Source organism: Acinetobacter sp. YH12219, from assembly GCF_013417875.1.
GTDB classification, from domain to species: Bacteria; Pseudomonadota; Gammaproteobacteria; order Pseudomonadales; family Moraxellaceae; genus Acinetobacter; species Acinetobacter amyesii.
On record NZ_VPDC01000005.1, the window covers coordinates 1 to 57,671 of the forward strand.

Here is a 57,671-nt window from a genome sequence, read left to right on the forward strand (position 1 = left end):
AATAGCAAGAGTGAACCACCTGATCCCTTCCCGAACTCAGAAGTGAAACCTCTTAGCGCTGATGGTAGTGTGGGGTTACCCATGTGAGAGTAAGTCATCGCCAGCTCATTATTCGAAACACCCCCTGATATCTCAGGGGGTGTTTTTTTATGTGTGATGAAAAGGGAAGAAAAAGAGGAAAAGATAAAGTAGAAATATAGAAGAAAAGCTTCATTCATTTTTATGTGATTTTTAAATTAAAGGCTGAAAGGCGTATACTATCCATGTCATTGATGGAAAGCTTATGTCTGATTTAGCTTCAAATTCTCCTTATATTGAATATGGCACACGGTCATTTCTTGCCATTTTATTCTCCTTATTTTTAGCAGGCTTCGCAATTTTTTCATCGTTGTATTGTGTACAACCGATGATGCCCATCCTTGCGGATTATTTTCATGTCAGTCCGACACATAGCAGTTTTCCTTTATCTTTTTCTACCATTGCCTTAGCAATAGGGCTGCTTTTCACCGGTTTGATTTCAGATCGATTCGGCCGCAAGCCTGTGATGGTCACTGCTTTATTTTTGGCGGCGTCACTTTCAATTATCAGTTCCATATTTCCGCTTTGGGAAATATTTTTATTGAATCGCGTGCTGATCGGATTAAGTGTGAGTGGCGTTGCTGCAGTTGCAATGACTTATATAGGTGAAGAAATTGCGCAAAAAGATATAGGCTTTGCAATGGGCCTGTATATTTCAGGTACCGCTATTGGCGGAATGGGTGGTCGTCTCATTGCAGGGGTATTGATTGACTATATTAGTTGGCAAAATGCCATGATGATTATCGGTATCATTAACCTATGTATAGCCACAGCGTTCTTTTTATTACTTCCGGCATCTCAACATTTTCAAGCTTATCCCATTCGTTTCAACCGATTTTATGAATCTTTCGTTAAAAATTTAGCAGATCCAAAGCTGAGAATTTTATTCCTTCAAGGCTTTATCCTCATGGGATGTTTTGTCTCTATATTTAACTATATGAGCTACCACCTATTAGAAGAACCTTATCAACTTTCTCAAACATGGATTGGACTAATCTCCATAGCATATTTGGCAGGAATATATAGTTCACCTCGGGCTGCAAGTTGGGGGAAACGCTTTGGCCGGGCAAAAGTTTTACCTTCGATGCTGATCATGATGTTGTTGGGGCTGTTGATCATGCTCATTCCGGCATTTTGGTCAGTCATTTTGGGGCTGATTGTATTCACTTTTGCTTTTTTTGCAGCACATTCCACGGCAAGTAGTTGGATTTCGGTTCAATCCCTGCAGTACCGTGCCGTAGGTTCATCTCTGTATTTATTTTGCTACTACTTAGGTTCTAGTATTTTGGGTAGTAGTAGTGGTTTGGTTTGGGAGATGTCTGGTTGGATTGGGTTGACGAGCTTTATTGCTGTTATCTTGATGATCGGTTTATTTTTAGCAATACAATTGAATAAATTAAAATAGAAATATGTGAATAAGCTATTATTTAATATTCGTTTTACATCTATTTTTTAATATAAATAACGCTATAAAAATGGCGGAATTTACTATTTTTATGATTATACAACTTTGGTCTAATATGCCTTTTAAAAGGTGCCTCATAATAATGAAACGCATCACAATATAATAAATAAAATATTTTTGGTTATCATTTTTAAAATTTATTATATTTTTAAGTCATTGATATTTAATGTTTATGTGTATTTTCTGAATGTTTTTGCATTTATTTTTAGTTGGAATTATAAATAGATCATCATTAGTTTTAAACTGAAGGCGATTATGAAAAATATAACTATTTTAATGATGGCTTTGGTTTTTATCTTAATCTCAGCTTGTACAAGTACCACGAATTTAGGGACAGCAGGCGCAGAGCGAAAACAGTTTTTTATCGTTCCTCAAAAGTTATTAACTAAACAGGCAGATAGAACCTATCAACAATTTATTCATCAGGCGAAAGACAAGCAACTTTTGATCATTGATCCGAAATTGGATCAAGTTTTAAATAAACTCAAGCAAAATGCGGAGTTTTACCGCCATGGTTCGAGTCAATGGGATTGGCAAGTCAGTGGGAATCTAAATAAAGATTTAAATGCACATGGTTTTCCAAGTGGGAAAATTGTCATTAATACGGGTTTGTACTGGAGTTTAAAGCTGACTGAAGATGAATTGGCATTTGTGATGGCGCATGAAATGGCACATGCATTGCGTGATCATCATCGTGAGAAGATTTCCTTGCTGTTTGCTAGTCAGGTGGCGATGATTTCTTCAACTGCGGGTATCGGTACGCTTGCTACTGCGGCCAGTAGTGTGACTGGGCAAGCTGTTTTTTTGCCTAAAGTTTCAAAATTTGAACTAGAAGCAGATGTCCTTGCACTTGATCTGATGTCGAAAGCTGGCTTTGATCCAAATGCAGCATTGAGTTTTTGGCAAAAATATCAGCAGGAAACGGCACGCCGTCAAATGCTTGATGTAAAACCATTGATGACTCAAGACAGTATAGATAAGCGTAAGATTTATATTGAAAAATATTTACCTGAAATGCACATTCAATTTCAACAGGCGCAGGCTTTAATGTTGAATAAAAATGCGATAACTCATAGCACATTCTAGGTTTATTGAAACTGATTCCCTGATCAAAATGATTTATATATGTAGTTTTAAAGTCGTGCAATAGCGCTGTTAAATGTGATGTCTATATAAAACAATTCAATGATTCTGTAGCTGTTGTATAAATTATAATCAAGCATGATGATTGGAATTCATGGTAAAATGATCGGCTTTCATCTTCTTTGATCTTTTTTCAGATCATTCCATCTGCCAGCCGAGAATTGCTAGCCATGTCTACTGCTTATACTATGCAGACTGCGCCAAAAGCGTTGTTTGATTACGACAAATATTGGGCGTCTTGTTTTGACCCTGCGCCATTTTTGCCGATGTCACGCGAAGAAATGGATCAACTCGGTTGGGACAGCTGCGACTTTATTTTGGTTTGTGGTGATGCGTATATCGATCATCCATCATTTTGTTCAGGGATCATTGGCCGTACCCTTGAAGCGCAAGGTTTCCGTGTCGGGATTATTGCTCAGCCAGACTGGACTAGTGTAGAAGCATTCCGTGTATTGGGTAAACCAAATATTGCTTGGGGCGTGACTGCCGGCAACATGGATTCGATGATCAACCGTTATACGGCAGACCGTAAAATCCGTTCGGATGATGCATATTCTCCGGATAATCAACCGAATAAACGTCCAGACCGTGCAGCAACAGTCTATTGCCAGCGTGTGCGTGAAGCTTATCCAGATGTGCCTGTATTATTGGGCGGTATTGAAGCCTCGCTGCGACGTATTGCACATTATGATTATTGGTCAGACAAAGTCCGCCGTTCAGTATTGATGGACTCGAAAGCCGATCTATTGATGTATGGTAATGGTGAACGTTCAATCACGGAAATCATGCATCGTTTGGCCCGCGGTGAAAAAATCCAAGAGATTACGGATGTCCGCGGTACGGCATTTATTGTGAATAAAAATAACCGGGCTTCAAAAGCGAAGTTTGTTGAAATTGCATCGAATGATGTCGATGCGATTGGCCGTGTCGATCCGATCATTAACCCTTATGTGATGACCGAAGACCTTGAAGGCTGTGAAATCGAAAAAGGCAAAGACAGCGTTACGCAATATCAAGGCTTCCAAAAAGAAGCGGTAGCAAATCCGATTGTTCGTGAAGGTGATAATTTAGACGCCGACACGCAAATCGTGCAGCTGCAGCCTGCATCAAAAGCCATTAAGCATAAATTGCCGCCGCGTGAATTGGCGGTGATTCGTTTACCTGCCTATGAAGATGTGGCGAATGATCCTGTACTGTATGCACATGCCAACCGTATTTTGCATTTGGAAACCAATCCGGGCAATGCGCGCGCGATGGTGCAAAAGCATGGTGAGCGTGATGTTTGGCTGAATGCGCCGCCGATTCCATTGACAACAGAAGAAATGGATTATGTGTTTGACTTGCCGTATGCGCGTCTGCCGCATCCAGCTTATGGTGAAGCGCGTTTTCCTGCCTTTGACATGATTAAGTTCTCTGTGAACATTATGCGTGGCTGTTTTGGCGGCTGTACCTTCTGCTCAATTACAGAGCATGAAGGGCGTATCATCCAAAACCGTTCTGAAGAATCGATTTTGCGTGAAGTTGAAAAAATTCGTGATACCGCACCGGGATTTACTGGGATCATTTCTGACTTAGGCGGCCCAACGGCCAATATGTACCGTTTGGCATGTAAAGATCCTGAGATTGAAAAGAACTGCCGTAAGCCGTCGTGTGTATTCCCGGGTGTATGTCAAAACTTACATACCGATCATGCACCTTTAACGCAGTTATACCGTAAAGCACGTTCATTGCCGGGGATTAAAAAGATTCTGATCGGTTCTGGTTTACGCTATGACCTTGCGGTGTTAAACCCAGAATATGTCAAAGAATTGGTGACACATCACGTCGGCGGTTACTTGAAGATTGCGCCTGAACATACCGAAAAAGGTCCATTATCGAAGATGATGAAACCGGGGATCGGGACCTATGACCGTTTCAAACAAATGTTTGATCGTTTCAGTAAGGAAGCAGGGAAAGAGCAGTATCTCATTCCTTACTTTATTGCAGCGCATCCGGGTACGACGGACTATGACATGATGAACTTAGCGATTTGGCTGAAGAAGAATGGTTTCCGTGCCGATCAGGTGCAAACCTTCTATCCATCACCAATGGCGACTGCAACGACCATGTATTACACCGGTAAAAACCCGCTGGCTAAAGTGGCGCGTTATACCGAAAATGTCGATATCGTGAAAGGTGAAAAACGCCGCCGTTTGCATAAAGCCTTCTTACGTTACCATGATCCAAACAACTGGCCATTGCTACGTGAAGCGCTCAAAGAAATGGGGCGTCAGGATCTGATCGGGAACTCAAAACAGCATTTGATTCCGACGTATCAGCCTGCGGGTAGTGCTGAGGGCCAATACCAATCTGCACGTAAAAAGAACTCAAGCATTGCGGGTGATTCACAAAAACGTACAGGCGAACAAGGTAATCGGACGAAGGCTGCTCAATCGCGTCCTTCAAATACCAAGAAGCGTCCTGAGCGTGGTCAAATTTTGACGCAGCATACTGGTCTGCCGCCGCGTGAAACGGGTGAAGCGAAAAAACCTTTTGGCGGTTCGAAACCCAAAGGAAAATCGAAGTCTAAATCACGCGCTTAAAATGGATAGATAAAAAAAGACACTTCGGTGTCTTTTTTTATGGGTGTTATGCTCGGCAGCATCAGACAATTTGCATTTTTATATGCTGTTACAAGCTCAATGCCATATGTGTGTCGGTTATCTCAATGAAATACGAGCAAAATTTGACAGCTTATCGGAATAGTCTGACAGTGAGAGGAAATGCACTTGCTGTCGTTTTAGCGAATGATCTAAAGTATCTGTATATAGCAATGGATGCTATTACTCTGAACGAAGTGGCATGTGATGTTTGACGCTTTAAGTTTGCAACTTTTTGTCAGTTTAAATACGTATTGTGTGAAAGTTAGAGTTATTTTTTTTAATAGGAAATTAAAAAAATAATACTGGTTGTATACTTCGTATTCATAAGAAGTATGTCAAAAACCAAAAATATAAGAAATATAAAGGATTATGAGATGACTATATACATAGTAATAGGGAGTATTTTACTCTTCTGTGTGCTCATAATGGCTTGGAAAAGTTTAGAAGGTGATTCTAAGCAACAAGATAGCGCATTGAAACAACGTGCTATTTTCAACATTAATGAGCAATTAACCTACACGCGTTTAAAAGAAATTTTGCCTAAGCATACAATCCTTGCGCATGTGTCTTTTGATGCACTGTTGACCACGAAATATTATCGGACGCGGAACAAGTATCGAAATATGGTGGCGGACTTTGTCGTCCTCGATGAACAGCACCAAATCTTAGCGATCGTCGCTTTAGATGATCCAATGGTACTCAAACGGATGCAGCAGTCGCAATATCAAGATGCTTTGCTCGCTTTGGCAGGCTATCGTGTCATTCGTTATGATGATGTGCCTGAGTACGTTCAATTACGCGAAGATTTCTTGAATGAGCAGCGTGTACAAGCGCCATTTGTACCGGTTAATGATTTGAAAAAATATCATTTATATTCAGATTTGGAACGTAAAAAGATCAAAATTATTGGATCTTAGGGATTCAAAGAGCAAAGCCTTTTGCAAAAAAAAGCGTGTCTTTAGACATGCTTTTTTTTAATGGTTATTTAGGCTTAATGATTATTCAGGCTTAACGGCTACGACGGTTAATTCTACCCGTACACGCGGGTCGTATAATTTGGCTTCAACACAAGTTCTGGGTAATGCTTCAATGTCTGACACCCACGCATCCCATACCTCATTGAATGCGGCATAATCCTGTTCAATATCTTTCAGATAAATGGTCACTGACATAATCTGGCTTTTATCTGTACCGGCATCTGCAAGAAATTGATCAATGATCTCAAATGTTTGCTGTGTTTGTCCTTTGATGTCTAAATCAAGGTCTGTTGCCAATTGACCTGCTAAATGGATCAATTGACCGGAAATAGCGATTTCGGAGAAGCGTTTTGAAACATGCAGGCGTTGGATGGTCATGCGGAATATCCTGAAAGCAAAAAGGTCACTTAATCTTGAGTTTTAGGCATTGTAGCTGCAACTAAGGCCGTCAATAAACAGCCGACAGCAAGGTAAATTGCCACATAATGCCATGAACCATCACCCCAAATCACCAAAGCTGCTGCAATCATTGGGGTAAAGCCACCACCGATAATACTGGCCACTTGATAGCCGACACCTGCGCCACTGTAGCGATAGGCGGTACCAAACAAGGAGGTAAAAATCGGCTGGTGTACACTCACCACCATATCATGGGCAATATTGGCAAGGAAAATTGCACCGACAATAATCAGCCAAGTATTTTGAGCATCAAGGGCCATGAAGAATGGAAAGGCAGAAAGCGCACCAATTAAGCCACCCAGCACACACATCTTACGATGATCAAATCGATCTGCTAGCCACGCAAAGAGGGGAATGCTGAAGCAGCTAATTGCACCAACCATTAAGGTGATATTGAGGAAGAACTGCTTGTCCATACCCAATTGAGAGGTGGAATAATTCAGTGCAAAGTTCGTCACCAAATACATGGTGAGTAACTCGGTCAGGCGCAGCGCAATAATGTAAAAAAAGGCTTTGGGGTGTTGGCTAATCGCTTGCAGAATCGGTAATTTTTGCGGCGTTTGTCGAGCTTTGACCACATTGTCGATGAATTCTTGTGATTCGTCTTGATCACGTCGAATCCACATCGCGATAGCCAGCAAGACAATACTGGCAATAAAGGGAATTCGCCATGCCCAATCAGCAAAAGCATCTTCGCCCAAAGTGGCAATAATCAACGACACAGCGCCTGTTGCAAGAACAAGTCCGACGCCATAGCCAATTTGTACACCACTGCTGTAAAAGGCTTTTTTGCCTTTCGGGGCATTTTCCACGGCCATCAGAGCAGCGCCGCCCCATTCACCACCGACCGCAAAACCCTGTATTGCTCGAAGTGTCACAAGCAGGATCGGGGCCCACCAACCGATGGCCGAAAAATTGGGCAGTAAACCAATGCCGACAGTAGAAATGCCCATCAGGATGACGGTGAGCACCAACATTTTCTTACGACCCAGCTTGTCACCAAAATGTCCAAACACAATGCCGCCTAATGGACGGAACAGGAAGCCGACGCCAAATGTGGCTAAAGCAGCAAGCGTGCCCATATTGTTGCCAATACTAGGGAAAAACTGATCTTTGAAAATGAGTGCGGCAACAATGCCATAAAGTAAAAAATCGTACCAATCGACTACGGCACCAATGAAGCTACTTAATGCGGCTTTACGAGCACGTTGTTCTTGATTTTGTGAAATATTTTGAGGATTTGGAGCAGTTTTTGCAGAAGGCATACAGCGGGGTATTTCATGATTGACAACAGAGTTGCCCTGTAATATTCGGATTTGATCGTCACACCAATCACAGGACAGCATGCTGAAAGTAAAGGTGATTTTCAGCATCTCAGCGCATACACGGATAATGTAGTGCGCTGATAGAGTACTCTAATTTTAGGCTTTGTGAATAGCAAATTGCTTTAATTTTGTTCTTCTGCCTAAATCTTAAGCAAATACGATCTTCTTGAAGTTTTTAGAGCAGCGAAAGTTGTGCTTCTTTGTTTTGCGCACTTAATTGATAGGCCCCTATGCCAATCAGGCGAAATTGATCTTCCTCAGAAATATGCATTTCATGCAGTAATTGCTGTAACACCTGCGCAAGGTCTTCACGATTATTCAGCGATGTTTTAAAACTCTTACTGTGCTGTAGCACTTGGAAATTTTTGAGTTTTAATTTGGCCGATACACCGCGCGCGCTTAACTGCTTTTTTTCTAAACTAGACCAGACTTGGTCAATCAGTTTGGGCCAATAGGGCTGACATTGGCTCAATGTGAGATCATCATCAAAAGTGGTTTCTTTGGAAATCTGTTGACGTTCACGGCTAGATTGGACCGGTCGTTCATCAATGCCTTGTGCATACAGATAGAGTTGTCGTCCATATTTACCGAAATGATGAATCAGAACGGCTTCTTCAATTTGTTGTAAATCACCTAATGTATTGAGTTGCATGGCTTTTAATTTTTCTTGAGTCACTTTTCCCACACCAGGAATTTTTTTCAGTGCCAAGTCATGGATGAAATGCAGAACTTGTGATGGTTTGATAATACAAATGCCATTGGGTTTGTTCCAATCAGAAGCGACTTTAGCCAAAAATTTATTGGGCGCGACACCTGCAGAGGCAGTTAAACCAGTGCTTTGTAAAATCTCTGCCTGAATTCGCATAGCGACTTCAGTGGCACTCGGAATGTGTTGTAAATTTTCTGTGACATCCAAATAAGCTTCGTCTAAAGATAGTGGTTCAATCAGCGAGGTATAGCGTTGAAAAATGGCATGAATTTGCGCCGAAACGGCACGATATTTTTCAAAATTAGGTTCGATCACCACGACTTGTGGGCAGAGTTTACGGGCCTGTGCCATCGACATCGCAGAACGTAAACCAAATTCACGTGCAAGATAGGACGCGGCACAGATGACCGCACGAGGGTGATGTGAAGACACAACAACAGGAAGCTGTTTGAGTTCGGGGCGTTCCCGCAGCTCTACTGATGCAAAGAATGCATCCATGTCGATATGTATGATTTTCCTCATGCCTAGATAAATCAGTGCCTAAAAATTGAATTTCAGTATCGCACAGTCAATCCAGCGCTTTCCTCAATTTTTTAACTCGAACGACACAGGTTGACTGAGTAAAACCACCTTGGTGTTTTGAGCTGCTGCCGACTGTATCAATAGATTTAGGCTTTGAGGGGTGTCATCGGCAAAGCGAGGTAAAAATTCGAGCTCTGGATTCAGTGGTTTGAAAAAATTATCCCAGTGAATTGGAATCACGGTGCTGGGTTGAAGAGTCGCTAAGGTTTCTTTGAAATATTGCTGTTGAAACGCTGCCGTTTGCTTGGAAAGCTGAGCGATGCCTAAAAATAAGGTATCGACTTTTAGTTTTTGCAACTGTTTGGGCACAGCACCTGTACTGGCTTTGACTAAACTGTAATGTGGCCCATGTTGGATGAGATAGTCATATGATCCACCTTCTTTAAACTGATTAAAATGTGCAGGGAGTTGCAATGGCTGCGAAATTTCTTCCCCCAAATCATCATTAACGGCCGTTGGCGGAGTATGTTGCGAGGGGATTGCAGTAATGGTGAATTTACCGATTTGCATCGGTTGCCAAGCTTGAACTTCGTGCAATTGTGATTCAGCGATTGGCATCGCCCGTGCGATATTTAAGGTACTTTTAGAGCCGACAATCATGGCCTTGGGGAGCTGGTGGGCCAACATTGGAATATCAAGCGCATGATCATAATGTGAATGAGTTACGAAAATAGCACGTGTGCGTTTTAAGTCGTATTGGTCGATATAGCTGTGTAATAAAGGTCGATCACTTTGAATCTGAGTGAATATGGTCCGACTGAGCGATGGTCGACTAAAGAAGCCATCGATGAGGATTTGCTCTTGACCATCGTCAAACAGTAAGGTCGAAACGCCAAAGAACTTTACGTGATAGGGCGCCGCTGAGTGAGTATCTGTAGTGATTTGTGTGGGATGTTGATAATGCCATGTTTTAAACGCTGCCAAGGTCCCTGAAGGTTGGATCAAATAAGCCAATATCCCGATGGCGAGGATTATAAAGACTGAAAATATAATAAGAAAAGTTTTTAAAATACGCATCCTGCGACTCAGTTTTCATGGATTATTTGCTTCGATGTTGTCCTGAGTCGGTGAATAAATCAACGGGGTTTGATCGGGGAAACGCCATTTTTGTCTAAAAAATCAGTCCATGCCTTGGCATCACCTGAAAATACATTTAAATCGACAGTGGTCGAGATACCTTGAATTTGTCCTTGATTGGTATGTTGCCAAATCAGCCATTTCGGATTGTTTTTTAGATCGGGTGGGCCTTTATATTCGCGGACCCACAGCGGCGTCTGTTTAAACTCGCCAGCTAAGACAATATTATAAAAAGACTTCGAAGTATAAAAAATCGGTTGTTTGCCATAATGGTGGTGCAAGCGATCATGCATATAAGTGATTTCTTTGAGTAACTGCTCTTTGCTGTAGGTGTTAATGCAGTTGGTGTCATATTCCAAATCAATCACGGGAGGAAGGGCATCGGCTTTTTTCGGCACGGAAGCAATAAAATTTTCCGCCTGAATCTTGCCATCACGGCACAGACGGTAAAAATGATAGGCCCCAACTAAAAAGCCGTTTTCCCGTGCTTGTAACCAGTTATCTTGAAATTTCCGATCTTTAAAATCACCACCCTCTGTGGCTTTAAGATAAACGAATTGGTATTTTTTAGGTGAAATTTTTGACCATTGAATATCTTTTTGATGATGGGAAACATCAAAGCCTTTGACGGGATATTCTTCTGCAGATGCAGGGCGATGCGGCATCACGGCTAAATAACCTAATCCAGCCACCACCATGACGCCGCTGATAGCGCTGAGTGCAATAATCGGGCTGTATTTTTTGAGTGAACTTTTAGAGGTACGTGATTTGGCTTTTTTAGGCATGAAAATGTATCCAAGTATCCATTTTATCATAACCCTTTAAGGGCTGATCTGTCATAGATTTGCCCGATGACACAGGTTTAGACATCCACATGTTTAGGAATCTGCCAAAAAATCGCTGCGGTAATCAGGTTAATGCAGCCGAGTAAAATCAAGGTGCTATGGAATGCTGTTTCGATTTGTGCAGGACCATAATAGGCCGTAAACACGTTGACTAAAGTCCCTGCCAAAGCCACACCGATACTCATCGAAACCATCATAATCATCGATAAGAAACTGTTGCCACTGCTGGCATCTTGTTGGGGTAAATCTTTGAGGGTTAAGGTATTCATCGAAACGAATTGCAGCGAGTTTAAAATACCAAAAATAAAAAAGTGTAAGGCACGTAACCAAGTGGGGGTTTCAGCCGTAGAGAGTGCAAAACTGCAAATACAGGCACCGACCAAGAAGGTATTTACCAATAACACTTTGCGATAGCCAAAGCGTTGAATAATTTGACGAATAATCGGTTTTGATGCCAATGAACCGAGTACAGTCGGTATCATCAATAACCCTGTGATAAAGGGCTCAAAGCCAAAAGCCACTTGTAGCATTAAGGGAATCAAAAATGGCATGGCATTGCCGCCAAGGCGGGCAAAGAAGTTGCCGATAATGCCAATGGCATAGATCCGATTTTGAAATAATTTACTGCGAAACAGCGCATTGGCATGGGTATGTGCATGAAAGGCATAGATCAAACTGGCGATGATGCCTGCAGCGACCAAAAGCAGGCTCCACCATAGCGGCAGATGCGGGCTGGCAAAGTTTTCAATGCCTAACGATAAACCCACCATGGCGACGACCAATAAGAAAAAACCCATAAAGTCGAAGCGTTGTACGCTCGGTTCGGTCACATTGGGCATGGCTTTAAAGGTAATAAGAACCCCTAACAGCCCCATTGGAATGTTTATTAAAAAGATCCAATGCCATGTTGCGACTTCCACCATCCAACCGCCAAGGGTAGGGCCAATTAAGGGGCCCATCAAACCGGCAAGGCTCATCAGACTCATAGCCGATAAAAACTGTGTCCGAGGAATCACTTTGAGCATTGCCAAACGCCCAACAGGTAGCAGTAATGCGCCACCTATGCCTTGAATTACCCGATAAACCAGCAGCTCATTCAGGCTATTTGCCATGCCGCAGCCTAGCGATGCTAACGTAAAAATAATAATGGCTGTGAAATACGTATTTCGTACACCAAAACGATCGGCCAACCAACCACTTAAGGGAATACACGCTGCGACAGACAAGACATAGGCCACGACCACACTATGCATTTGAAGCGGGTCTTCGCCCAAACTTCTTGCCATCGCTGGGATTGCGGTATTGACGATGGTCGTATCCAGGCCTTGCATAAAAAAGCCAATAGAGACCAATAGCACTAGAAGTCTAAATTCGGGTTGTAAAGCCTGATGCGTTGGCGTGCTATTCATAAGTCAATAAAGCTAAGATTTTTAAACAGTTTAAATGAATATTGCCATTCGGATGTAGTAAAAGCTTTGCATAATTGAGCCAAAAAATTGCAAGAAAAATGCAATGAAAGTTTCATCTCTATGCAACCTAATGTTTATAAATTGGTCATATTTTAATAAAAGACGAATGAAAACATGAAACTACAAGTTTCGGCACTGATGTGGTTAAACAAGGCGATTTAGGGCCCGAAGGTCTGATTTTTATTGCGGCCAAAGATTCGCCCAATGCTCAACCTTTGTTGGTGGTTGGAAATGAAGTGAGCGGTAGCACGGCGGTTTATCAGATTAAATTGAAATAATTAAAGTTTAAAGCATTTGTTTTATTTGAGGTTTTTATTTTAGTGTCGAGAAAAGCATGGCACGAAATTGTATGAACGCCAGATAAACTGTCATAATGCGTTCAAGTCCTTCATTTATTGGAGGGCTTTTTCTTTATGGCAAAGGTGTTTTGTTTTCATGACAATCGAAATTCTGATGGTCATAGGCTTCTGTCTCGCGGCCTATTCTATTGTCGGTAATGATGTGCCACAGACATTGGGAACCTTTATTTCATCCAATGCGCATCGCCCTTGGTGGCTGTTGTGGATCTATGTCAGCAGTATTCTAGCTATTGTATTGGTTTATGGTTGGTATAGTTCTGGTGTGGGGGATGCATCTTATGGTCGTTTAGAAACGATTCCATTTCCCGCAGAAGGGGTCACGTGGCTCTATATTGTGCCACCGATCTTACTGATCATTTTGACTCGCTACGGAATCCCGGTCAGCACCACATTCTTAGTGTTAACGATTTTCTCTCCGAGTAGTCTTGGCTCGATGTTAACCAAGTCCATGATGGGTTATGCGGTAGCTTTTGTTGTCGCGATTATTGTTTATCGTTTTGTGATTAAAGGCATCTCGGTTTATTTCAGTAAAACACGTGATGAAACACCCTCGAATATTTGGGTGGGACTACAGTGGGTTTCGACGGCATTTTTATGGAGTCAGTGGCTGATTCAGGATTTGGCCAATATTTTTGTCTACGTCCCTCGTCAGGTGCCGCTGGAGTTCCTGATTTTTGCAATTGTGGTGTTTATCGTACTGCTTGGGATCATTTTGTACCAACGTGGTGGGGCGATTCAGGGCATTATCGACACCAAAACGGGTGTGGCTGATATCCGCTCGGCAACCATTATCGACTTTATGTATGCCTTGATTTTATTGGTGTTCAAAGAGTGGAGTAATATTCCAATGAGTACCACTTGGGTGTTCTTGGGTTTACTCGCAGGACGTGAATTTGCCATGTCCATGCATTTACATGAAGTGAATAAATATCGAACTTCACGAAATGTCAGCAAAGATGCGATGAAATTGATGCTTGGTTTATTGATGAGTATTTTCTTAGCGACAACCTTGCCATGGTTCTATCGTGTGGTGTCCGGTTAAGTCGGCACGATCTCGATTTGAATTAGGACATCGAGCAATAAAAAAAAGGGGAATACTTTATTCCCCTTTTTGACATCTAAAATACAGTTAGACCACGAAATTTTTTGGGCAATCTAAATTTTTCAGTGCACTAAAGATTTGCTTCGATGAATTACACACGATCAGTTTGGCACGATGCTGGGGCGGCAAGAAACCTTCAGCGACCGCATGGTCTAATTGTGCAATCAGTGCATCATAGAAGCCATTGACGTTATACAGCATCATCGGTTTTTGGTGTTGATTCAACTGCCCCCAAGTGGCGATTTCTAAAATTTCTTCGAATGTGCCAAGACCACCGGGCAGGGCAACAAAGGCACTGGCACGTTCTGCCATCATGGCTTTACGCTCATGCATACTGCGCACGACGTGTAGTTCAGTCAAATGATTATGTGCAATTTCATAATCCAACATAAACTCAGGAATCACACCAACGGCTTCGCCGCCATGTTCGACCACAGCGTCAGCGACTTGACCCATCAGGCCAATACTGGCGCCACCATAGACCAGACCAAAACCATGTTCAGCCAAGCCTTGCGCCAATGCGATGGCTTTTTCTTGATAAATTGGATTGTTACCAGAGCGGGAGCCGCAATACAGTGCGATTAAAGGTTGTGTTGTAGCAGGAGAAGGATTACCACGTTTTTCTGTCATTTTTAATCCGCTATTCATTACGTTTTAATTTTACCTTAGCATGTTATTTTTTATGACACTACATTGGCAGCTAAATATGACAATTTAATGTCATCACTGGGTTTAAATTCTTCCATACTGAGATTGTACTTTGGTAAAAAAGGGTGAATTTTTACCTTAACTTGCTATACTTAAAACTTCATTTCAAGCTAAAGAACCGTCATGGGTAGTGGTTGTTGTCACTCAGCACACATCAAAATATTAGAAAGAACGCCATTAAAAGCGTTTGCGCATGTCCAATGCATTTCATCTTCAAATCAGCATGATCTACGTGTGAATAACATTCAGGAGATACAACCATGATCTTTGAATGGATGTCCGATCCTTCTGCATGGGTGGGTTTATTAACACTGGTGGTGCTTGAGATTGTTTTAGGTATCGATAACCTGGTTTTTATTGCGATTCTTGCGGAAAAATTACCGCCAGAACAGCGTAATACCGCACGGATTGTCGGCTTATTGCTTGCACTGTGTATGCGATTGGTCTTACTGGCCTCAATTGCATGGGTGGTGACTCTAACCAATCCACTGTTCCATATTTTCGACCATCCATTCTCCGGTCGAGACCTAATCTTACTGTTTGGTGGGGTGTTCTTGCTATTTAAAGGCACCATGGAACTGCGTGAACGTCTTGAAAACAAGCCGATGCTCAAGGAAGAAAATCCTGTGCATGCGACGTTTTGGATGGTGATTGTGCAGATTGTGGTGCTCGATGCTGTGTTCTCGCTCGACAGCGTGATTACCGCTGTCGGGATGGTGAAACACCTGTCAGTCATGATGATTGCGGTCATTATTGCTGTCGGCATCATGCTGTGGGCATCTAAGCCTCTGATGAACTTCGTGAACCGTCATCCAACGGTAGTGATTCTGTGCCTGTGTTTCTTGATGATGATCGGTTTCTCGCTCTTAGTCGAAGGCTTTGGTTTCCATATTCCAAAAGGCTACTTATATGCAGCCATTGGTTTCTCCGTACTGATTGAGTTTTTGAACCAAACCATGCGTCATAATCAGGAAAAAATGGTGACAACCACAGACTTACGTTATCGCACAGCCTCAGCGGTGATGCGTATGCTTGGTGGGAGAAATGTTGCAGACAATCAAAATGAAAATGAAGATGTGCTTGCAACACGTGCCTTTGCCGATGAAGTCTTTGATGAAGACAACGGGGTTTACCACAGTGTCATGGTACAAGGGGTACTGGGTTTATCTGAACGTCCAGTGAAGTCAGTGATGACACCTCGTCCTGAACTAGAATGGATTGACTTGGATGAAGCGCCTGAGGCGATTCGTGCTCAATTACTCAGTACCACGCATTCACGTTTGATTGTGGCACACGGCGAGTTAGACAATATCGCGGGTGCGGTACTGACTCATAAAGTCATGAATGACTATATTGAAACAGGCGTACTCGATTTCGAAAAACATCTCCGTGAGCCTGTGGTGGTGCATGAAAATGCTCAAGTTTTGATGGTGATGGAACAGCTACGTCAAGCACCGTTGCAAATGGCTTTGGTGTTGAACGAATACGGTTCAATTGAAGGGATTGCAACACCGATTGATGTCTTAGAAGCGATTGCTGGTGAGTTCCCTGATGAAGATGAACCAGAGACGGCAGCAGAAAGTCTCGATGATGGTTCATTGTTACTCGATGGCTCAACTGACATTCGTCATGTGTCTTTATTGTTGGGTCGTGACTTGGTGGATGATGCTGAACAGTATTCGACATTGTCCGGATATATCTTATTTCATTTGGGCCGTTTACCAGCCAATGGTGAAAAATTCAAAGCGGATGAACACATCTTTGAAGTGGTCACAATGGATGGTCATAAGATCGAAAAAGTGCATGTCATTCCCATGCCAACTGAAGATTAAGTTGCGTATCGGGGGGTAATCTATATAGATCACTGATGTTACGCACGTAAAAGTAATTACGCATTTTTAAAATGATTTTTAAGTCTATTCGACGGAGTCTTACATCTAGGGTTTAAATAAAGGGATTAGCCTTCGGCTGGAGGTACTTTTGTTTCGGCAAAAGTACCCAAAACCATTGTCATCCGCAAAACTCGTTCACTACCGTCAAATTATTCAAAGCATTGCAAAAACATTTTTGATTAGAAGTAGTCCTGTCTCAAACACTTGCGGATGACCTTACCGTGTATCATTCTTTTATTTGAATCGATACGGATCTACTGATGAAAATTGTGTGGAAAGATCCGTTAAAATAGCCTGCATTGTCAGGCTATTTTTTTATGGAAACAAACATGTCACAAGTCCAGTGTCCGTGTGGCAAAGGTGAATATGGTAGCTGTTGTCAGCCCTTACATACGGGGCGTGAAAATGCACAGACTGCAGAGCAGTTGATGCGTTCACGTTATAGTGCTTTTGCACTGCATAAGATTGATTATATTGTACAAACAACTGCGTTTGGACAGCAGCAAGCCTTGGATGTCAGTGCCATTGCAGCGTGGAGTCAGGCCAATCAGTGGTTAAAACTTGAGGTGGTACAGGCTCAAGAAAAACTCGATAAAAACCATGCTCAAGTTGAATTTAAAGCCCATTATCACGATGGGCAGCAAGCGCAGGTACATCATGAAATTTCACACTTTGTGAAGTTCGAGCAGCGCTGGTATTTCCTTGATCCGACCACAGAGATGCAAATCACCATGAAGCAGCCCTGTATTTGTGGTTCTGGACGAAAATTTAAACAATGTTGTGCGCAATTTTTATAACATTTGAGCAGATTTAGCTTAGAATAGCGCGCATCTCAACCCTCAGTGGAAGAAGGGCGATGTTACTTACCGTTATTTATATTATCGCAATCACGGCAGAAGCAATGACAGGTGCATTGTCTGCGGGTCGGCGGAGTATGGACTGGTTTGGGGTAACATTGATTGCCTGTGTCACGGCACTGGGGGGCGGTTCGGTTCGTGATGTGCTACTTGGGCACTATCCACTGACATGGGTTAAGCATCCCGAATACCTCATGCTGACCTGCTTTGCTGCATTTGTCACCATCCTGATTGCAAAGTGGATGCGTCATCTTCGTAATATCTTCTTAGTTCTCGATGCCCTTGGTCTCATTGGCTTTACCATTATTGGCTGTCAAATCGCTTTAGAAATGGGACATGGTTTTGTGGTTTCTGCGGTAGCAGGGGTACTAACGGGCGTCTCTGGCGGTATTTTACGAGACATCCTTTGTAACGATGTCCCGCTGGTGTTCCGTCGTGAACTTTATGCCAGTATTTCTTTTGTGTCCGTGATTTGTTATTGGCTCTGCATCGAGATTGGCTTATCGCTAGAATTGACCGTCATTGCGACGCTCATTTTCGGTTTCACCTTACGTCTGATCGCCATTTACTTTGGCTTAGAAATGCCTAAATTTATTTATAAAGATGATGATGATCAGTCGGTATCTTCAAAAGATTTGTCATAGCCGCGTTGCTATAACATCACATTAAAATGCTGAAAAGACGGATCAATGGTCGGTCTTTTGCATGGATCTATACTAAAAAACGCAAAATCATACATCCTGTTGGGAAAGCAGTGTTCATCCTTCCACCAGTTCAGAGATCTTGTTATGGACTTAGTCTCACGTATACAACGCTTACCCATCGGTAAGTTTCACTACACTTTACTTTGGGTTATTGGCCTTGGCTGGATGTTTGATGCCATGGATACGGGGCTCATTTCTTTTATCTTAGCGAAAATGGCTGAAGATTGGGCCATGACGCCAAATGATAAAAGTTGGGTGGTCTCGATTGGTTTTGTTGGGATGGCGATTGGCGCGGTGTTTTCTGGAGGACTGGCAGATCGCTTTGGCCGAAAAACAGTCTTTGCATGGACATTGGTGATTTATAGCTTAGCCACCGCTGCATGTGCATTTGCACCTAATCTAACTTGGTTGTTGGTGTTTCGTTTTATTGTCGGCTTAGGTTTAGGGGGGCAACTCCCAGTCGCGGTGACTTTGGTCAGTGAATATATTCCGGCGCATGTGCGTGGTCGTTTTATTGTCTTACTAGAAAGTTTTTGGGGACTGGGCTGGTTGGTTGCAGCGTTGGTCTCACGCTTTATTATTCCTGATTTTGGTTGGCATGCAGCGTTCCTGATTGGCGGTATTCCTGCGTTATATGCGATCGTGATTTGGAAAATGGTGCCCGAATCGGTGCCTTATTTAATCAACCGTGGACGTTTTGATGAAGCACATGCATTGGTGAAAAAGATTGAAGCCAAATGTGGTGTACAAGTTGTTGAAATTTTTGAGGTCAAACCGGTTGCAGAAAAGCACAACATCAGTTTTTCACAGCTTTGGTCAGGCATTTTTGCACGACGTACTTTAATGCTGTGGCTCATTTGGTTCGGTATCGTCTTTTCTTACTATGGCATTTTTACGTGGTTACCAAGTTTATTGGTCAAAGAAGGCTACACCATTGTTCAATCCTTTGAATATGTCTTGGTTATGATTTTGGCACAATTGCCAGGTTATATTGCAGCTGCATGGTTGGTCGAAAAATTGGGTCGTAAAGCCACTTTGGCGGGCTTCATTGGGATGTGTGCCATTTCAGCATATTTCTTCGGTCAGTCTGGCAGTGTGACCGAGATTGTGATTTGGGGCTGTTTAATGTCCTTCTTTAATCTCGGTGCTTGGGGCGTACTTTATACCTATACACCAGAACAATATCCGGCCAATATTCGTGCCTTTGGTTCGGGCTGGGCGGGTGCCATTGGTCGGATCGGGGGCATTGCAGCACCTTTTGCCGTGACACATATGATGGATATGGATCATGGTTTTAGCTATGTCTTTATGATGTTTACTGCAGTCTTAATTGCAGTTGCCGTGGTGATTTTGGTTTTAGGTGAAGAAACCAAGGGCAAAACTTTAGAATCCATCGGTCTATAAAGACTGTTGAATTTTTAGTTGATCATGGTGAATAAAATGGATATTTTTACGCCATAAGACACAATTTGTCGCAGAGTGTTAGATCATCCCCTTGTATAGGGGACACCTGCGACATAGCATAAGAACCCAATAAAGAACGAACAATTTAGGATTACAGGTTGTTATGACAAGCCTTGCGCATCATGCGACAGAAAACCGTTCCGTAGCAGAATTTACCGAACAAGCATATCTCAACTACGCCATGTACGTGATTATGGATCGTGCATTGCCACATATCAGTGATGGTCTAAAACCCGTTCAGCGTCGTATCGTCTATGCGATGAGTGAACTCGGGTTAAAGCCAACGGGTAAGCCAAAAAAATCTGCACGTACGGTTGGTGATGTACTGGGTAAATACCATCCTCACGGTGACTTAGCTTGTTATGAAGCCATGGTCCTCATGGCGCAGCCGTTTAGTTATCGCTATCCATTTATTGAAGGTCAGGGAAACTGGGGCTCACCAGATGATCCGAAATCCTTCGCAGCGATGCGATATACCGAAGCAAAACTGTCTGCTTATAGTGATTTATTATTGTCTGAGTTAGGACAAGGAACCTGTGATTGGCAGGATAACTTTGATGGTTCGATGAAAGAGCCAGTGAATTTACCGGCACGTGTTCCAAATATTTTACTCAACGGCACAACGGGTATTGCTGTGGGTATGGCAACGGATATTCCACCGCATAACTTACGTGAAGTGGTGAAGGGCACCATCGCCTTAATTCGCAATCCTAATTTAACCGATGAAAAAGTCGCAGAATATATTCCTGCACCTGATTTGCCGACACGTGCGGAAATTATTACCTCTCCAGAAGAATTACTTAAAATTCAAACCACGGGTCGCGGTAGTTATCGAACTCGTGCAGTGTACAGCATTGAGAAAAATGAAATTGTGATTACGGAGTTACCGTATCAGGTTTCAGGCTCGAAAGTGATCACGCAGATTGCAGATCAAATGCAGGCGAAGAAGTTGCCATTGGTCACGGACTTACGTGATGAGTCAGATCATAAAAACCCAACACGTTTAGTGATTGTCCTGCGCTCAAACCGTATTGATGCTGAATCGGTGATGAGTCATCTATTTGCAACCACTGACTTAGAGTCGAGCTATCGTGTCAATATGAACATGATTGGCGCTGACGGTCGTCCGCAAGTGAAATCGATCCGCCGTATTTTGTTGGAATGGATTGAAATCCGTAAAAATACCGTAACACGTCGTTTGACTTATCATCTGAATAAAATTGAAAAACGGTTACATATACTTGCAGGCTTGATTATTGCCTATCTGAATATTGATGAAGTGATTCGTATTATTCGAGAAGAAGATCAGCCTAAACCGGTGTTGATGACGCATTTTAATATCGATGAAATTCAAGCCGAAGCGATTTTAGAACTCAAGTTACGTCATTTGGCAAAACTTGAAGAAATGGAAATGCGCCGTGAACAAGAAGAATTGGAAGCCAAAGCTGCCATTATTCGTGAACAATTGGCGAATCCTGAATCATTAAAAGCATTGATCATTAATGAACTTAAAGAAGATGCGAAGAAATTTGGTGATGACCGCCGTTCTCCAATTGTGAAACGTGCAGAAGCCCATGCGATTAATGAACAAGATATGCTTCCTGCAGATCCTGTAACTGTGGTGTTGTCTGAAGCGGGTTGGATTCGCTCGGCGAAAGGGCATGAAGTCGATGCTGAGAACTTAAATTTCCGTGCAGGTGACCAATATCTCAGCCATGCCCAAGGTAAATCGAATCAACGTGTGTATGTATTAGATGATGCCGGTCGAAGCTATGCTTTGGGCATCAATACCTTGCCATCCGCGCGTGGTTTAGGTGAGCCTCTGAGTTCTAAACTTGCACCTGCAAGTGGGGTCGGCTTTAAACAAGTGTTTATTGCTGAAGATGAAACAGAAGTCTTGGCGATGAGTAGTAAAGGCTATGGCTTTAAAACCCAAGCCAAAAACCTCGATACCAATGCAAAAGCGGGTAAAGCCTTCCTTAGTTTATCTGAAGGCGCGGCGGTCATGAATTTAACAGCGATTGAGAATGCAACACATCTTGCACTCCTCAGTTCTGCGGGTCGTTTGCTGTTGGTTGAACTTGATGAATTACCAGTATTGAATAAGGGTAAAGGTAATAAATTGATACAACTTGAGGCAAAAGATCAAATTGTATCCATGACAACTTTGAATTTAGATGAAATAATTCAAGTGCTTGCAGGAAATCAACAATTAAAGCTTAAAGGCGACGATCTGCAAAAATATGTGGGTAAACGTGCATCGAAAGGCGTGTTGTTACCACGTGGATATCAAAAAGCAAATAAACTGTTCATTCAAAGATAATACTAGCATCCATGGAACGAAATACGTTATATATGCTGTTATTCGTGAAATGGATGCAATATTAAGCACAAACAAGTTAAATAATGACCGCTTAATATTGAAAAAAAACAGTTGGATTACTAAGGATTACGACAGGAGAATTGGGCGTTATGGAAAAGATTTGGTTCGCTGAATACCAAAAGACAGGGATTCCAGAAACTGTAGAATTACCCGCAGAAAATACCTCATTGGTCGATATTTTTGAGCGTAATTTCCAGAAGTTTGGCTCAAGAGATGCCTTTATCTTTATGGATAAAGTCTTAACTTTTAAAGAACTTGATGAAGCTAGCCGTAAATTTGCAACTTATTTGCAAAGTTTAGGTTTGGCCAAAGGTTCACGCGTTGCAGTCATGATGCCGAACGTTCTTCAATATCCTGTTGTCGCATTGGGTGTATTCCGTGCTGGCCTGGTATTGGTCAACGTGAATCCACTGTATACCTCTCGTGAACTTGAGCATCAATTGAATGACTCTGGAACAGAAGCTCTTGTTATTATTGAAAACTTTGCATCTGTTTACCAAGCGATTATTGGTAAAACCCCAGTAAAACACGTGATCGTGGCATCTGTGGGTGACATGCTTGGTACGCTGAAAGGTACATTGGTTAACTTTGTATTACGTTCAGTACGTAAACAAATTCCAGCTTGGAACATTCCAGGTCATATTCGCTTTAATGCAGCAATGTCTAAAGTGAGTGCAAACAATTACAAACGTCCAAACTTAACTTTAAGTGATACTGCTGTACTTCAGTATACCGGTGGTACAACTGGCGTATCTAAAGGCGCAGAATTGACCCATCGTAACCTTGTGTCAAACATGTTGCAGTGTGATGGTATTTTCCAAAGTAAATTTGGTCAGCAAGATGGTCAGCCAGATGATCGTATCTTCTGTGCATTACCGCTGTATCACATCTTTGCATTTATGGTGTGTGCACTTTACGGTATGTACAAAGGTCAGGCAAACGTATTGATTCCTAACCCGCGTGACCTACCTGCGGTAATGAAAGAATTACGTAAATACCAACCTTCATTCTTCCCAGCAGTGAACACATTGTTCAATGCTTTGGTGAACAATGAAGAGTTCAAGCAACTTGACCACAGTAAGCTAAAAATGGCGATGGGTGGTGGTATGGCAGTGCTTCCTTCGACTGCAGAAGCGTGGAAGAAAGTTACAGGTACCAATATTATCGAAGGTTATGGTTTATCAGAAACCTCACCTGTTGCAACCGCAAACCCTCCAGCATCAATGGAATTCAGCGGTACGATTGGTATTCCATTGCCACTGACTGAAGTTGCTATTTTAGATGATGATGGCAATGAAGTTGCTCAAGGTGAGCAAGGTGAAATTTCGATTCGTGGTCCTCAAGTCATGAAAGGCTATTGGAACCGTCCAGATGAAACTGCCAAAGTAATGACGGCGGACGGTTTCTTCCGTACAGGTGACATTGGTGTCATGGATCCACGCGGTTATGTGAAGATTGTAGACCGTAAAAAAGACATGATTTTGGTGTCTGGCTTCAACGTTTATCCTTCTGAAATTGAAGAAGTTGTTGCAAAACATCCAAAAGTACTAGAAGTTGCTGCGATTGGTGTTCCTGATGAAAAATCAGGTGAAGTACCTAAATTATTCGTTGTGAAAAAAGATCCATCTTTAACAACTGAAGAAGTTTTGGCATTCGCAAAAGAAAACTTAACTGGCTATAAGCGTCCACGTTATGTTGAATTTATGGATGAATTACCAAAATCGAACGTCGGTAAAATTCTACGTAAAGATTTGCGTAAAACAGCATAATACGATGCATAAAAAAGCGCCTTCGGGCGCTTTTTTTATCGCTTTAAATTTAGTTCATTAAAGCTTGCCTTTATTCATCGACCAGCGATCAAAGTAGCGACGTCCTACACCAAAAACACCTAAGAAAATAAACATCGCGCCGAACTGACGACTAAAGCCAGATTGGTTATAGCTGCCATAGGTTAAAATATTGTCGACTAAACAATATAGTGCAATGACAATGACCCAATGCCAAAGGGGAAGTTGCTTGATGGAAACTGCATAGAATGCAATCCACATGATGACAAAGCTGAAAACAGTCGACCAGACATTTAAGTTGGCGCAGATCACAGCTAGTAAAAATGCAGTCACAGGAATGACGATTTTTAAGACACGATCGACGCGAAGCTGATGGCGTTTTTGCTCTTCAAGAACTTCAAATAATTGATCTCGATCAGAAGTGCTCATAGAGGATCCTTTCATCTGCCGATTATAAAAACACTATATTTAACAAAAATTATTCACGAAATGCCATGGTATTATAGCAGCCATAAAAATCTTCCTGAGAAAAAACACATGCACAGCATCAGTGGGATCATCTATCTCATTTTGGCCGCTTGTTTATTGCCATATGTATTTACATTTATTGCGAAACGAGCTGCAGGCTTTAAGTCGAGTGATAATCAAAATCCACGTGAAGTTTTAGCGCGCTCTACAGGATTGGCGAGCCGCGCACATGCAGTGCAGCAAAATAGTTTTGAAAGTTTACCTTTATTTATTGCGGCTATTCTAATGGCTGAATACATGGTGATTCATCAACAATACATCATGACCTTTGGGATTGCCTATCTCGTTTTACGCGTTATTTATGGGCTATGTTATTTAGCGAATTGGGCAACTTTACGTTCAATCATTTGGACCTTGTCGATGTTATGCCCAATTTGCCTGATGTTATTGGTCATTAAATTAAGCTAAATGTTCAGCTTGATGATTAAATTATCAGCATGATCGCTAAAATCACAAAAAAAGCGATAAAACCGTTATAATTGTGCCGGATTAAAAGATTTAACTTGTTTAAAGAGTGATGCTATGAGCTACAGCAATATCCCAGCGGGTAAAGATGCACCAAACGACATCTATGTCATTATTGAAATTCCTGCAAATGCAGCACCAATCAAATACGAAATCGATAAAGATTCTGATGCGTTATTTGTAGACCGTTTCATGGGTACTGCAATGTTCTACCCAGCGAACTATGGTTATGTTCCAAATACATTATCTTTGGATGGTGACCCACTAGACGTACTTGTGGTTACTCCACATCCAGTAGAGCCAGGTTCTGTAATTCGTTGCCGTCCTGTTGGTAAATTGAACATGGAAGATGACGGTGGTGTTGACGCAAAACTGGTTGCCGTTCCACACGACAAATTGACTCCGCTTTATAAAGATGTTCAAGAATATACCGATCTTCCTGCATTATTGATCAATCAAATTGAACATTTCTTCCAACACTACAAAGACTTAGAGCCTGGTAAATGGGTTAAGTTAAGTGGTTGGGAAGGTGCTGATGTTGCGAAACAAGAAGTACTGAGCTCAATTGAAGCTTACCAAGCTGCGAACAAATAATATTGTTTTAAGCTGAGCATCGCTTTTATATGAAAACGATGCTCATAAAAAAAACCTGCACAGTGTGCAGGTTTTTTTTCGCTATCTTAGAGTAGCTGCGAAATTAAAATAATTTCACAGGGATGTCTAAGAATAAACGCCATTCGTTTGTATCACCGATATAGTTACCAGCTTGGTAGTTATCACTTGCGCGGTAGTAAGAATGACGTACACGTAAGCTTGCTTCCTTAGCAAAACCAGATTGAACAGTATATTTCACTTGGTTAAAGAATTCGCGCTCTTGACCTTCTTTTGCTGAATTGTTGACTTTAATATCCCAGCCATAAACGAATGCAGAAGTCCAGTTCAAGCCTGGCACACCATAATCAGTAAAGTTTAAGTTATATTGAACTTGTGCCGATTTTTCATGGTTCCCCACAAAGTCAGATAAGTATGAGTTAGCTACATAGATTGACTGTGCGCCATCAGCATTTTCGCCATAGTCATAACCAGTGTTGCCTGTATTTTGTTGGTAAGCCAGCATGACTGAGTGAGCGCCTTGGTTTAATGTACCTGCAAGAGACCAGATGCTATTGCTGCGGCCGTCAACATTTTTATTACCAATTGTTGAAGAATAAGTTCCAGCTTGCTCGTCCCATTCAGTATGGTAGCCATTGAAGTCTACATTTAAAGAGCGTTTTTCAGCTAAAGGCAATGTGTAGTTTGCATTGATGTAGTGACGTTCAAGCGCATCTTCACTGTCTAAGCCATAGTAAGATGCATTAAGCTGATCGTTAAATTTGTACTTTGCACCCCAAACGATTGCATTATCTAGATGACGGCCATCAGTATTGATTTGATCTGAATATTGATTCTCTGTGAATTTACCAGCAATAACTTCTAGATTTTCAATTTCACGGCTTTTCGCAAGAACACCAGTGAAATATTCTGGAACCATACGTGCTGTATTAGACGCAAGTACAGGAAGATCTAGAACTTGGGTACCGTATTCAACAGTTGTATTTGATACTCGTGCTTTAACGCTAGCTCCGCCACGCGCCCAATGGTTATAGGCGTCTACATCACCATTTGCATCTTTAGCTCCGCCGTTATGAAGCGGAATCATGCCATTGCCAGCATTATCATTGCTGCCTAATTTGAATGAAGCATCGCCAGTAACATTGGCACCAAAACCGATAATACCTTTTGTAAAACCAGATTCAAGTTTTACAATCGCAGACTGAGCAGCTGAGCTGGTATCTGTTACTCGTTTTACTGCACCAGTATCATTGTCAATGTAATTGGTTTTGTCACGGTTGATGTAACCTGTACGGAATAATACAGAGCCTTCGGCATCTTCCACAAAGCCTTTAGATTCGCTTTGTTCGCTAGCAAAAGCAGTAGAAATAAGAGCAGCGTTTACTAATACTGCAAGTGTTAGTTGTTGAGCTTTAAGCATTGGGAGAGAGCCTCATGCAAATTTGGTTAATATGTAGTGCGATTGTATATTTTTTCTTAAAAAAATCACTATTTTTAATGCGCTTATTACACTAAAGTTAGAAAACATTCAGATCATCGGTCAATCTGTAATAAGCAAATGTTTCGTATGTTATTGTTGTTTAACAAATAGTTTATTTAAATTGAATATATATTAAGCTAAAGAGAAGTTTCTTCATTGCTTATCATAAAAAAATATAAAAAAAAGTAAAAACTTTCATTTAACTTGCTGATTTATCATTACTCTTCGCGACAATTTGTGCTGAATTTAAATTGGTATTTTGATCAAAAAGTATAAAAACTGCTGAGGTGCATGGCATCAATGTTCAGGCACAGTAAGCACTGTTGGCGTGTTTTTTTGTAAATAGAGAATGACTTTTAGCGAAGTCGTCAGAAATGTTTTCCTTAAAATCTAGCTCAATAAAAGATGATAATAATCGTGATAAATACATATAAATTAAAACATTAAATCATTGTTAAAGACTGGAACACGATAAAAGATATTTTATGAATCAAAAGCTTATTTTTTACTATTTTATATAATCTTACCTTTGTTTTTAAATGATTTAATTTATCAAAATAAGAAAAAAGGGGCTATACAGTGCGGTAAAATCGATTAAAATCGGCGCTAAATTTTACTCAACCCAATCCACGATCGATCCGATGTGGGGACTAAACATGATTCAATTTTATAAAATAGCAATTTTAAGTATTTTAGTGACCCTAGGTACAATCCCTGCATTTGCAGAACAAACTGAACAAGCCACAACTGCACAAGGGAATTGGTCTGGAAGTTTGGGCGTGGTAAACAAATATGTGTACCGTGCGAGTGAAGAAAATGATCAAGCTGCATTACAAGCCGGACTTGAATATGCACACAACAGTGGGCTGTTCGCGGGCTATTGGGGGTCTACACTCAACTATGACCCTACGGACGACAGTCAGTCACATGGTTTTGAACATGATTTCTATGTTGGATATGGACGTGAACTGAATGAAGATTGGAGCTATAAGTCACAAGTGATGGCTTATGTCTATCAAGGTGGCGGTTCAGTGTATAACGATGACCGCTCTGAAAAGCGTCGCACAACGGGCGTCGAATTTATTCAGGACATAAGTTATAAAGATTTAACTGCAAGCATGGCTGTATTGTTGTCTGATGTTAATTATGGCAACGCAGGAGATGTATATCTGAATGCTGCTTATAGCTATGCATTACCTTATGATGTTTCATTAAATTCATCGCTTGGTGTTTCTGTTTTTAATGACAGTCGTGATGATAGCCTATTAACAACCACAGAAGATGTGGTGTTCACTGAAGCACGTTTAGGCTTGAGTAAACCGATTGCGGATACTGGATTTGAAATTGCTGCTGACTATGTATGGGGCGGTAAAGATCGTGAAGGCGAGGAATTAGACGATAACGTTGTGGTTGGATTGACCTATTCTTTCTAACATTAACGAGTTGATCGTATTCGGTCATATTTTTGAAAGTGCACAATGGTGATTGTGCACTTTTTTTATGCATTTTTGAGATCGGTGTTGAAAAAATATACTCAAAAAAGCGCATTTTTAAAATCCTGTTACAACTATCAACCTAAGGATTTTAATAATCTGAATAGTTGACAATCTGCATTCTAAAAAAAAATTTAGAGAAAAATAGTTAAATAGAGTAATTAAAAAATAACAAATAAAAACAGTATCTTATATGTTTTATGAAAGCCAAAATCGTGACCTTTATAAAAAAAATATGTGTATATTTTTAAACATGGCACAGCGCTTGCTAATACCTCATTGAGTTCAACGAAATAACCAAAAAATACGTCGTCGCACGATGTGGGGGAACAAACCATGAAATTTGCACTTAAAGCTTTATCAATCGCTGTACTTGGAGCAGCATCGACGTTTACATTTGCTGAAGCACCTGCTTCAGAGCATTCTGTATCTGGAAATATCGGCGTACTGTCTAGCTATAATTTACGTGGTATTACCAATGTGCCTGAAAATAAAGATGCGACAATCCAAGGTGGTTTGGATTATAGCCATGCATCAGGCTTCTATGCGGGTTGGTGGGGTTCAACATTAAACTATGGTGATGACCTACCGAATGGTTTTGAAAATGATTTTTATGCGGGCTATAACGGTTCAATTAATGATGATCTTGGTTACACAGCAGGTCTAACTTACTACTATTACTATGATATTGATACAAGTGATGCAAACGGTTTAGAAACAATGCTTGGGCTAAGCTATAAAGATTTTGGCTTAACAGCGCAAACTTTGCTTGAAGATGTTTCATGGGGTAATGCAGGTGATACTTATATCAAAGCATCATATAGCTATGCACTTCCTAAAGACTTCAGTCTAGATACCGCGCTTGGTTTATATGCATATCAAGATTCAGGTGATTTTGAAGATATTTTAGGAACAACAGAAAGCTTTGGTTTCCGTCACTTTGATATTGGTCTAAGCAAGCCTTTAGCAGATACAGGTGTTACCGCAAGCATGAATTACACAGTTGGTGGTTATGACCGTGCGGATGAAAAACAAAAGAATAAAGTCGTATTTGGTTTGAAATACGAATTCTAATTTTAAAGAGCATTAAAAATGGCGACCTTAGGTCGCCATTTTTTTAAGCATTGAGTTGGCTTCGATAGGACAGTGCTTCAGAAACGTGTTGAGCTTGAATGTGTTCACTTTGAGCCAAGTCGGCAATGGTTCTGGCAACACGTAACACCCGATGATAGGCACGCGCAGATAAATTCATTCTCTGCTGGGCTAACTGTAAAATATTCTGTGCAGTAGCATCCAAAACTGCTTGTTGCTCCAATTGCGTAGGCGTGAGTGCCATATTGGATTTTTGCTGACGCTCTATTTGTAATTCATAGGCACGAATGACACGTTGCCTAACTGTACTTGAGCTTTCAACCTCTTGCGAACTTTGTAATTCATGTGCTGCTAGTGGCGGGACATCTATATGTAAATCAATACGATCTAATAATGGACCTGAAATACGGTTTTGATAGCGTTTAATACTTTCAGCACTACATTGACAGCGGCTGTCTTGATTAAAGGCATAGCCACATGGGCAAGGATTCATTGCCGCGATCAATTGAAAATTTGCGGGGAAGGTGATTTGACGAGAAGCCCGTGAAATCACAATTTCTTTGGATTCGAGTGGTTGCCGTAATACCTCCAATACCTTTCGATCAAATTCAGGCAGCTCATCTAAAAATAAAACCCCTAAATGTGCCAAGGTGATTTCACCCGGTTTAGGATTTGATCCTCCACCGACGAGGGCGATCGCAGACGCAGTATGGTGCGGCGCACGAAATGGACGCTGCCCAAAATGATGATTTGCACCTGCAATGGAATAAATACTCGCGACTTGCAAATTTTCTTGCATATCTAAGGGCGGAAGAATGCTGGCTAAACGCGAGGCGAGTAGAGTTTTACCTGTGCCTGGAGGGCCACGAAATAGCAGGGAATGACCGCCAGCCGCCGCAATTTCTAAAGCACGACGTGGTCTGAGTTGACCTTTCACATCAGATAAATCAAAGGGATAACTGTGTTGATTGGCTGACGATGTCGAGGGGTGGCTGCTGATTAAGGCTGAACGACTCAAATGTTCACATACATCCTTAAGATGCTGAGCAGGAAAGACTTGGAACTCCGGCAGTTGCGCCGCTTCATCGGCATTGAGTGCCGGTAGAATCAGATGATGCCCGATATGCTGACAGGCAATGGCTATACTTAAGATGCCACTGACAGGTCGTAAATAACCATCAAGTGCCAATTCTCCAATAAATTCAAAACCATCTGCTGCATTTTCAGGAAGTTGTCCCGACGCGATCAGAATCCCTAAAGCAATGGCGAGATCTAAACGTGAACCATCTTTCGGTAAATCTGCGGGTGCAAGATTAATGGTCAGACGTTTGGTCGGGAACTGAAAGCCACTATTAATAATCGCAGAGCGGACACGGTCTTTACTTTCACGGACAGCGGCCTCAGGTAGGCCCACAATGGTCAATGAAGGTAGGCCTTGGCTCACATGAACTTCAACTTCAATTTGGGGTGCATTTAAGCCGAGCAAACCCCGAGTATAGATTTTGGCAAAAGACATATTATTGTTCCGTTATGGTGCATTATTTTTAATCGTTATGCGTCTTTTGTTGCACTAAAAAGGTGCTTATTTTTTGTTCTGAATTTTTTGTTCGAGTTCTTCGACGTGTTTCAACAATTCATTTAAACGTAAATTGGCATTATTCAGTGCAGTACGTTGGCGTTCGATTTCTTCTTTAGATACGAGATCCATTTTGCTCACAGCTTCGTTAAGTAAGCTGCGAAGATTATGTTCGACGTCTTTTTTCGGCTGATCGATTTGTTCTAATATCGCTTGTAATAAGGTTTCAATCATTGTTTAGACCATCCTCAGTGAATTGGTTGCAGCAGTTTAACATCGCCACATTCATGACCATAGTGCTTTCATTTAAATATGCGTTTAATCGATCAGTAAAATCGTAATTCTTCTAGTAAAAACGTCTATTTTTATAAGCATACGCAAGATTATCCGTATAAAATAGGTTATAAAGAAATCTCATGCTGGGCTGACTATTTTCCCCCGACTGTAGTCATATTGGCATGAAAATTGAACATAAAACCTTACAGGTGAAATAAGCCGAAGGAAAACAAAACATGAAGCTCGTAACTGCAATTGTAAAACCTTTTAAATTAGATGACGTGCGTGAAGCACTCTCTGAAAATGGTGTTCAAGGGATCACTGTCACTGAAGTTAAAGGCTTCGGTCGCCAGAAAGGTCACACTGAACTTTATCGTGGTGCTGAATATGTGGTTGATTTCTTACCAAAAGTAAAAATCGAAATCGCAATCAGTGATGAAATGGTCGATACCGTAATTGAATCAATTACTCGTGTTGCAAGCACAGGAAAAATTGGCGACGGTAAAATTTTTGTAAGCAATCTGGAACAAGTCATCCGTATCCGTACTGGTGAAACAGGTGCAGATGCCGTTTAAAAAATTGGCATGAAGTTTGCTGAGTAGCTAATAACTCAGAAAATCAGGTCGGGGGATACGAATGAAAAAAATGCTAATTGCACTCGGCTTGTCCAGTGCACTTTTAGGTGGTTCTGTTGCGTGGGCTGAAGAAAGCGCAACAGCACCTACAGAAGAAGTCACAGTAGTTGATACTGCAAATACAACAACGCTAAATACAACAGAAGCTGCAGTTCCAGTTGAAGCAGCGCCAGCACCTGCAGAACCAGCACCTACAGAAGAAGAACCTAAGCTCGATACAGGTGATACAGCATGGATTTTAGTATCCACTGCACTTGTTCTACTTATGACAATTCCCGGTTTAGCATTGTTTTACGGCGGTATGGTCCGTAAGAAAAATGTACTCAGCACCATGGCACACAGTTTTGTTGCTGCGGGTGTCGTGAGTTTAACGTGGGTGATTGTGGGTTATACCTTAGCATTTGGTGAAGGCAATGCCTTTATCGGTAGCTTAGACAAATTTATGTTGTCGGGTATCACTACAGAAGCGTTGACGGGTACGATTCCAGAGATTCTTTTTGTTATTTTCCAAATGACATTTGCCATTATTACCGTTGCCATTATTAGTGGTTCGATTGCAGAACGTATGAAATTCGGTGCTTTTGTTGCGTTCATCGCAATTTGGAGTGTCGTGGTTTATGCACCAATTACTCACTGGGTATGGGGCGGTGGTTGGTTAGGTAACGACGGTGCGCTTGATTTTGCGGGTGGTACAGTAGTTCACATCAACTCGGGTGTTGCGGGTCTCGTTGCAGCGTACATGCTTGGTAAACGTATGGGGCTTGGCCGTGAATCTATGGCGCCACATAACCTAACTTTAACCGTCATCGGTGCAAGCCTTGTATGGGTAGGTTGGTTTGGTTTCAACGGTGGTTCTGCACTGGGTGCAAATGGTTCGGCTGGTTATGCATTGGTGGTAACACAAGTTGCAGCAGCGGCAGCAGCAGTGGCATGGTTAATTACTGAAAAAGTGGTTCGTGGTAAAGCGTCTGTTTTGGGTGGTGCTTCTGGTGCAGTAGCAGGTCTTGTGGTGATTACACCTGCGGCAGGTTTCGTAACAGTTGGTGGTGCTTTAGCGATGGGTCTGATCGGTGGTGTGGTTTGCTTCTGGGGGATTACTGCGCTGAAACGTGCGTTGAAAGCGGATGACTCTTTGGATGCGTTTGGTCTACATGGTGTCGGTGGTATCGTGGGTGCGATCCTTACAGCATTCTTTGCCAGCGAATTCATCATGGGTGATAAAGCACCGAGCGACTTAATGCATCAATTATGGGTTCAAGTCGAAGGCGTACTAGCGACTATTGCTTACTCAGCAGTGATGACATTCATTATCTTGAAAGTGATTGATCTAGTGATTGGCATCCGTGTTGAAGCTGATGACGAACGTATGGGTCTAGACTTAAGTCAACATGGTGAACGTGTAGAATAATAAGATCACAGTAAATCAATATATTGTGTAAAACAGCCCGAAAGGGCTGTTTTTTTTCCATATCTAGCGTAAAGCTCTACAAATTTCAAAATTTTTGCTACACTCTAAATCCATTCGGATTTGTTCAATTTAACCGCTATGCATTGTCCATTTTGCAACGCTGAAGACAGTAAAGTGATTGACTCACGTCTTGCTGCTGAAGGCTGTCAGATACGCCGCCGCCGTGAATGTATTAGTTGCGGTGAACGTTTTACAACTTTTGAAAGCTATGAAGTGGTGATGCCGCGTGTCATCAAGTCTGATTCAAAGAGTGAACCTTTTGATGAAGCCAAGCTCCGCCGCTCGCTCATGCATGCCTTGCAAAAGCGTCCAGTAACGCAAGAGCAAATTGAAACGGTACTCAGTGATATTCAATTGCAAATTCGCCGTTTGGGTGAACGTGACGTGAAATCACGCACCATTGGTGAAATTGTCATGCAGTCTTTGTTTGCTTTAGATCATGTGGCTTATGTACGTTTTGCTTCTGTGTATCAAGACTTCCAAGATGTAGAAGCTTTTCGTCGTCAAATTGAACAAATGCAGCAGCGTGAGCACTAATGCACATCTGCTTCCATTTTTATCATGAGTGATTACATGTCTGAGTTAGATCAAGTGCCTTTGCAGCAGCATCAACAGTGGATGCGGCGTGCAATTGCATTGGCACAGCAGGGGCAATACAGCACTCGTCCCAATCCCAATGTGGGCTGTGTAATTGTCAAAGACGGTCAATTGGTTGGTGAAGGCTTTCATCCCAAAGCGGGTCAGCCGCATGCCGAAGTCTTTGCAATGCGTGATGCAGGTGAGGCCGCACGTGGCGCAACTGCTTATGTGACTTTAGAGCCTTGCGCACACTATGGACGTACGCCACCTTGTGCCAAAGGTTTGGTGGAAGCAGGTGTTGCTCAAGTCGTTGTAGCATGTCCCGATCCGAATCCATTGGTTGCGGGTAAAGGTGTACAAATCCTACGTGATGCTGGCATTGAAGTGATCACAGGTATTTGTGAAGCAGAAGCGCATCAATTGAACTTGGGCTTTTTAAAAGCCATGGCGACGGGCATGCCTTATGTCCGGCTCAAAGTCGCATCGAGCCTGGATGGGCGTACTGCCATGGCCTCGGGTGAGTCTAAGTGGATAACCGGTTCGATGGCGCGACAAGATGTACAGCATTGGCGTGCGGTATCAGGTGCCGTAATCACTGGGATTGAAACGGTATTAGCCGACGATTGCTTACTCAACGTACGTCAGCTCGATGACGCTGTTGACATGCGTAACGTGGTTCAGCCGAAACGTATCGTGCTAGATCGCCAAGGCCGCTTGCCATTAAGCGCAAAAATATTGCAGCAACCTGAAACCGTGATGGTCATGGGGCCATATCGTCAGGAACTTGCTGACTTGGGCGTGGTACAATTTGAAATTCAGCCTTTGGCCGATCTGTTAGCAGCATGCGTTCAACAGTTCCAAATTTATGATGTACTTGTGGAAGCCGGTGCGACACTTTCGACCGCTTTCTTACAAGAACATTTGATCGATGAAATGATCAGTTATGTTGCACCGACCTTGTTGGGTCAGTCAGCACGTGCGATGTTTAATGCGGACTTTGACCGCATGGCAGAGCAGCTTCGATTTAAGCTGAAAGATGTCACTCAATTGGGTGATGACATTCGCTTAAGGTTAATCCCTTCTCAAGAGACGCTATGAATTCAGAGTCTACGGTTTATCACAAACGTCGTCATGCGGCTCGTACCACAGACGAATATCTTTTCCATCAGTTGGTTCCTTATTTGGGAAACAAACGCCGTCTATTACATCTGATTTTAGAAGCACTTGAGCAAACGGGAACCTTAAAACGCGAAGATGGTCGTGCGCCGATATTTGCTGACTTTTTTGCAGGTTCGGGTGTGGTGTCACGGTTGGCACGTCAAAACGGCTATCGTGTTATTGCCAATGACTGGGAACCTTACAGTCATGCCTTGAACAGCGCGATTCTCTCTTGCGTTGAAGCACCAGCGTTTAAAGAGTTGGGTGGCTATCAGAAAGCGATTGATTATCTGAACCGTTTGCCAGAAGTTAAAGGTTGGGTGACCCATAACTTGTGTCCACGTAATGATGAAATCTACGATCCGGCACGTGACCGTTTATTCTTTAAACGCCGTAACGGTATGCGTATCGATGCGATTCGTCAGCAAATTGCAACTTGGCAAGCTCAAGGCGCAATTGATGATGTGGAAATGAGTGCTTTATTAGCGCCGTTATTGTATTCAGCAAGTTTTGTCAGCAATACCAGCGGTGTATTCAAAAGTTTCCATCATGGTTGGGGCGGTAAAACCCAAGCAGCCTTAGATCGTATCGGCTCATTGTTATGGCTGACTCCAAGTCGTTTTTGTGAAATTGGTGATCCGAAAAAACCCGCCGCTGAAATGTGGTGTGTCGACGCACAGCATTTGGCCAATCAAATGAGCGGCTTTGAAGTAGATGTGGCTTATCTCGATCCACCATATAACCAACATGCTTATAGCAGTAACTACCATGTGTTGAATGCCTTAACGTTATGGGATCAGGTGGATTTACCAACGCCAGATACCAAAGGCTTTAAGAGCGGAATCGACCGTGCATGGCGTAAAGAACGTCCAAGTCCATATAATTCTTCGAAGCATGCGAAAGAAGCTTATGAAAAATTATTAGAAACCATCAATGCACGTTACATCCTGACGAGCTATTCAACCGATGGTAATATCAGCGCCACAGATTTGTTACAAGCCAATTTAAAACGTGGCCGAGTAAGCTTATTGACGCAAGATGTACCACGTTACCGCGTGAGTAAGCAGCGTCAGTCTGAACGTGCACGCGTACTAGAGTTTATTGTCATCACGGATACGCATGCCAAATCAGGTCCACCGATCCGTCAGTTGTTGAGTCAATTGCACCATTTTGCAGAATTGGGTGGTGTCGATACCTCTGGTGTGAGTACGCAACTTGATTTGTGGTAAAAATCATCGCCCCATATTTTTCAGGGATTGAACATGTTTACAGGCATTATTGAAAGTCTAGGTAAAGTTGAAAGCATTCAAAACGTGGGTGGCGATGTCCGCTTGCGTATCCAGACAGATTTAGACATGTCGGATGTGCATTTGGGGGATTCTATTGCCACCAATGGCATTTGCTTAACCGTGATCGACTTTGGCAGTAATTGGTATGCAGCCGATGTATCACGTGAAAGTTTAAATCGTACCACCTTGGAACACTGGAAAGCAGGGCAGGCGGTGAATGTGGAAAAAGCCATGTTGCCGACTACGCGTTTTGGTGGACATATTGTCAGTGGTCATGTCGATGCAGTGGGTGAAATCACTCAAGTTCGTTCAGATGCGCGTTCTATTTATTTTGAAGTGACCGCACCGAAAGAAATTGCACGCTATTTAGCGGAAAAAGGCTCTGTGACCGTGGATGGTATTAGCCTGACGATTAACCATTTACGAGGTAATGTGCTGAGCTTAAATTTAATTCCGCACACGGCTGAACGAACCAATATCGGTACGTGGAAGGCTGGGGCTAAAGTGAACTTGGAAGTGGATGTTTTAGCACGTTATATTGAGCGTTTATTGCTTGGTGATAAAGCCGCTGAGACCACAGAGCAATCAAAAATTAGCTTAGATTTTCTCGCTGAAAATGGCTTCTTGAAATAAGTTGATACCGAAGAAAACCAAACAGTCTGATTGAAAAATTAGACTGTTTTTTTATTTTTGGTGATAATGCGTCGCGGAATGACATATATGATGAATAATCAGACAGGTGATAATGATTGATTTCTTACTGAATCTGGAACAGTGGTTACCCATGTTATTGGAAAATTATGGTGTGTGGATTTATGCCATTTTATTTCTGGTGATATTTTCAGAAACGGGTTCAGTATTTATGTTCTTCCTGCCGGGAGACAGCCTTTTGCTTGCCATCGGCGCATTATGCTCAACAACGGAAGTGGTGCATTTACACACCATGGGGCTGATGTTATTTGTCGCATCGGTCTTGGGCTACTGCGTCAATTACTATACGGGCAGCGTGTTAGGCATTAAGTACTTTAATAAGCACACACGTTACTTTAAGCCCGAATATATGGTCAAAACCAATAAATATTTTATGAAGCATGGTGGTAAAACGATTTTAGTCGCACGCTTTGTACCCTTTGTACGTTCTTTTGCGCCTTTTGCTGCTGGATCTGCACGCATGAACCTTGGCACATTTATGTTCTATAACGTGCTAGGTGGTTTCATCTGGATTGGATTATTACTCGGTATCGGTTATTTCCTAGGACATACCGTTTCTGCAGTTGCAGATTTGGTCTAAGCCAAACTTAAACATAAAAAAAGCCCACAGTTGTGGGCTTTTTTTATGGAGTAGATGACAATTTAGTGTTTTGTAACGGTCACTACATCAAGGGTTTGAAAAATCGAGCTGTGGGGCGGTTGCTGAATGCTAAAACCACCTTTTTCTGATTCACGGCTGAGATAAACCGAAATACTGTGAAAGTCTGAATGACTCAGCCAAAGATCTTTGGCACGAATGTCCCATTGTTCTCCAGCAGATAGAGAGGATATTTTCTGGGTAATCTGGTGAATGATGTCCATATTGAATTCCCATCTGGATGCATGATTATATTTTTAGGATGCCTGAAGCATTGTGTTCTGAGGGACAATGCTTCAGCCATATGAACATCATGTTGCAAATACATGTCAGTTTAATGACAGTGACCAGACTTCGATGGACGGCTTAAGATGCTTGGGACGATGTAGATTCTGTCGAAAAATTGGAGTTTTCTAAGATATAGTCAATTTCTTCTTGTGCGGCAGCTTTCAATTTTGCACGGAAATCACTGACTGCCATTTCGATTTGCGTTTCTGCCTCAAGTTCCAAACGCACGCGTACACTTTCAAGTTCTGACAACATTTGTCCTTCGCTGACCGATAAGCTTTGGCTTAATCCCGCTAAACCCGTTTCAGGGTTTTTATGATAGCGAGCGGCATAGTGTTGTACTTCACGATTAAGATTATGCTGCATCATGGTGAGCGCTTGCGTTTGTGCAGCAAAGCGTAACTCTTCGTCACGTTTCAGTTGTTCTGCATAGGCTTGTTCAGCTTCACGTTTTTCTTCTAAGGCTTTTTCTAAAGCCAGTTGTTTACGTATACGAGCATCTTCTATCAACTGTGCTTTTAAATCTGCATAGGCAGACTCAATTTTGTCAAAAGACACTTGCTGCTGCTGTTGGTCATTGACCAGCCATTGTTGAATGTCTGTACTGGGATTGAGTACATCGCAAACGCGACCAAGGTCATCAATAAAGGTCTGACGAATAGCTTCAGGTACTTTTAACCAGCGCTGTTTAAAGTCTGGACCGACATTCAATGCCATGGTGCATCTCCTTGCAAATAGGGTAAAACCAATATCACGTTAAAGTTTATGGGTCTGCGGTTGAACGCCCAAACGTCGATATTGTTTATATTTTTCACGCCCGATAATTTTAGCGGGTTCATTATTTTCAATAATTTCGATAATGTGACTAAAACTTGCGAACTGTTCAAGTGCTTGATCGTTAAAATTAAACACAATCCAGTCGGCTTGCTCAGGCAATTGGGCAGAAATACAGACCGTTGCCTCGGGTTGATCGATACCATGGGGAATGAAACCTGTGTGATCGAAACTCCACAGGCGTTCATCAAGTTGTTGCTGTAAGTCTGGGTCAGCACAATGTAGCCAAATACGTACAGGCTGACGCAGGATCTTACGGCATAAACGACAAGTGCTTTCGACTTGTCGTTCAGGACTTTTTTCAAATAAATAAAAGCTAACTTTAGCCATTCGCTTGAGCACGATTCGCTAGGAATTGCATTAATAATGGCACAGGACGACCTGTTGCGCCTTTATTTGCACCTGAGTTCCATGCAGTACCCGCAATGTCTAAATGCGCCCAACGATATTCACGCGTGAAGCGTTGAAGGAAACATGCAGCGGTCACAGAACCTGCTTTTGGACCACCAATGTTGGCAATATCTGCAAATGGAGAATCAAGTTGTTCTTGATAATCTTCAATCACGGGCATACGCCATACGCGGTCAAAGCTGTGTTGACCCGCAGCAGTCAATTCAGCCGCAAGTTCATCATCCGGAGTGAACATACCGGTAAGGACTGAACCTAATGCCACAACACATGCACCAGTGAGGGTTGCAATATCAATCACCAGTGCAGGGTTAAAGCGTTTTACATAGGTCAAGGTATCGCACAGAACCAAACGACCTTCGGCATCGGTATTTAAAATTTCAACGGTTTGACCGCTCATGGTTGTCACGATGTCACCCGGGCGAGTGGCATGACCAGACGGCATGTTTTCTGCAGCAGCAATTGCGCCGACAACATGAATTGGTAATTTCGCTTCACACAGCGCACGGATGGTACCCAAAACTGATGCAGAACCGCACATGTCGAATTTCATTTCGTCCATGCCCGCACCTGGTTTAAGTGAGATACCACCAGTATCAAAAGTCACGCCTTTACCAACAAGCACTACAGGGGCTTCTTCACGATTTGAAAGGTATTCGATGGTAATAATACGGCCTGGACGGTCAGAACCTTTGCTCACAGCAAGGAAAGCACCCATACCGAGATCAGCCATTTGCTGTTCATCGAGTACAGTCACTTTGAGTTGATCTGGGAATTCAGCTGCAAGTGCTTGAGCTTGTTCAGCTAAATATTCAGGGAAACAGATATTGCCCGGACGGTTACCTAAGTCACGAGTAAAACTTTGACCTGATTGCACTGCAGAAATTAAGTCAAGCTGTGCAGTGGTTAATGGACTTTCAGCAGCGATTAAATGGATCTGCTCCAAAACAAATTCATTTTTCTTTGATTTGTATTCATCAAATGCATAAGCCGCTTGGGTCAGGCTAAGTGCAAATAAATAATGTTGTTCTTGTGGTAGGGCAGAGATATCGACACTGATCTGTTTGAATTTTTTTTGTGACGCTTTAATAATAGTTTGTGCAATTTTTGCAAATTTATTGACTTGTAATTCAGCAACTTTGCCGAGGCCTAAAAGAGCGCTATTGCGACAAGCGGCAATGTTCGCCACCAAAGGCAGGCTTTCATTAAGTGCTGCTTTAAATTGAGTTGCTTCAATTAAATTATCTAAATCATTGATTTGATATGAAGTAGCTGCATTTGTAACGTGCTCAGAATCTACTAATATCAACAAATATTGGCTGGACGCATTCGCTTGGAATGACGTATTAATAGAAAGTTTCATGTGCGGTATTTATGCCTTTTTAAATTTATAAACCATTAAACCATTGAAACATTTATATGAATAGAGTTTCAATGAGCAACAAGGGTATAGGTTTTATATTTTCTACATTCGGGTAAACTAACGCTAGTTTTTATTGGCCCTATTTTTGGAAGAATTAATTTGATTATTCGGCGTTATCTGGTCAAGCAAGTGGTGTCGACATCACTGGTTGTGATTGCCTTATTGACCTTGATCATGATGGGTGGTCGTTTGATCAAGTACTTTGGTGTCGCGGCGCAGGGTCGTTTAGATGCAAGTATTTTATTTAGCATCATTGGCTACCGTTTGCCTGAGTTTTTAACTTTAATTCTTCCGCTCGGTTTCTTTATCGGTCTGATGTTGGTCTTTGGTCGTCTGTATGTCGATCATGAAATGGCTGTGCTTAATGGTAGTGGTGTCAGTCGAAATCAATTGTCACGTTTATTGGTGCCGATGACTGTGGTCTTTATGGCTGTTCAAGCATTTTTGATGCTGTGGGCATCGCCTTGGGGCATCCGTCAGTTTGAAGCATTAACGACTTCGCAAGCGGTACGAACAGGCTTTGACTTGGTTCGACCAAAAGAGTTTATTTCCTCTGGGCCCTATACCATTTATGCAGGGGACTTGTCAGAAGACCGTAAAAACTTAAAAGATATTTTCTTTTATCAGCGTGCAGAAAAGGAGGGTAAGCCTGATGTCATTATTTTGGCAAAAGAAGCGACCCGCGTCGAAGTGCCCGATGATAATGCCAATGTGGTTGACTTAGTTGAAGGCCGCCGTTACGAAATCTATCCGGGGCAACCGCGTTATTCTCAAGCTGAATTCCAAAGTTATCGTTTACGTTTAGAAAATGATAAAGAAGCAAAATTTGAAAGTACCGAAGTAGAAGCTTTACCAACCTCGAAGTTATGGGATAACCGCCATGATCCTGTGGTTGCCAGCGAACTCGGTTGGCGAATCTTTGTGCCGTTCGCTATTTTGGTGGCGTTATTGCTTGCCACTGCTTTGTCTGAGGTAAGCCCTCGTCAAGGGCGTTACCTGAAATTGTTCCCAGCCTTACTTATTTTTGCCAGTTTAATTGTGGCTTTAATGGCGATCAAAACGCGGATCAGTAAAGATGAAATGGGCATCTGGACTTATCCACTGGTCTTAGTGATTTACGGCATTGCAGCGGCATTGTTCTCGCGTAAACAAAAATTAGCGCCCAAAATTAAGAAACAAATTCAGCGAGTGAGGTCTTAAAATGTTGGCACGTCGTATAGTTGCAAAACATGTGACCAAAACTACTGCTTTAGCCATGCTTGGTGCGACAGCGGTATTGGCTGGCTTACAAGTGCTTTTTACTTATTTAGGTGAATTGGGCTCGCTGAAAGAAGGTTATAACGCATGGAATGCTTTGCAGTATGTGTTATGGAGTTCACCGAATTATTTATATGAAATTTTACCGATTTCAGCCTTGATTGGCGCGGTACTGGGTTTAGGTACTCTAGCTTCAAATAGTGAATTAATTGTGATGCGTTCGGTCGGCATCAGCCTTTGGCGGATTGTGGGCTGGGTGATTCGTTCGGCACTCATTTTGGTGGTTTTATCCTTTGCATTAAGCGAATGGGTCATTCCCTATACCAATGAACAAGCCAAAAGCGTCAAAAGTCACCGCACTGTGGCTGAACTGGGCGAAGTCAAAGGCTATTGGTCACGTGAAGGCCAGCGCTTTATTTATATTGACTATGCCAATTCACAAGGTCAAATTAAAGATGTTCAGGTTGTTGATTTTGATGAAAAATATCGTTTGCGAGGCACTTTGGATGCAGAGCAAGGGAATTTTGTCAAAAATGGCTCTTGGACATTGCAAAATTCAACCCAAGTCGATCTCTTAGCGACGGGTGATGCCGTGGCGAAGCAAAATGCTGAACAGCCGCTTTCATTGGCCTTGCAACCTAAATATGTGCATATGGTTACCATTGACCCTGAAGACCTATCACCCAGTCAATTGGTGAGCTTTATGAGTTATATGCATGAATATAGCCAAGTCCCGAAAACTTACCAATTGGCGTTTTGGCAAAAGTTTGGTTCGCCCTTTGCTTTAATTGCCTTAGTGGTGATTGCGTGTTCATTTATTTTTGGACCTTTACGTCAACAGTCGATGGGTTTCCGCTTGGTGATTGCCTTATTTGCTGGACTGGGCTTTTACTACTTACAAGATTTTTTGGGTTATGCAAGTTTGGTGTACGCTCCATCGCCTGCATGGTTCGTCTTTATACCAATTATTTTGATGTTTGTAGCGGGTGGTTATTTGCTGCACCGCGCACGTTAAGTGCATGCAAGATTGAGTAAAACAATGTTGATGACCTAGATAAACCATGGTTGTCACATAGAGTCTTCACCGAAAATTCGGTAAGATAGTATGATTAATTTATAAACGAAAGAGTGTTCATTATGACGGATGCAACTGCTGGCAAAATCCCACACGTATTGGTAATTATGGATGGTGTGGGTCATCGCGAAGCGGTCGAGGACAATGCCTTTTTAGCAGCAAAACGACCTAACTTGACTGCAATGCAGGAAAAGCATCCGCATGGATTGATTTCAGGCTCTGGCGAAGACGTTGGTTTACCTGATGGTCAAATGGGTAACTCTGAAGTGGGTCACATGAACCTTGGTGCAGGACGTGTGCTGTATCAAGACTTTACTCGTATTACCAAAGATATTCGTACCGGTGCCTTCTTTGAACATGACGTATTAGTCGATGCGGTTGAAAAAGCCAAAGCTGCAAACCGTGCTGTACATATCATGGGCTTGTTGTCTGAAGGTGGTGTGCATTCACATGAAGATCACATTGTGGCGATGGCTGAATTGGCATTAAAACGTGGTGCAAAAGTTTATCTTCATGCATTCCTTGATGGTCGTGATACGCCACCAAAAAGCGCACAACCTTCGCTTGAAAAATTAGATGCGCTGTTTGCTCAGTATCCGGGTCAAGGTCGTATTGCTACCATGATTGGTCGTTACTTTGCGATGGACCGTGACAACCGTTGGGATCGTGTTGAGCAAGCCTATCGCCTATTAACTGAAGGTGAAGCAGTGCGCACTGCAGCGACTGCTGTTGAAGGTCTAGAGCAGGCTTATGCTGCTGAAGAATCAGATGAATTTGTGAAAGCGACGCGTATTGGTGATTTAGCACCGATCCAAGATGGTGATAGCGTTGTCTTTATGAACTTCCGTGCTGACCGTGCGCGTGAAATTACCAAAGCTTTTGTGGAAAAAGATTTTGCAGGTTTTGAACGTAAAGTGGTTCCTGCTTTATCAAAATTTGTCATGTTGACACGTTACCAAGCAACAATTGATGCACCTGTGGCTTATATGCCAGAAGCGTTGCATAACTCGATTGGTGAATACCTGTCTAATTTGGGTAAAACACAACTTCGTATTGCTGAAACTGAAAAATATGCACACGTGACCTTCTTCTTCAGTGGTGGTCGTGAAGATGAATATCCGGGTGAAAAACGTATTTTGATTCCATCACCAAACGTTGCGACTTATGATTTAAAACCAGAAATGAGTGCTTATGAAGTCACTGATGAATTGGTTGCCGCAATTAATTCAGGTGAGTACGACTTACTGGTTGTGAACTATGCCAATGGTGATATGGTTGGCCATACCGGTGTGTTTGATGCAGCAGTCAAAGCGGTTGAAGCTGTAGACACGTGCTTAGGCCGTGTATATGAAGCTGTGATGGCAAATAAAGGTCACATGCTAGTGACTGCCGATCATGGTAACGTAGAGCAAATGCAGGATTACCAAAGTGGTCAGGTGCATACTCAACATACCACTGAACTTGTGCCATTTATCTATGTTGGTCCGACCCATGCAACAATTGCAGAAGGTGGTGTTTTGGCTGACGTAGCGCCGACACTGTTAACTCTTATGCACATTCCTGTACCAACAGAAATGCAAGGTCGTAACTTGATTACTCTTGAATCTTAAAATGTAAGGAAGCATGAATGACTAAAGCACACTGGACGTCAGTTGTAAGCCTTACAGCCTTGCTGCTGTGTTCTAGTCATTCGACATGGGGAGCCGACAAAGCAAAGTCGGCTTTCGATGAGTTTGATGGCAGCTATGAACAAAGTTATGCCGAAGTACCTGTCGAATCGATCCAACAATTTGTTCAAATCTATGGCATTGTCAAAGAAAACTATGTAGTTGAAAAAAATGACGATGCATTATTCCAACAAGCCATCAAAGGTATGGTCAGTGGTTTAGACCGCTATTCACGATATCTTTCACCAGAAGACTATAAGCAGCTTTTGCAATACACCGAAGGGGATATTGCGAGTGTCGATTTCAATTTGCGTTTTGATGCAGGTTTACAGCAATGGGTCATCACCAATTTAAAGCCTGATGCCGATTCAGCAAAGCTAGGTCTGAAAAATGGCGCTGCGGTGTTTAAAATTGATGATCAAGAACTCAAAAAACTCAATCAAGATCAAGTACGACACCTGCTTACCGGCAGTATCGGCTCGACGCTGAATCTACAGTTGATAACTGCAAGTCAACCGATCAATTTGGTCAGAAACACTAAAGTTGAAACAGATATAGAATCTAAATTATTAAATAATCAGGTTTTAGTTTTACACGTTAGAGTTTTTCAACAAGATACAGCCAATGAAATAAAGCGTTTGATTGAAAGTCATGGTTCGCGTGTCAAAGCGGTATTGTTTGATTTAAGAAATAACCCTGGGGGGTTACTGTCCGCAGCAGTAGAGTCTGCCGATTTATTTTTGAATCAGGGCATTATTGTGTCGACTCGAAGTCGATCTGAGGGTGACCAACAATTTCAGGCTTTACCAAGTTTTGAATTTCAAAATATGAAAGTCGGCATCTTAATCAATAATCGTTCTGCTTCTGCCGCAGAGGTCTTTACCGCAGCATTAAAAGAGCATAAACGTGCATGGGTAGCGGGTGAGAAAAGTTATGGTAAAGGTGTGGTTCAAAAACTATTTCCATTGAGTAATGGTGCGGCTTTACAAATGACTGTGTCGCAATATCTGACACCGAATGGCAAAATGATTGAAGGAATTGGGGTGCAGCCAGACTATAACTATCCGCTGCAACATGATGCACGTGAAGATCACTATGTCGATCATGTTGCAGAGTTATTGCTGAATCAAAAATAAACAGCAATACGCTGGAAAGCTTTTACTCTTCGTCTTCGGTATCTAAACCGAATTTTTTCAAACGATAGCGCAATGAACGGAATGACATGCCTAATTTTTTTGCGGCAAGGGTTCGGTTCCAATGGGTGAGATTCAACGCATTCATGAGCACTTCTTTTTCGATATTTTCTAAAAAGAGTTCTAAACCTTCTTCAGGTAGTTTACGAGGAACCACACTCTGTTCGTTGCTGTTTGCAGCAAGCTGAGCGGATTCATTCGTTGTTGGAGCGGAATTGAACTGAGCACTCGGTTGTCTTAATGGCGCACTTTGCAGATGTTGAAGATCAATTTGCTCATCATCGCAGAGGGTCATAGCGCGTTCGATAATATTGCGGAGTTCACGCACATTACCTGGATAATATTGGCTGAGCAGGAAACTCTTCGCACGTTCAGTTAGAGGCCTAGTGGCAATTTCCCATTCATGGCTAATTTTTTGAATAAAATGTTGCGCCAATAAGAGGATATCGTCGCCACGTTCACGTAAGGCAGGCAACACTAAATCCATCACATGGATGCGGAAGAATAAATCTTGGCGGAAGCGACCTTGTTGGACGAGTGCTTCTAAGTCCTGATGGCTGGCGCTGATCACACGGAAATCAACGTCAATTTCACAGTCTGAACCTACAGGACGAATACGTTTTTCCTGTACTGCGCGTAGCAATTTAACTTGCATGGCTAAAGGTAGTTCGGCAATTTCGTCCAAAAATAAGCTACCGCCATGTGCAGATTGAATCAGACCTTGTTTGTCTTGGGTGGCACCACTAAAGCTGCCTTTTTTATGGCCAAAAAGTTCACTTTCCATTAACTCTGTGGGAATTGCCCCGCAGTTAATGGCAATAAAGGGTCCTTCATTACGGTTGCTTAAACGGTGAACCAAATTGGCCACGACCTCTTTACCCGTACCAGATTCACCCGTAATAAAAACAGGTGCTTGTGAACGTGCAATTTTCTTTAGAGTTCGACGCAATTGCTGGATTGGAAGCGATTCACCAATCAACATTTTATGTTCTAAAGCATCTTGCGAAGTAATGTCTTCGGCCAATGGCTTATTCAGGGCTTTTTGTAGCAGTTGTTCAAGATGTTTGGGATTGATCGGTTTGCTGACAAAATCGAATGCTCCCGCCTTTAATGCGGCAATGGCAATGTCCATGTTGCCATAGGCTGTAAGCACAGCAACGGGCAGGGCAGGACAGTGTTCATTCATCCAATCTAAGAGCTGTAGACCATTACCATCGGGTAAGTTGAGATCGGTTAGGCAGGCATCGTAGCTATAGGTAGACAAGGCTTTTTTAGCTTCGTCGAGGCGATGTGCAACATGCGTTTTAACCCCCATCCTTGATAAAGACATCTGCATCAGCATACATAAGTCTTCTTCGTCATCAACTAACAATACCAGTGGTTGTGAATCCACAGTTTTCCCCTAAAAACAATTAAATAACAGCTTGTAAGCACTCAATCCTAAAGCAAGCTCCCTGTTTTTTTTCTACATAGGAAAGCTGTGCTTGATTCGCTTCACAGAAGCTATGAGCAAGATATAATCCTAAACCAGTTCCAGTAATTTCGGTACTAAAAAATGGTTGAAATAACTGTGCGCGGTTTTGTAAAGCAACCCCATGACCGAAATCTCGGACATCGATCTGGACTTTTTTCTGATCCGTACGCGCCACCACTTCGATATACGACATGTCCGGATTGTTATGGCGAATCGCATTACGAATTAGGTTGATTAAAATTTGTCTGAACTGTGCCTCATCAAAATCGATTAAAGTCTTGGCTTGTACATTGAGCCGAATGTTCTGTTGAATGTCTGCCAGATCTTCTTGCAGGAACAACGGTAAAAATTGCTCTAGATTCAGACGAGTCGGATGGGTTTCCTTATTGCGCACCATATTTAGGGTGTCTTGAATAATTCGGTCAATCCGCACCGCTTGACGTGAAATCATATGATTCAACATGTGCTGTTGTTCGGTATCACTTTGCGGATATAAATCATTGGCATGCACAATCGCCGCTAAAGGATTACGAATTTCATGTGCAATACTGGCGGAGAGTTGCCCTAAAGCGGCTAATTTTAGTTGTTGCACTTGCTGATTGAGTTTTTGTGCATCTTGTAAAATCAGCAAGGTCAGCATTTGATGCGGCACAACGAGTTTTTGTACGAGTACCTGAATGTGGTATTGGCTTTGTTGGGATTCAAATTGGAATTTTTCACCGCTTTTTAAATCTTCAAATTTGAGTAATTCAAATAAATCGGGCTGCGTGGTATACAGTGGATATTGATCATGATGATAAAAATTTGGCATGCCGAGTAAATGGCAAGCAGCAGGATTACTCAGCACCACATGACAGTTTTCATCCAACACCAAATAGCCCGTATCAATCTGCTCCAAGATATAGCGGTTAATGTTTTGTAGTCGATGTAGCTCTAAGGATTGCGAAAAATTCAGATTTTCTAGTAACTGGAAACGTTTCACGGCAATTTGCGCACTGCCATACACCACACAAAATAAAAAAGCCAAAATCGCACTGTTGGTTAAATTTTTGAGTGAGGTAAATTCAAGAATTGAACCTAAAAACAGTTGATACACCACGCAAATCACAGCGATGAGGGTGATGACCAAAGCTTTTTGGGCATCTAATAACAGGGATGCTGCAAAAATCGTAATCACAAACAGCAAACTCAAATGTAAATTAGGTCCATCGATGGCTAAGGTCAGTAAGCTCAGCGAAATGACATCTACAATGAATAACAGTAGTAACTGGTTTGGGATCCGGACTTTGAAACGTCCAAGTGACATGAATTGAATGCTGGTAAACAGCAAATAAATCGTCAATACATATAGGTATAAACGTGGGTATTCATAATCTGAACTGAATTGAGTGTAGGTCAGTAAAAAGACCAGTAACAGACAGGCACTGATGATAAAGCGATAAGCACTGTACCAAAGGCCCAAATGATACTGGTTCAATTCACTATGGATTGAACGCTGTGTCATAGTAACAGGATGTACGTTGTGTTAAGGTTTGATTAACCCGTAGCGAATCGCCAAGTGAGTTAGTTTGACATCACTATCAATATTCAGTTTTTCAAAAATACGGTAACGGTAGGTATTCACCGTTTTAACGCTAACGAATAATTTATCAGAAATTTCTTGTGCACTAATACAATTGACCACCATCATGGCAACTTGCATTTCACGCTCAGACAGGGCATCGAAAGGCGATTGTTGGGTATCAGACAAATATGAGCTGGCCAGTTGTTCTGCAATGTCTGCACTGAAATATTTGCCGCCTTGCATCACTTTATTAATCGCACGGACCATTTCAGTGACTGGTGCACCTTTGGTGATATAGCCTTTGGCACCTGCTTTTAACAATAAAGACGGGTAGGGTTCTTCAGCAAGTCCACTGACGGCGAGGACTTTTGTATCTGGCGCTGTTTGGAGTAGGCGACGTGTGGTTTCTACCCCCCCGATCCCCGGCATATTGACATCTAATAAAACAACATTTGGATGGTGTTGGCGAACAAGTGTAATCGCATCTTCACCCGATTCGGCTTGTCCAATGACTTGGACATCTGCATGGTCTTCGAGCATACGGCAAATACCAGTACGGACTAATTCATGGTCATCTACCACCAAAACTGTGATCACCTACACTCTCCCTCAGGTCAAAATCTGTTTTTTTTGTTACATAAAGCAAAATAAGCTTGCAATGAAACGACAAAATTAGCAATCCTATTCTTATATGAAATGAAAAACTTCATACACAATGTGTGAGCAAAAAATGTTCGTAGTTGTGACCAATGTACGGCATATTGCTGGTCTTGCGCAAATGTTTAGTATCCTGAGTTGAGTGAGCAATGGTGAAAAAATTAAATAAATCCTTCATGCACGTTTTGGGCATGTCAATTTTATTCAGTATGAGCAGTTTCAGTTCTGCTGAAATTGTGATGAATAGTGCTGCAAATCAGCAGTCAAATATTAGCTGGTCATCTGAAGATGCAAACCAGTTACTCAACGGTGACGTGTCTTATAGCGCTGAAGAGCCATCTCCTCAAGGGTCAACGAAAGTGACTACTTCTGTACGTAGTACAGGCGGTGTGGTACAGACAGCACCATCGAAAACGGTCCGTATTATTGATACCAATCAATACGCAGGACAGCCCTCTGTAAATGCGCGTGCAGCACTGGTTATGGATGGTCAAACTGGTGAAGTGCTATATAGCAAAAATAGCAATACCGCTTTACCAATTGCATCGATTACCAAACTGATGACAGCAGTGGTGATATCAGATGCCCGATTAAATATGTCGGAAAAAATTACCTTACAACAGGCTGATTTTTCATGTTCAGGCTGTAAAAGTTCAAGTTCAACACTGCGTGCTGGCGACAGTATGAACCGTGCAGAAGCCTTGCTATTTGCTTTGATGAAATCTGAAAACCCAGCGGCTTCGGCATTAGCACGTACTTATCCAGGTGGTCGTTCTGCATTTATTTCAGCGATGAATGCGAAAGCACGCTCATTGGGGATGAACTCGACTCATTATATGGAATCGACAGGTTTGCACCCTGGTAATGTCGCTTCGGCACGTGACTTGGGGATTTTGGTGAATACCGCTTCGCAGTATGGTTTGATTCGCCAATTTTCAACCACACCAAGTTATGACTTTAATTTGGGCTACCGCGTGTTGAAATCAAACAACACCAATGCTTTAGTGCGTAATGGTGGTTGGAATATTAATATTTCAAAAACTGGATTTATTAATGAAGCAGGGCGCTGTGTTGTGATGCATACCACATTGAATAACCGTCCAGCGGTAGTGGTGTTATTGGGTGCGGATTCTTCAGTTGCACGAACCAATGATGCGACACGTTTAATGAATTGGGCGAGCCAGTTACCAAAACGTATTTAAACAAGATTTCAGATTTTTCATTCTTTCAGTATTTAGATTTACTCAACGTTTAAATGCTGAAGTGAATGCAAGATATAAAAAAGCCCTGCATGAGCAGGGCTTTTTTATTTAGTCAGCATATGAATTACATATTTGACAGAATTGAATCACGAACTTGATCCATAGTTGCATCAATCGACAACATCACGGCATCTTGGCATTGCTTGATGGCAGTGTCAGGATCTTTTAGACCGTTACCTGTTACAGTACATACGATTACAGAACCTTCAGCAATTTTACCTGCTTTGATGTCACGAATCGCGCCACCGATAGAAGCTGCAGAAGCAGGTTCTACGAATACACCTTCGTACATAGACAGTAGACGCTGTGCTTCTAAGATTTCAGCATCTTGCAGTTCGTCAAACCAACCTTCTGAGTCGCGGACTACGGCTTTAGCATGGTTCCAGCTTTGTGGGTTACCAATTCGGATCGCAGTTGCTACAGTTTCAGGGTTTTCTACAGGTGCACCGCGTAGGAATGGTGCCGCGCCAGCAGCTTGGTAACCCACCATTGTTGGTAGACCCGCAGGTTTTGGACCTGTGAATTGATCAGTTTCAGGATCATAAACTACTTGTACAAATTCTTCTTTAGGCTGATTCGCCACAGCTTCGGTATAACCCATCCAATGTGCTGTGATGTTACCCGCATTACCTACAGGTAGGCAGTGGTAGTCTGGTGCACGACCTAATTCGTCAACGATTTCGTAAGCAATGGTTTTTTGACCTTGCAGACGGTATGGGTTGATTGAGTTTACAATCGTAACTGGTGCTTGATCCGCAACTTCTTTTACAAGACGCATACCGTCATCGAAGTTACCGTGGATTTGCATCGTTACCGCGCCATACATCATCGCTTGTGCCATTTTACCCATGGCAATTTTGCCTTCTGGGATTAACACGAATGCTTTAATACCCGCACGTGCAGCATAAGCCGCTGCGGCAGCAGATGTGTTACCTGTAGAGGCACAGATAATCGCTTTTGAGCCTGCTTCCACTGCTTTTGTTACGGCCATGGTCATACCACGGTCTTTAAATGAACCAGTCGGGTTTAAGCCCTCGTACTTCACATAAATTTCAACATTTTTGCCAATAATGCGTGGAATATTCTCAAGCTTAATCAGTGGCGTATTACCTTCGCCCAAAGAAATTGCGCGAGTAGTTGCAGATACGGGTAAACGGTCGCGATAGCGGTCAACTAAACCAGTATAACGATTGGCATTAGACATGATGATGTTCCAATTGTGTGTAGAGCTTGGCGAGAGGAACTGAAATATTCCCCTCGACCCGATTAATTATCAAGCGATTCTAAACGAATTCGTACAATTTCGCCATGAATGACAGGCAATGCTTGAATTTGTTGAAGTGCTTCATCCATTTTAGATTCTTTGACTGGATCAGTCAGAATCACGATAGGAATAAGGTCTTTTAAGCGCGGCTGTTGCATGATCGCATCGATGCTAATTCCTGCACGGCTTAAAATCGTAGTGACATCAGCAAGAACGCCAGTTTGATCTTCGGCATTAATACGGATGTAGTATCCAGTGGTCATTTCTTCACGTGGAAGAATTGGTAAATCAGTTAGGGCTTCAAACGCAAGCTGTGGAATTGTACCTGCACCATCTTCGGTATATGAGATGTCACGGACAATATCGACAACATCAGCAACCACCGCTGATGCGGTCGGGCCTGCACCTGCGCCTGCGCCATAGTAAAGCGTTGGACCAACGGCATTGGCTTGAACCAACACAGCATTTTTAACGCCATTTACATTGGCAATCAGTTGGTCTTCAGGGATCAGCGTTGGATGCACACGAAGTTCAATACCCGTTGCAGCACGACGTGCAATACCTAAATGTTTAATACGGAAACCGAGGTCTTCTGCATATTTGACATCTTGCGCAGTAACTTTGCTGATGCCTTCAGTGAAGACTTTGTCAAATTGGAGTGGGATACCAAAAGCAATAGAAGCCAGCAATGTTAACTTGTGCGCCGCATCGATCCCTTCGACGTCGAAGGTTGGATCTGCTTCGGCATAACCGAGTTCTTGCGCTTCTTTGAGAACGTCTGCAAAGGCACGACCTTTTTCACGCATTTCAGTCAGGATAAAGTTACCAGTACCGTTAATGATACCTGCAAGCCAGTCAATTTTATTGGCTGCCAAACCCTCACGGAGGACTTTAATAATTGGGATACCACCTGCGACAGCTGCTTCATAAGCAATCTGAACGTGATGATCATCTGCCAATTTAAATAATTCATTCCCGTGTTCAGCTAATAAAGCTTTGTTGGCCGTGACTACTTGTTTGCCATGAACGATTGCTTCACGAATCACTTCATACGCAGGGTGAATGCCGCCCATAACTTCAACCACAACGTCTACATCGGGTTGACGGACGATATCCAATAAATCAGCACTTTGCTTCACTGAAGCAGGCAGTTCTAAATCAGGACGAGGGCGACGCGTACCCACATGGGTAATTTCAATTTCACGACCGGTGCGACGTTTAATCTCAGCAGCATTTTCTTTTAGTAGTTTAAGGGCACCACCACCCACAGTACCAAGACCGAGGATTGCCAGACGAACTGGTTTCACGTCACACTCCATTTATTTCATCATTGCTTTAAGTGAGTTTAGATCATAGCTAAAAAAACGTTCGGACTCTAGGGTAGAAATCACTTTATTCCTACCCATAAAAAACATTCATTTAGCCTATAAAAATTAGTTATTTAAGCGCACTTTCAAGTTCGGAAGCCGACATGTAAGCACCGATGTGTTTGCCTTCTGCGTTATAGATCGCTGGCGTACCATTCACACCAATATTTAGACCCATTTCATACATGCTGCGCACTGGGTTTTTACATGATGCTGGCTCGATTTGCTCACCGGCAATGGCTTTATCAAATGCGGCACGACGGTCTTTGCTACACCAGATAGTTTCCATCATTGGCATGTGTTGTTCACCACGTGGCCAAGCGATGTAACGGACTTCAATGCCACGGGCATTAATATCATCCATTTGTTCATGTAATTTGTGGCAATAAGGACAGCTGACATCGGTAAACACATAAACCACGTGTTTGGTTTTACCTTTGGCTTTATAAATCAGTAGGTCTTCAGTTTTTAATTGATCAAATAATTTTTTGTTGGCCTCTGCTTGTAGTGTATCGCCTACATTAAAGAGTTGTTTTTCACCTAAACGAACCACGTCGCCTTGGAAAATGTATTTACCATCAGCTGTAGCATAGACCGCTGGCATGCCTTCAAAGCTTACCCAAAACAAATTAGGAACTTCAGTCGCTTTCACCCCAGTGACTTTGGCATTGATATTGGCTTTTTGCAGATTGGATTGCAAAGTATCAATTAAACGCTGCTGAGCATTACGTTCAGATAAATTCGAAGCTTCACCAGTTGCAGGCGTACTTGCCGTTAATGTCGCATCTTTCTTTTCGTCATTATTTGAATTAGAACAAGCCACTAACGCCATACTGGCAACAAGTGTCGATGCGAGAAAAATTTTTGAACGGGTAAATAACATAAACAACCCTTTTCTTTTAGCTTTATCAAACAGGTGAGTAAGCATAGCAAAAAATATCGGGCACAATAGAACTTCTTGGTCTGATATTTCCTGCCGTTAAGCTCTCGGATGATAATCTGAATGTAATTTTTGCATACGAACCTGCGCAACATGGGTATAAATTTGTGTGGTGGATAAGTCACTGTGGCCGAGCAGCATCTGCACGACACGTAAGTCGGCACCGTGGTTGAGCAAATGCGTGGCAAAGGCGTGGCGTAAGGTATGTGGTGATAATTCGGCTTGAATGCCTGCAATGAGCGCATAGCGTTTAATCGCGTACCAAAAGTTTTGGCGACTCATCATTCCACCAAGTTGAGTGAGAAATAAAGCATCGGTTGCACTTTTGTATAAAACGGGACGTGCTTCAGCTAAATACTTCTCGATCCATTCCACCGCCATTTGTCCTAAAGGGACTAAGCGTTCTTTATTGCCTTTACCGGTAATTCGTAAATAGCCTTGTTTAAGATTGATCAGTTCTAATCTTAAATTTAATAACTCAGAGACACGTAAACCACAGGCATACAGCACTTCGAGCATGGCACGATCACGTAGACCCAAAGCGGTGCTGAGGTCTGGGGCATTGATCAGGGCTTCGACATCTGCTTCGGATAAGTCCTTTGGTAGGGCACGACCCAATTTGGGTGTTTTATGGATTGCCACAGGATTGTCATTGCGTATTTTTTGTTCGCGCAAGAACTTGAAAAATGAACGCAGTGCAGAAAGTGAGCGGGCGATCGAGCGTGGACTTTTTCCTTGTTTAGTCAGGCTGAGCAAGACATCTGAAATGTCGTCACTGCTCCAATCTGTCATGACATGCGTATGACACTCACTACATTGAATTAAATCAGATAAATATGCATTTCGGGTATGTGGGCTGACGGTTTGAGCAATTAAATCATCACGATATCCGTGTAAAAAACTGAGTGTTTCTGGAATTTGGACTGGGGTAGGAATACGTGGTTTTTTATTTAACATGTGCCGCTCATTTTCGAAATTAAACCAAGAAATCACAATGGTTTAATGCAATGTAATTTAAAAAAATAGTCGTGTCGATGCTAGATTGTTAAATGAGAATTGAAATCGAATCCGATTTGTTAATTATTCTCATTTGTTTGTATAATGTTCAAAATTTTTTAGGGTTAGTTGCGTGCGATTATCTGATTTGAAAGTGAAACAAAGCGCAGTCATTCATAAGGTACATCGTAACCAGAATGGCAACAATGCTCCGGCTGATTTAGTCGCTAGCCGTTTAGAGACTTTGGGTTTTGTTCCCGGAACAAAAGTACAGGTGATTACCAAAGGTATTTTTGGTGGTGACCCGATTTTAATTCAAATTGGGTTTACTCGTTTCGCACTGCGAAAAGTAGAAGCTGAAAAAGTGGAAATAGCAATGGAAGGGGCATCAGCATGAGTGATGCGTTACGTATTGCCCTCGTTGGTAATCCAAACTGTGGTAAAACTTCATTATTCAATCATTTAACGGGCACACGTCAGAAAGTTGCAAACTATGCTGGGGTAACGGTTGAGCGTAAAGTTGGTCAATTTACGTTGCCATCGGGTAAATCTGTTCGAGTTTTGGATTTGCCGGGGACATATAGCTTAGAAGCGACGAGTCCTGATGAAGCCATTACGCGTGATGTCGTGCAAGGTAAAATTGCAGAAGAAGGGCATCAAGATGTCTTTTTATGTGTAGTTGATGCGACAAACTTAAAATTGCACCTCGGTTTGGTCATGGAAATGATCGATTTGGGTCGTCCAATTTTACTTGTCCTCAACATGATGGATGAAGCACGTCGTCGTGGCATGCAAATCAATACCCAAAAGCTGTCTCAGCGTTTGGGTGTGCCTGTCGTAGAAACCGTTGCTGTACGTAATGCGGGTATTGAAAACTTAATGGGTGCTTTGGATGCTGAAGGTTTCAGAAAACCAGATGCGTCATTAAGTGATACCAATCTTTCTGGGACTAACCACGAAAAAATTGAACAAATTTTAAAAGACGTGGTGATGTTTGTTGATCATGAAGATAAACGCTCAGACTTCCTTGATAAAATTTTTCTACATCCAGTCTTTGGTTTAATTACCTTAGCGGTGATGATGTTTATTATCTTCCAAGCGGTGTTTGCATGGGCTGCGCCGTTTATGGACGGTATTGAAACCTTCTTCGGTTGGTTCGGTGAATTAGTCGGTGAACACATTTCACATCCACTACTGAACAGCTTGGTCGTTGATGGGATCATTGCTGGTGCAGGCGGTGTAGTGGTGTTCTTGCCGCAGATTTTAATTTTATTCTTCTTTATTTTGGTTTTAGAAGAATCAGGTTATTTACCACGTGCAGCATTCTTGCTAGATAAGCTGATGTTTAAAGCGGGTTTGAGTGGACGTGCTTTTATTCCTTTGCTGTCGAGCTTTGCCTGTGCTGTACCGGGCATTATGGCAACCCGGAGTATTCAAGACCCCCGAGATCGTCTGGTCACGATTTTAGTTGCGCCGTTGATGACGTGTTCGGCACGTTTACCGGTTTATGCCTTGCTGATCTCAGCATTTATTCCACAGCAAATGGTCTGGGGCGTCTTTAACTTACAAGGCTTGGTGTTATTTGCATTATATGCAGCAGGGATTGTGAGTGCCTTAATTGTGGCAACAGTGCTGAAATTCTTCCAAAAAGATAAATCACAGCATGCCTTATTGATGGAACTTCCAAGCTACCGTTTCCCAGATATTAAGAGTGTTTGGATTGGTTTACTGGACCGTGCCAAGATCTTCTTGAAGCGTGTTGGTGGCATCATCTTCGCTTTATCAATTTTATTATGGTTCTTGTGTACTTTCCCGCAACCGCCAGAAGGCGCAACTTTGCCGGATATTGATTATTCATTGGCAGGTATGCTTGGGCATGTATTACAACCGATCTTTGCACCATTAGGTTTTAATTGGCAGATCTGTATTGCCTTAATTCCAGCGATGGCGGCACGTGAAGTCGTTGTGGCGGCATT

52 protein-coding genes and 1 rRNA gene (1 of these 53 running past the window's edge) are annotated in these 57,671 nt (G+C 42.3%); 31 read left to right on the plus strand and 22 right to left on the minus strand.

What is annotated here, in order from left to right:
• The 5 genes from rrf to FTV04_RS04460 form a co-directional block, all read left to right on the plus strand.
• Window positions 1-106, plus strand: a 5S ribosomal RNA gene (gene rrf, locus FTV04_RS04440); the annotation flags it as partial.
• A 177-nt stretch (window positions 107-283) separates the two neighbouring features.
• Window positions 284-1,483: an MFS transporter gene (locus FTV04_RS04445; protein ID WP_180088823.1), complete on the plus strand. Its 1,200-nt coding sequence runs from the start codon at window positions 284-286 to the stop codon at window positions 1,481-1,483.
• Between the two features lie 315 nt (window positions 1,484-1,798).
• A complete protein-coding gene (locus FTV04_RS04450; RefSeq protein WP_180088825.1) occupies window positions 1,799-2,629 on the plus strand; it encodes a M48 family metallopeptidase in 831 nt (276 codons plus the stop codon).
• Between the two features lie 227 nt (window positions 2,630-2,856).
• A complete protein-coding gene (locus FTV04_RS04455; RefSeq protein ID WP_180088827.1) occupies window positions 2,857-5,268 on the plus strand; it encodes a YgiQ family radical SAM protein in 2,412 nt (803 codons plus the stop codon).
• Window positions 5,269-5,702: 434 nt separating this feature from the next.
• Window positions 5,703-6,245 carry a DUF2726 domain-containing protein gene (locus FTV04_RS04460; protein WP_078189487.1) on the plus strand — a complete coding sequence of 181 codons (543 nt, stop codon included), beginning with the start codon at window positions 5,703-5,705 and terminating at the stop codon, window positions 6,243-6,245.
• 81 nt (window positions 6,246-6,326) lie between these two features.
• On the opposite strand, the gene FTV04_RS04465 is transcribed toward FTV04_RS04460, so the two are convergent.
• From FTV04_RS04465 to mdtD, 6 genes are all read right to left on the minus strand, one after another.
• Complete coding sequence (locus tag FTV04_RS04465; RefSeq protein WP_180088829.1) at window positions 6,327-6,683, minus strand: RidA family protein; 357 nt, start codon at window positions 6,681-6,683, stop codon at window positions 6,327-6,329.
• Between the two features lie 29 nt (window positions 6,684-6,712).
• Window positions 6,713-8,029, minus strand: coding sequence for a shikimate transporter (gene shiA, locus FTV04_RS04470; RefSeq protein ID WP_180088970.1), 1,317 nt, complete (start codon window positions 8,027-8,029; stop codon window positions 6,713-6,715).
• Between the two features lie 235 nt (window positions 8,030-8,264).
• Entirely contained in the window at window positions 8,265-9,320 is a 1,056-nt protein-coding gene (dinB, locus tag FTV04_RS04475) for a DNA polymerase IV (RefSeq protein ID WP_180088831.1), read from the minus strand.
• A gap of 63 nt (window positions 9,321-9,383) precedes the next feature.
• The gene (locus FTV04_RS04480) at window positions 9,384-10,397 is read right to left on the minus strand and encodes an MBL fold metallo-hydrolase (protein ID WP_180088833.1); all 1,014 of its coding nucleotides are present in this window, start codon (window positions 10,395-10,397) and stop codon (window positions 9,384-9,386) included.
• A gap of 59 nt (window positions 10,398-10,456) precedes the next feature.
• A complete protein-coding gene (locus FTV04_RS04485; protein ID WP_180088835.1) occupies window positions 10,457-11,242 on the minus strand; it encodes a GH25 family lysozyme in 786 nt (261 codons plus the stop codon).
• Window positions 11,243-11,319: 77 nt separating this feature from the next.
• Window positions 11,320-12,711 carry a multidrug transporter subunit MdtD gene (gene mdtD, locus FTV04_RS04490; protein ID WP_111884839.1) on the minus strand — a complete coding sequence of 464 codons (1,392 nt, stop codon included), beginning with the start codon at window positions 12,709-12,711 and terminating at the stop codon, window positions 11,320-11,322.
• A 200-nt stretch (window positions 12,712-12,911) separates the two neighbouring features.
• On the opposite strand from mdtD, the gene FTV04_RS04495 reads away from it, so the two are divergent.
• Window positions 12,912-13,049: a hypothetical protein gene (locus tag FTV04_RS04495; RefSeq protein WP_180026514.1), complete on the plus strand. Its 138-nt coding sequence runs from the start codon at window positions 12,912-12,914 to the stop codon at window positions 13,047-13,049.
• Between the two features lie 157 nt (window positions 13,050-13,206).
• Window positions 13,207-14,172, plus strand: coding sequence for a hypothetical protein (locus tag FTV04_RS04500; RefSeq protein WP_078189479.1), 966 nt, complete (start codon window positions 13,207-13,209; stop codon window positions 14,170-14,172).
• A gap of 87 nt (window positions 14,173-14,259) precedes the next feature.
• Here the strand turns inward: FTV04_RS04500 and FTV04_RS04505 are convergent, their stop codons facing one another.
• Window positions 14,260-14,880, minus strand: coding sequence for a TIGR00730 family Rossman fold protein (locus FTV04_RS04505; RefSeq protein WP_078189478.1), 621 nt, complete (start codon window positions 14,878-14,880; stop codon window positions 14,260-14,262).
• A gap of 320 nt (window positions 14,881-15,200) precedes the next feature.
• Between FTV04_RS04505 and FTV04_RS04510 the strand changes: the two genes are divergently transcribed.
• From FTV04_RS04510 to FTV04_RS04535, 6 genes are all read left to right on the plus strand, one after another.
• Complete coding sequence (locus tag FTV04_RS04510) at window positions 15,201-16,772, plus strand: TerC family protein (RefSeq protein ID WP_180022085.1); 1,572 nt, start codon at window positions 15,201-15,203, stop codon at window positions 16,770-16,772.
• 389 nt (window positions 16,773-17,161) lie between these two features.
• The gene (locus tag FTV04_RS04515; RefSeq protein ID WP_180022084.1) at window positions 17,162-17,629 is read left to right on the plus strand and encodes a YchJ family protein; all 468 of its coding nucleotides are present in this window, start codon (window positions 17,162-17,164) and stop codon (window positions 17,627-17,629) included.
• Between the two features lie 59 nt (window positions 17,630-17,688).
• On the plus strand, window positions 17,689-18,333 hold the full coding sequence (locus FTV04_RS04520; RefSeq protein ID WP_078189475.1) for a trimeric intracellular cation channel family protein: 645 nt from the start codon (window positions 17,689-17,691) through the stop codon (window positions 18,331-18,333).
• Between the two features lie 144 nt (window positions 18,334-18,477).
• Entirely contained in the window at window positions 18,478-19,797 is a 1,320-nt protein-coding gene (locus tag FTV04_RS04525) for an MFS transporter (RefSeq protein ID WP_168378243.1), read from the plus strand.
• A 163-nt stretch (window positions 19,798-19,960) separates the two neighbouring features.
• Window positions 19,961-22,180, plus strand: coding sequence for a DNA topoisomerase IV subunit A (gene parC, locus FTV04_RS04530; protein WP_180005204.1), 2,220 nt, complete (start codon window positions 19,961-19,963; stop codon window positions 22,178-22,180).
• A 149-nt stretch (window positions 22,181-22,329) separates the two neighbouring features.
• A complete protein-coding gene (locus FTV04_RS04535; RefSeq protein ID WP_180008091.1) occupies window positions 22,330-24,009 on the plus strand; it encodes a long-chain-fatty-acid--CoA ligase in 1,680 nt (559 codons plus the stop codon).
• A gap of 57 nt (window positions 24,010-24,066) precedes the next feature.
• Here FTV04_RS04535 and FTV04_RS04540 read toward each other — a convergent pair whose 3' ends face one another.
• A complete protein-coding gene (locus FTV04_RS04540; RefSeq protein WP_180088837.1) occupies window positions 24,067-24,456 on the minus strand; it encodes a hypothetical protein in 390 nt (129 codons plus the stop codon).
• A 108-nt stretch (window positions 24,457-24,564) separates the two neighbouring features.
• Between FTV04_RS04540 and FTV04_RS04545 the strand changes: the two genes are divergently transcribed.
• Both FTV04_RS04545 and ppa read left to right on the plus strand, forming a co-directional pair.
• A complete protein-coding gene (locus FTV04_RS04545) occupies window positions 24,565-24,963 on the plus strand; it encodes an MAPEG family protein (RefSeq protein WP_078189470.1) in 399 nt (132 codons plus the stop codon).
• Window positions 24,964-25,077: 114 nt separating this feature from the next.
• Entirely contained in the window at window positions 25,078-25,614 is a 537-nt protein-coding gene (gene ppa, locus FTV04_RS04550; protein WP_168378239.1) for an inorganic diphosphatase, read from the plus strand.
• A gap of 103 nt (window positions 25,615-25,717) precedes the next feature.
• Here the strand turns inward: ppa and FTV04_RS04555 are convergent, their stop codons facing one another.
• Window positions 25,718-27,052, minus strand: a complete 1,335-nt coding sequence (locus FTV04_RS04555; RefSeq protein ID WP_180088839.1) for an OprD family outer membrane porin — start codon at window positions 27,050-27,052, stop codon at window positions 25,718-25,720.
• 716 nt (window positions 27,053-27,768) lie between these two features.
• Here FTV04_RS04555 and FTV04_RS04560 point away from each other — a divergent pair.
• Both FTV04_RS04560 and FTV04_RS04565 read left to right on the plus strand, forming a co-directional pair.
• Complete coding sequence (locus tag FTV04_RS04560) at window positions 27,769-28,545, plus strand: TorF family putative porin (protein WP_180088841.1); 777 nt, start codon at window positions 27,769-27,771, stop codon at window positions 28,543-28,545.
• Between the two features lie 396 nt (window positions 28,546-28,941).
• Entirely contained in the window at window positions 28,942-29,679 is a 738-nt protein-coding gene (locus FTV04_RS04565; protein ID WP_180088843.1) for a TorF family putative porin, read from the plus strand.
• A gap of 43 nt (window positions 29,680-29,722) precedes the next feature.
• On the opposite strand, the gene FTV04_RS04570 is transcribed toward FTV04_RS04565, so the two are convergent.
• A complete protein-coding gene (locus FTV04_RS04570) occupies window positions 29,723-31,213 on the minus strand; it encodes a YifB family Mg chelatase-like AAA ATPase (protein WP_180088845.1) in 1,491 nt (496 codons plus the stop codon).
• 66 nt (window positions 31,214-31,279) lie between these two features.
• Window positions 31,280-31,507: an accessory factor UbiK family protein gene (locus FTV04_RS04575; protein WP_078189551.1), complete on the minus strand. Its 228-nt coding sequence runs from the start codon at window positions 31,505-31,507 to the stop codon at window positions 31,280-31,282.
• A 278-nt stretch (window positions 31,508-31,785) separates the two neighbouring features.
• On the opposite strand from FTV04_RS04575, the gene glnK reads away from it, so the two are divergent.
• From glnK to FTV04_RS04610, 7 genes are all read left to right on the plus strand, one after another.
• Window positions 31,786-32,124, plus strand: coding sequence for a P-II family nitrogen regulator (glnK, locus tag FTV04_RS04580; protein ID WP_067763174.1), 339 nt, complete (start codon window positions 31,786-31,788; stop codon window positions 32,122-32,124).
• Between the two features lie 61 nt (window positions 32,125-32,185).
• Window positions 32,186-33,592: an ammonium transporter gene (locus tag FTV04_RS04585; RefSeq protein WP_180004703.1), complete on the plus strand. Its 1,407-nt coding sequence runs from the start codon at window positions 32,186-32,188 to the stop codon at window positions 33,590-33,592.
• A gap of 138 nt (window positions 33,593-33,730) precedes the next feature.
• Entirely contained in the window at window positions 33,731-34,189 is a 459-nt protein-coding gene (gene nrdR / locus FTV04_RS04590) for a transcriptional regulator NrdR (RefSeq protein ID WP_067763170.1), read from the plus strand.
• A 36-nt stretch (window positions 34,190-34,225) separates the two neighbouring features.
• Window positions 34,226-35,329 carry a bifunctional diaminohydroxyphosphoribosylaminopyrimidine deaminase/5-amino-6-(5-phosphoribosylamino)uracil reductase RibD gene (gene ribD, locus FTV04_RS04595; RefSeq protein WP_180088847.1) on the plus strand — a complete coding sequence of 368 codons (1,104 nt, stop codon included), beginning with the start codon at window positions 34,226-34,228 and terminating at the stop codon, window positions 35,327-35,329.
• Window positions 35,326-36,618, plus strand: coding sequence for a DNA adenine methylase (locus FTV04_RS04600; protein ID WP_078189462.1), 1,293 nt, complete (start codon window positions 35,326-35,328; stop codon window positions 36,616-36,618). Before ribD ends, FTV04_RS04600 begins: the two co-directional genes overlap by 4 nt.
• Window positions 36,619-36,651: 33 nt before the next feature.
• Window positions 36,652-37,311 (plus strand): riboflavin synthase, encoded by a 660-nt coding sequence (locus FTV04_RS04605; RefSeq protein ID WP_180008069.1) that lies wholly within the window; start codon window positions 36,652-36,654, stop codon window positions 37,309-37,311.
• Window positions 37,312-37,423: 112 nt separating this feature from the next.
• Window positions 37,424-37,969, plus strand: a complete 546-nt coding sequence (locus FTV04_RS04610) for a VTT domain-containing protein (RefSeq protein WP_111884846.1) — start codon at window positions 37,424-37,426, stop codon at window positions 37,967-37,969.
• 62 nt (window positions 37,970-38,031) lie between these two features.
• On the opposite strand, the gene FTV04_RS04615 is transcribed toward FTV04_RS04610, so the two are convergent.
• The 4 genes from FTV04_RS04615 to FTV04_RS04630 all read right to left on the minus strand — a co-directional run bounded on the left by FTV04_RS04615 (window position 38,032) and on the right by FTV04_RS04630 (window position 40,919).
• On the minus strand, window positions 38,032-38,250 hold the full coding sequence (locus FTV04_RS04615; RefSeq protein ID WP_078192596.1) for a hypothetical protein: 219 nt from the start codon (window positions 38,248-38,250) through the stop codon (window positions 38,032-38,034).
• Between the two features lie 142 nt (window positions 38,251-38,392).
• On the minus strand, window positions 38,393-39,031 hold the full coding sequence (locus tag FTV04_RS04620; protein ID WP_180008068.1) for a hypothetical protein: 639 nt from the start codon (window positions 39,029-39,031) through the stop codon (window positions 38,393-38,395).
• A gap of 39 nt (window positions 39,032-39,070) precedes the next feature.
• Window positions 39,071-39,478: a DNA polymerase III subunit chi gene (locus tag FTV04_RS04625; RefSeq protein WP_078192594.1), complete on the minus strand. Its 408-nt coding sequence runs from the start codon at window positions 39,476-39,478 to the stop codon at window positions 39,071-39,073.
• A complete protein-coding gene (locus FTV04_RS04630; RefSeq protein ID WP_078189456.1) occupies window positions 39,471-40,919 on the minus strand; it encodes a leucyl aminopeptidase in 1,449 nt (482 codons plus the stop codon). Before FTV04_RS04630 ends, FTV04_RS04625 begins: the two co-directional genes overlap by 8 nt.
• 159 nt (window positions 40,920-41,078) lie before the next feature.
• Here FTV04_RS04630 and lptF point away from each other — a divergent pair, with 159 nt between their 5' ends.
• From lptF to FTV04_RS04650, 4 genes are all read left to right on the plus strand, one after another.
• On the plus strand, window positions 41,079-42,179 hold the full coding sequence (gene lptF / locus FTV04_RS04635; protein WP_180062770.1) for an LPS export ABC transporter permease LptF: 1,101 nt from the start codon (window positions 41,079-41,081) through the stop codon (window positions 42,177-42,179).
• A 1-nt stretch (window position 42,180) separates the two neighbouring features.
• A complete protein-coding gene (lptG, locus tag FTV04_RS04640; RefSeq protein ID WP_180062771.1) occupies window positions 42,181-43,251 on the plus strand; it encodes an LPS export ABC transporter permease LptG in 1,071 nt (356 codons plus the stop codon).
• Window positions 43,252-43,373: 122 nt separating this feature from the next.
• On the plus strand, window positions 43,374-44,921 hold the full coding sequence (gpmI, locus tag FTV04_RS04645; RefSeq protein ID WP_180088848.1) for a 2,3-bisphosphoglycerate-independent phosphoglycerate mutase: 1,548 nt from the start codon (window positions 43,374-43,376) through the stop codon (window positions 44,919-44,921).
• Between the two features lie 17 nt (window positions 44,922-44,938).
• Window positions 44,939-46,114 carry a S41 family peptidase gene (locus FTV04_RS04650; protein WP_180088849.1) on the plus strand — a complete coding sequence of 392 codons (1,176 nt, stop codon included), beginning with the start codon at window positions 44,939-44,941 and terminating at the stop codon, window positions 46,112-46,114.
• A 22-nt stretch (window positions 46,115-46,136) separates the two neighbouring features.
• Here the strand turns inward: FTV04_RS04650 and FTV04_RS04655 are convergent, their stop codons facing one another.
• Genes FTV04_RS04655 through FTV04_RS04665 form a run of 3 tightly spaced genes read right to left on the minus strand, consistent with a single transcriptional unit; the run spans window position 46,137 to window position 49,806 of the window.
• Entirely contained in the window at window positions 46,137-47,564 is a 1,428-nt protein-coding gene (locus FTV04_RS04655; RefSeq protein ID WP_180088850.1) for a sigma-54 dependent transcriptional regulator, read from the minus strand.
• A gap of 19 nt (window positions 47,565-47,583) precedes the next feature.
• The gene (locus FTV04_RS04660) at window positions 47,584-49,149 is read right to left on the minus strand and encodes a PAS domain-containing sensor histidine kinase (RefSeq protein ID WP_180088851.1); all 1,566 of its coding nucleotides are present in this window, start codon (window positions 49,147-49,149) and stop codon (window positions 47,584-47,586) included.
• Between the two features lie 21 nt (window positions 49,150-49,170).
• Complete coding sequence (locus FTV04_RS04665) at window positions 49,171-49,806, minus strand: response regulator (protein WP_078189449.1); 636 nt, start codon at window positions 49,804-49,806, stop codon at window positions 49,171-49,173.
• Window positions 49,807-50,018: 212 nt separating this feature from the next.
• Here FTV04_RS04665 and FTV04_RS04670 point away from each other — a divergent pair, with 212 nt between their 5' ends.
• Window positions 50,019-51,068, plus strand: coding sequence for a serine hydrolase (locus tag FTV04_RS04670; RefSeq protein ID WP_180039982.1), 1,050 nt, complete (start codon window positions 50,019-50,021; stop codon window positions 51,066-51,068).
• A gap of 124 nt (window positions 51,069-51,192) precedes the next feature.
• Here the strand turns inward: FTV04_RS04670 and thrC are convergent, their stop codons facing one another.
• The 4 genes from thrC to xerD all read right to left on the minus strand — a co-directional run bounded on the left by thrC (window position 51,193) and on the right by xerD (window position 55,656).
• Window positions 51,193-52,332: a threonine synthase gene (gene thrC, locus FTV04_RS04675; RefSeq protein ID WP_078189447.1), complete on the minus strand. Its 1,140-nt coding sequence runs from the start codon at window positions 52,330-52,332 to the stop codon at window positions 51,193-51,195.
• Between the two features lie 62 nt (window positions 52,333-52,394).
• The gene (locus FTV04_RS04680) at window positions 52,395-53,699 is read right to left on the minus strand and encodes a homoserine dehydrogenase (RefSeq protein WP_078192857.1); all 1,305 of its coding nucleotides are present in this window, start codon (window positions 53,697-53,699) and stop codon (window positions 52,395-52,397) included.
• Between the two features lie 130 nt (window positions 53,700-53,829).
• Window positions 53,830-54,642, minus strand: coding sequence for a DsbC family protein (locus tag FTV04_RS04685; protein ID WP_078189446.1), 813 nt, complete (start codon window positions 54,640-54,642; stop codon window positions 53,830-53,832).
• A gap of 96 nt (window positions 54,643-54,738) precedes the next feature.
• The gene (gene xerD / locus FTV04_RS04690) at window positions 54,739-55,656 is read right to left on the minus strand and encodes a site-specific tyrosine recombinase XerD (RefSeq protein WP_180088852.1); all 918 of its coding nucleotides are present in this window, start codon (window positions 55,654-55,656) and stop codon (window positions 54,739-54,741) included.
• Window positions 55,657-55,828: 172 nt separating this feature from the next.
• Between xerD and FTV04_RS04695 the strand changes: the two genes are divergently transcribed.
• On the plus strand, window positions 55,829-56,092 hold the full coding sequence (locus tag FTV04_RS04695) for a FeoA family protein (RefSeq protein ID WP_180088853.1): 264 nt from the start codon (window positions 55,829-55,831) through the stop codon (window positions 56,090-56,092).
• Window positions 56,089-57,671: the 5' portion of a ferrous iron transport protein B gene (feoB, locus tag FTV04_RS04700; protein WP_078192582.1), read on the plus strand. The gene runs 283 nt beyond the window's last position; only the first 1,583 of its 1,866 coding nucleotides appear in the window; its start codon is at window positions 56,089-56,091; its stop codon lies off the right edge, out of view. Before FTV04_RS04695 ends, feoB begins: the two co-directional genes overlap by 4 nt.

Coding starts and splice junctions, on each gene's coding strand:
- FTV04_RS04445 (WP_180088823.1), top strand. CDS start 284: ATGTCTGATTTAGCTTCAAATTCTCCTTATATTGAATATGGCACACGG.
- FTV04_RS04450 (WP_180088825.1), top strand. CDS start 1,799: ATGAAAAATATAACTATTTTAATGATGGCTTTGGTTTTTATCTTAATC.
- FTV04_RS04455 (WP_180088827.1), top strand. CDS start 2,857: ATGTCTACTGCTTATACTATGCAGACTGCGCCAAAAGCGTTGTTTGAT.
- FTV04_RS04460 (WP_078189487.1), top strand. CDS start 5,703: ATGACTATATACATAGTAATAGGGAGTATTTTACTCTTCTGTGTGCTC.
- FTV04_RS04465 (WP_180088829.1), bottom strand. CDS start 6,683: ATGACCATCCAACGCCTGCATGTTTCAAAACGCTTCTCCGAAATCGCT.
- shiA (WP_180088970.1), bottom strand. CDS start 8,029: ATGCCTTCTGCAAAAACTGCTCCAAATCCTCAAAATATTTCACAAAAT.
- dinB (WP_180088831.1), bottom strand. CDS start 9,320: ATGAGGAAAATCATACATATCGACATGGATGCATTCTTTGCATCAGTA.
- FTV04_RS04480 (WP_180088833.1), bottom strand. CDS start 10,397: ATGCGTATTTTAAAAACTTTTCTTATTATATTTTCAGTCTTTATAATC.
- FTV04_RS04485 (WP_180088835.1), bottom strand. CDS start 11,242: ATGCCTAAAAAAGCCAAATCACGTACCTCTAAAAGTTCACTCAAAAAA.
- mdtD (WP_111884839.1), bottom strand. CDS start 12,711: ATGAATAGCACGCCAACGCATCAGGCTTTACAACCCGAATTTAGACTT.
- FTV04_RS04500 (WP_078189479.1), top strand. CDS start 13,207: ATGACAATCGAAATTCTGATGGTCATAGGCTTCTGTCTCGCGGCCTAT.
- FTV04_RS04505 (WP_078189478.1), bottom strand. CDS start 14,880: ATGAATAGCGGATTAAAAATGACAGAAAAACGTGGTAATCCTTCTCCT.
- FTV04_RS04510 (WP_180022085.1), top strand. CDS start 15,201: ATGATCTTTGAATGGATGTCCGATCCTTCTGCATGGGTGGGTTTATTA.
- FTV04_RS04515 (WP_180022084.1), top strand. CDS start 17,162: ATGTCACAAGTCCAGTGTCCGTGTGGCAAAGGTGAATATGGTAGCTGT.
- FTV04_RS04520 (WP_078189475.1), top strand. CDS start 17,689: ATGTTACTTACCGTTATTTATATTATCGCAATCACGGCAGAAGCAATG.
- FTV04_RS04525 (WP_168378243.1), top strand. CDS start 18,478: ATGGACTTAGTCTCACGTATACAACGCTTACCCATCGGTAAGTTTCAC.
- parC (WP_180005204.1), top strand. CDS start 19,961: ATGACAAGCCTTGCGCATCATGCGACAGAAAACCGTTCCGTAGCAGAA.
- FTV04_RS04535 (WP_180008091.1), top strand. CDS start 22,330: ATGGAAAAGATTTGGTTCGCTGAATACCAAAAGACAGGGATTCCAGAA.
- FTV04_RS04540 (WP_180088837.1), bottom strand. CDS start 24,456: ATGAGCACTTCTGATCGAGATCAATTATTTGAAGTTCTTGAAGAGCAA.
- FTV04_RS04545 (WP_078189470.1), top strand. CDS start 24,565: ATGCACAGCATCAGTGGGATCATCTATCTCATTTTGGCCGCTTGTTTA.
- ppa (WP_168378239.1), top strand. CDS start 25,078: ATGAGCTACAGCAATATCCCAGCGGGTAAAGATGCACCAAACGACATC.
- FTV04_RS04555 (WP_180088839.1), bottom strand. CDS start 27,052: ATGCTTAAAGCTCAACAACTAACACTTGCAGTATTAGTAAACGCTGCT.
- FTV04_RS04560 (WP_180088841.1), top strand. CDS start 27,769: ATGATTCAATTTTATAAAATAGCAATTTTAAGTATTTTAGTGACCCTA.
- FTV04_RS04565 (WP_180088843.1), top strand. CDS start 28,942: ATGAAATTTGCACTTAAAGCTTTATCAATCGCTGTACTTGGAGCAGCA.
- FTV04_RS04570 (WP_180088845.1), bottom strand. CDS start 31,213: ATGTCTTTTGCCAAAATCTATACTCGGGGTTTGCTCGGCTTAAATGCA.
- FTV04_RS04575 (WP_078189551.1), bottom strand. CDS start 31,507: ATGATTGAAACCTTATTACAAGCGATATTAGAACAAATCGATCAGCCG.
- glnK (WP_067763174.1), top strand. CDS start 31,786: ATGAAGCTCGTAACTGCAATTGTAAAACCTTTTAAATTAGATGACGTG.
- FTV04_RS04585 (WP_180004703.1), top strand. CDS start 32,186: ATGAAAAAAATGCTAATTGCACTCGGCTTGTCCAGTGCACTTTTAGGT.
- nrdR (WP_067763170.1), top strand. CDS start 33,731: ATGCATTGTCCATTTTGCAACGCTGAAGACAGTAAAGTGATTGACTCA.
- ribD (WP_180088847.1), top strand. CDS start 34,226: ATGTCTGAGTTAGATCAAGTGCCTTTGCAGCAGCATCAACAGTGGATG.
- FTV04_RS04600 (WP_078189462.1), top strand. CDS start 35,326: ATGAATTCAGAGTCTACGGTTTATCACAAACGTCGTCATGCGGCTCGT.
- FTV04_RS04605 (WP_180008069.1), top strand. CDS start 36,652: ATGTTTACAGGCATTATTGAAAGTCTAGGTAAAGTTGAAAGCATTCAA.
- FTV04_RS04610 (WP_111884846.1), top strand. CDS start 37,424: ATGATTGATTTCTTACTGAATCTGGAACAGTGGTTACCCATGTTATTG.
- FTV04_RS04615 (WP_078192596.1), bottom strand. CDS start 38,250: ATGGACATCATTCACCAGATTACCCAGAAAATATCCTCTCTATCTGCT.
- FTV04_RS04620 (WP_180008068.1), bottom strand. CDS start 39,031: ATGGCATTGAATGTCGGTCCAGACTTTAAACAGCGCTGGTTAAAAGTA.
- FTV04_RS04625 (WP_078192594.1), bottom strand. CDS start 39,478: ATGGCTAAAGTTAGCTTTTATTTATTTGAAAAAAGTCCTGAACGACAA.
- FTV04_RS04630 (WP_078189456.1), bottom strand. CDS start 40,919: ATGAAACTTTCTATTAATACGTCATTCCAAGCGAATGCGTCCAGCCAA.
- lptG (WP_180062771.1), top strand. CDS start 42,181: ATGTTGGCACGTCGTATAGTTGCAAAACATGTGACCAAAACTACTGCT.
- gpmI (WP_180088848.1), top strand. CDS start 43,374: ATGACGGATGCAACTGCTGGCAAAATCCCACACGTATTGGTAATTATG.
- FTV04_RS04650 (WP_180088849.1), top strand. CDS start 44,939: ATGACTAAAGCACACTGGACGTCAGTTGTAAGCCTTACAGCCTTGCTG.
- FTV04_RS04660 (WP_180088851.1), bottom strand. CDS start 49,149: ATGACACAGCGTTCAATCCATAGTGAATTGAACCAGTATCATTTGGGC.
- thrC (WP_078189447.1), bottom strand. CDS start 52,332: ATGTCTAATGCCAATCGTTATACTGGTTTAGTTGACCGCTATCGCGAC.
- FTV04_RS04685 (WP_078189446.1), bottom strand. CDS start 54,642: ATGTTATTTACCCGTTCAAAAATTTTTCTCGCATCGACACTTGTTGCC.
- xerD (WP_180088852.1), bottom strand. CDS start 55,656: ATGTTAAATAAAAAACCACGTATTCCTACCCCAGTCCAAATTCCAGAA.